The 57,671-nt window shown below is 41.0% G+C and carries 52 protein-coding genes, 2 pseudogenes and 1 riboswitch (1 of these 55 running past the window's edge); of the genes and pseudogenes, 40 read left to right on the top strand and 14 right to left on the bottom strand.

Annotation, left to right across the window (positions count from 1 at the left end):
* From BCU94_RS11110 to BCU94_RS10975, 28 genes and pseudogenes are all read left to right on the top strand, one after another.
* Positions 1-329, top strand: partial view of a methyltransferase domain-containing protein gene (locus tag BCU94_RS11110; RefSeq protein ID WP_102476417.1) — the 3' portion only. The gene continues 463 nt to the left of window position 1, outside the view; 329 of the gene's 792 nt are visible here — the last part of the coding sequence; the start codon falls outside the window, past its left edge; its stop codon occupies positions 327-329.
* 45 nt (positions 330-374) lie between these two features.
* Positions 375-1,091: a dethiobiotin synthase gene (gene bioD, locus BCU94_RS11105; protein WP_198590880.1), complete on the top strand. Its 717-nt coding sequence runs from the start codon at positions 375-377 to the stop codon at positions 1,089-1,091.
* A gap of 699 nt (positions 1,092-1,790) precedes the next feature.
* A complete protein-coding gene (locus BCU94_RS11100) occupies positions 1,791-4,034 on the top strand; it encodes a TonB-dependent hemoglobin/transferrin/lactoferrin family receptor (protein ID WP_102476415.1) in 2,244 nt (747 codons plus the stop codon).
* Positions 4,035-4,690: 656 nt separating this feature from the next.
* Positions 4,691-5,554: a protease HtpX gene (gene htpX, locus BCU94_RS11095; RefSeq protein ID WP_102438007.1), complete on the top strand. Its 864-nt coding sequence runs from the start codon at positions 4,691-4,693 to the stop codon at positions 5,552-5,554.
* Positions 5,555-5,840: 286 nt separating this feature from the next.
* On the top strand, positions 5,841-6,176 hold the full coding sequence (locus tag BCU94_RS11090; RefSeq protein ID WP_102438005.1) for a cytochrome c3 family protein: 336 nt from the start codon (positions 5,841-5,843) through the stop codon (positions 6,174-6,176).
* 377 nt (positions 6,177-6,553) lie between these two features.
* Positions 6,554-9,358 (top strand): nitrate reductase, encoded by a 2,805-nt coding sequence (locus BCU94_RS11085; protein ID WP_102476414.1) that lies wholly within the window; start codon positions 6,554-6,556, stop codon positions 9,356-9,358.
* On the top strand, positions 9,358-10,215 hold the full coding sequence (gene cobA / locus BCU94_RS11080; protein WP_102438001.1) for a uroporphyrinogen-III C-methyltransferase: 858 nt from the start codon (positions 9,358-9,360) through the stop codon (positions 10,213-10,215). The genes BCU94_RS11085 and cobA overlap by 1 nt, the downstream gene beginning before the upstream one ends.
* Entirely contained in the window at positions 10,208-11,383 is a 1,176-nt protein-coding gene (locus tag BCU94_RS11075) for a glycosyl transferase (protein ID WP_102476413.1), read from the top strand. Before cobA ends, BCU94_RS11075 begins: the two co-directional genes overlap by 8 nt.
* A gap of 4 nt (positions 11,384-11,387) precedes the next feature.
* Positions 11,388-12,032, top strand: coding sequence for an ANTAR domain-containing protein (locus BCU94_RS11070; RefSeq protein WP_102476412.1), 645 nt, complete (start codon positions 11,388-11,390; stop codon positions 12,030-12,032).
* A 398-nt stretch (positions 12,033-12,430) separates the two neighbouring features.
* Entirely contained in the window at positions 12,431-15,046 is a 2,616-nt protein-coding gene (gene nirB / locus BCU94_RS11065) for a nitrite reductase large subunit NirB (RefSeq protein ID WP_102476411.1), read from the top strand.
* Positions 15,043-15,369, top strand: coding sequence for a nitrite reductase small subunit NirD (gene nirD, locus BCU94_RS11060; protein WP_102476410.1), 327 nt, complete (start codon positions 15,043-15,045; stop codon positions 15,367-15,369). Before nirB ends, nirD begins: the two co-directional genes overlap by 4 nt.
* A 598-nt stretch (positions 15,370-15,967) precedes the next feature.
* Complete coding sequence (locus BCU94_RS11055; RefSeq protein ID WP_102476409.1) at positions 15,968-16,498, top strand: curlin; 531 nt, start codon at positions 15,968-15,970, stop codon at positions 16,496-16,498.
* A gap of 33 nt (positions 16,499-16,531) precedes the next feature.
* Positions 16,532-18,115: a curlin gene (locus BCU94_RS11050; protein WP_102476408.1), complete on the top strand. Its 1,584-nt coding sequence runs from the start codon at positions 16,532-16,534 to the stop codon at positions 18,113-18,115.
* 129 nt (positions 18,116-18,244) lie between these two features.
* The gene (locus tag BCU94_RS11045) at positions 18,245-18,877 is read left to right on the top strand and encodes a LuxR C-terminal-related transcriptional regulator (protein WP_102439587.1); all 633 of its coding nucleotides are present in this window, start codon (positions 18,245-18,247) and stop codon (positions 18,875-18,877) included.
* The gene (locus BCU94_RS11040) at positions 18,874-19,527 is read left to right on the top strand and encodes a curli production assembly/transport protein CsgE (RefSeq protein WP_241901032.1); all 654 of its coding nucleotides are present in this window, start codon (positions 18,874-18,876) and stop codon (positions 19,525-19,527) included. The genes BCU94_RS11045 and BCU94_RS11040 overlap by 4 nt, the downstream gene beginning before the upstream one ends.
* Before the next feature lie 15 nt (positions 19,528-19,542).
* On the top strand, positions 19,543-19,950 hold the full coding sequence (locus BCU94_RS11035) for a curli assembly protein CsgF (RefSeq protein WP_102439588.1): 408 nt from the start codon (positions 19,543-19,545) through the stop codon (positions 19,948-19,950).
* Positions 19,951-19,952: 2 nt separating this feature from the next.
* Entirely contained in the window at positions 19,953-20,804 is an 852-nt protein-coding gene (locus BCU94_RS11030) for a CsgG/HfaB family protein (protein ID WP_102476407.1), read from the top strand.
* A 581-nt stretch (positions 20,805-21,385) separates the two neighbouring features.
* Positions 21,386-21,742 carry a purine nucleoside phosphoramidase gene (gene hinT / locus BCU94_RS11020; RefSeq protein ID WP_102439590.1) on the top strand — a complete coding sequence of 119 codons (357 nt, stop codon included), beginning with the start codon at positions 21,386-21,388 and terminating at the stop codon, positions 21,740-21,742.
* Between the two features lie 10 nt (positions 21,743-21,752).
* Positions 21,753-22,136: pseudogene (locus BCU94_RS19910) on the top strand (PaaI family thioesterase); the annotation flags it as partial.
* A gap of 171 nt (positions 22,137-22,307) precedes the next feature.
* On the top strand, positions 22,308-22,778 hold the full coding sequence (locus BCU94_RS19905) for a PaaI family thioesterase (protein ID WP_347230783.1): 471 nt from the start codon (positions 22,308-22,310) through the stop codon (positions 22,776-22,778).
* Between the two features lie 88 nt (positions 22,779-22,866).
* Complete coding sequence (locus BCU94_RS11010) at positions 22,867-23,256, top strand: YcfL family protein (protein WP_102439592.1); 390 nt, start codon at positions 22,867-22,869, stop codon at positions 23,254-23,256.
* Between the two features lie 158 nt (positions 23,257-23,414).
* Positions 23,415-23,523: riboswitch (TPP riboswitch) on the top strand.
* 148 nt (positions 23,524-23,671) lie between these two features.
* Positions 23,672-25,858: a TonB-dependent receptor gene (locus tag BCU94_RS11005; protein WP_102476405.1), complete on the top strand. Its 2,187-nt coding sequence runs from the start codon at positions 23,672-23,674 to the stop codon at positions 25,856-25,858.
* 170 nt (positions 25,859-26,028) lie between these two features.
* On the top strand, positions 26,029-26,289 hold the full coding sequence (locus BCU94_RS11000) for a hypothetical protein (RefSeq protein ID WP_076536145.1): 261 nt from the start codon (positions 26,029-26,031) through the stop codon (positions 26,287-26,289).
* Positions 26,290-26,329: 40 nt separating this feature from the next.
* The gene (pnuC, locus tag BCU94_RS10995) at positions 26,330-26,980 is read left to right on the top strand and encodes a nicotinamide riboside transporter PnuC (protein ID WP_102439594.1); all 651 of its coding nucleotides are present in this window, start codon (positions 26,330-26,332) and stop codon (positions 26,978-26,980) included.
* A gap of 14 nt (positions 26,981-26,994) precedes the next feature.
* Positions 26,995-28,005 (top strand): phosphotransferase, encoded by a 1,011-nt coding sequence (locus tag BCU94_RS10990; protein ID WP_102476404.1) that lies wholly within the window; start codon positions 26,995-26,997, stop codon positions 28,003-28,005.
* A gap of 44 nt (positions 28,006-28,049) precedes the next feature.
* On the top strand, positions 28,050-28,898 hold the full coding sequence (locus BCU94_RS10985) for a DUF6279 family lipoprotein (protein WP_102476403.1): 849 nt from the start codon (positions 28,050-28,052) through the stop codon (positions 28,896-28,898).
* Between the two features lie 80 nt (positions 28,899-28,978).
* Complete coding sequence (locus BCU94_RS10980; protein WP_102476402.1) at positions 28,979-29,566, top strand: DoxX family protein; 588 nt, start codon at positions 28,979-28,981, stop codon at positions 29,564-29,566.
* A gap of 138 nt (positions 29,567-29,704) precedes the next feature.
* Positions 29,705-30,253 carry an NAD(P)H nitroreductase gene (locus BCU94_RS10975; protein WP_102439615.1) on the top strand — a complete coding sequence of 183 codons (549 nt, stop codon included), beginning with the start codon at positions 29,705-29,707 and terminating at the stop codon, positions 30,251-30,253.
* Positions 30,254-30,440: 187 nt separating this feature from the next.
* Here the strand turns inward: BCU94_RS10975 and BCU94_RS10970 are convergent, their stop codons facing one another.
* Positions 30,441-30,647, bottom strand: coding sequence for a hypothetical protein (locus BCU94_RS10970; protein WP_076536156.1), 207 nt, complete (start codon positions 30,645-30,647; stop codon positions 30,441-30,443).
* A gap of 202 nt (positions 30,648-30,849) precedes the next feature.
* Complete coding sequence (locus tag BCU94_RS10965; protein ID WP_102439598.1) at positions 30,850-31,539, bottom strand: glutathione S-transferase; 690 nt, start codon at positions 31,537-31,539, stop codon at positions 30,850-30,852.
* 290 nt (positions 31,540-31,829) lie between these two features.
* On the opposite strand from BCU94_RS10965, the gene BCU94_RS10960 reads away from it, so the two are divergent.
* From BCU94_RS10960 to BCU94_RS10940, 5 genes are all read left to right on the top strand, one after another.
* Positions 31,830-32,810, top strand: a complete 981-nt coding sequence (locus BCU94_RS10960; protein WP_102439599.1) for a rhodanese-related sulfurtransferase — start codon at positions 31,830-31,832, stop codon at positions 32,808-32,810.
* A gap of 249 nt (positions 32,811-33,059) precedes the next feature.
* Complete coding sequence (gene yegD / locus BCU94_RS10955) at positions 33,060-34,424, top strand: molecular chaperone (RefSeq protein WP_102476401.1); 1,365 nt, start codon at positions 33,060-33,062, stop codon at positions 34,422-34,424.
* 143 nt (positions 34,425-34,567) lie between these two features.
* Positions 34,568-35,023, top strand: a complete 456-nt coding sequence (locus BCU94_RS10950; RefSeq protein WP_102439616.1) for a CreA family protein — start codon at positions 34,568-34,570, stop codon at positions 35,021-35,023.
* Positions 35,024-35,065: 42 nt separating this feature from the next.
* A complete protein-coding gene (locus tag BCU94_RS10945) occupies positions 35,066-35,548 on the top strand; it encodes a zinc ribbon domain-containing protein (protein WP_102476400.1) in 483 nt (160 codons plus the stop codon).
* 9 nt (positions 35,549-35,557) lie between these two features.
* Entirely contained in the window at positions 35,558-35,989 is a 432-nt protein-coding gene (locus BCU94_RS10940) for a bifunctional diaminohydroxyphosphoribosylaminopyrimidine deaminase/5-amino-6-(5-phosphoribosylamino)uracil reductase RibD (RefSeq protein ID WP_102476399.1), read from the top strand.
* Positions 35,990-36,122: 133 nt separating this feature from the next.
* Here BCU94_RS10940 and BCU94_RS10935 read toward each other — a convergent pair whose 3' ends face one another.
* The gene (locus BCU94_RS10935) at positions 36,123-37,604 is read right to left on the bottom strand and encodes an MFS transporter (protein WP_102476398.1); all 1,482 of its coding nucleotides are present in this window, start codon (positions 37,602-37,604) and stop codon (positions 36,123-36,125) included.
* A 398-nt stretch (positions 37,605-38,002) separates the two neighbouring features.
* Positions 38,003-38,719, bottom strand: coding sequence for a YrhK family protein (locus BCU94_RS10930; RefSeq protein ID WP_102439603.1), 717 nt, complete (start codon positions 38,717-38,719; stop codon positions 38,003-38,005).
* A 328-nt stretch (positions 38,720-39,047) separates the two neighbouring features.
* Between BCU94_RS10930 and BCU94_RS10925 the strand changes: the two genes are divergently transcribed.
* Positions 39,048-39,392: a hypothetical protein gene (locus BCU94_RS10925; RefSeq protein WP_198589306.1), complete on the top strand. Its 345-nt coding sequence runs from the start codon at positions 39,048-39,050 to the stop codon at positions 39,390-39,392.
* A 128-nt stretch (positions 39,393-39,520) separates the two neighbouring features.
* Here the strand turns inward: BCU94_RS10925 and BCU94_RS10920 are convergent, their stop codons facing one another.
* From BCU94_RS10920 to pdsR, 3 genes are all read right to left on the bottom strand, one after another.
* Positions 39,521-40,717, bottom strand: coding sequence for a cystathionine beta-lyase (locus BCU94_RS10920; protein WP_102439604.1), 1,197 nt, complete (start codon positions 40,715-40,717; stop codon positions 39,521-39,523).
* Positions 40,718-40,797: 80 nt separating this feature from the next.
* The gene (pdsS, locus tag BCU94_RS10915; protein ID WP_102439605.1) at positions 40,798-42,963 is read right to left on the bottom strand and encodes a proteobacterial dedicated sortase system histidine kinase; all 2,166 of its coding nucleotides are present in this window, start codon (positions 42,961-42,963) and stop codon (positions 40,798-40,800) included.
* Positions 42,963-43,655 carry a proteobacterial dedicated sortase system response regulator gene (gene pdsR, locus BCU94_RS10910; protein WP_102439606.1) on the bottom strand — a complete coding sequence of 231 codons (693 nt, stop codon included), beginning with the start codon at positions 43,653-43,655 and terminating at the stop codon, positions 42,963-42,965. Before pdsR ends, pdsS begins: the two co-directional genes overlap by 1 nt.
* A gap of 218 nt (positions 43,656-43,873) precedes the next feature.
* On the opposite strand from pdsR, the gene pdsO reads away from it, so the two are divergent.
* The 3 genes from pdsO (at position 43,874) to BCU94_RS10895 (ending at position 47,688) form a co-directional block, all read left to right on the top strand.
* Positions 43,874-44,683: a sortase-associated OmpA-like protein PdsO gene (pdsO, locus tag BCU94_RS10905; RefSeq protein ID WP_102476397.1), complete on the top strand. Its 810-nt coding sequence runs from the start codon at positions 43,874-43,876 to the stop codon at positions 44,681-44,683.
* 81 nt (positions 44,684-44,764) lie between these two features.
* Positions 44,765-47,077: a marine proteobacterial sortase target protein gene (locus BCU94_RS10900; RefSeq protein WP_102476396.1), complete on the top strand. Its 2,313-nt coding sequence runs from the start codon at positions 44,765-44,767 to the stop codon at positions 47,075-47,077.
* Between the two features lie 26 nt (positions 47,078-47,103).
* Positions 47,104-47,688 carry a class GN sortase gene (locus BCU94_RS10895; protein ID WP_102476395.1) on the top strand — a complete coding sequence of 195 codons (585 nt, stop codon included), beginning with the start codon at positions 47,104-47,106 and terminating at the stop codon, positions 47,686-47,688.
* Between the two features lie 48 nt (positions 47,689-47,736).
* Here BCU94_RS10895 and BCU94_RS10890 read toward each other — a convergent pair whose 3' ends face one another.
* From BCU94_RS10890 to BCU94_RS10880, 3 genes are all read right to left on the bottom strand, one after another.
* Positions 47,737-48,756 carry a GGDEF domain-containing protein gene (locus BCU94_RS10890; RefSeq protein WP_102476394.1) on the bottom strand — a complete coding sequence of 340 codons (1,020 nt, stop codon included), beginning with the start codon at positions 48,754-48,756 and terminating at the stop codon, positions 47,737-47,739.
* A 188-nt stretch (positions 48,757-48,944) separates the two neighbouring features.
* On the bottom strand, positions 48,945-49,832 hold the full coding sequence (locus tag BCU94_RS10885; protein WP_241901034.1) for a hypothetical protein: 888 nt from the start codon (positions 49,830-49,832) through the stop codon (positions 48,945-48,947).
* 317 nt (positions 49,833-50,149) lie between these two features.
* Complete coding sequence (locus BCU94_RS10880) at positions 50,150-50,527, bottom strand: diacylglycerol kinase (protein ID WP_102439618.1); 378 nt, start codon at positions 50,525-50,527, stop codon at positions 50,150-50,152.
* 186 nt (positions 50,528-50,713) lie between these two features.
* On the opposite strand from BCU94_RS10880, the gene BCU94_RS10875 reads away from it, so the two are divergent.
* Both BCU94_RS10875 and BCU94_RS10870 read left to right on the top strand, forming a co-directional pair.
* The gene (locus BCU94_RS10875; protein WP_241904990.1) at positions 50,714-51,628 is read left to right on the top strand and encodes a DNA ligase; all 915 of its coding nucleotides are present in this window, start codon (positions 50,714-50,716) and stop codon (positions 51,626-51,628) included.
* A gap of 43 nt (positions 51,629-51,671) precedes the next feature.
* Positions 51,672-52,199, top strand: coding sequence for a low molecular weight protein-tyrosine-phosphatase (locus BCU94_RS10870; RefSeq protein WP_102476393.1), 528 nt, complete (start codon positions 51,672-51,674; stop codon positions 52,197-52,199).
* A 129-nt stretch (positions 52,200-52,328) separates the two neighbouring features.
* On the opposite strand, the gene ylqF is transcribed toward BCU94_RS10870, so the two are convergent.
* Positions 52,329-53,273 carry a ribosome biogenesis GTPase YlqF gene (ylqF, locus tag BCU94_RS10865; RefSeq protein ID WP_076536189.1) on the bottom strand — a complete coding sequence of 315 codons (945 nt, stop codon included), beginning with the start codon at positions 53,271-53,273 and terminating at the stop codon, positions 52,329-52,331.
* Between the two features lie 130 nt (positions 53,274-53,403).
* On the bottom strand, positions 53,404-54,243 hold the full coding sequence (locus tag BCU94_RS10860; RefSeq protein WP_102439613.1) for a 2OG-Fe(II) oxygenase family protein: 840 nt from the start codon (positions 54,241-54,243) through the stop codon (positions 53,404-53,406).
* 184 nt (positions 54,244-54,427) lie between these two features.
* On the opposite strand from BCU94_RS10860, the gene BCU94_RS10855 reads away from it, so the two are divergent.
* Positions 54,428-55,342 carry a bifunctional methionine sulfoxide reductase B/A protein gene (locus BCU94_RS10855; protein WP_102476392.1) on the top strand — a complete coding sequence of 305 codons (915 nt, stop codon included), beginning with the start codon at positions 54,428-54,430 and terminating at the stop codon, positions 55,340-55,342.
* 78 nt (positions 55,343-55,420) lie between these two features.
* Here the strand turns inward: BCU94_RS10855 and BCU94_RS10850 are convergent, their stop codons facing one another.
* Both BCU94_RS10850 and BCU94_RS19585 read right to left on the bottom strand, forming a co-directional pair.
* Positions 55,421-56,980 (bottom strand): SulP family inorganic anion transporter, encoded by a 1,560-nt coding sequence (locus BCU94_RS10850; protein ID WP_076536194.1) that lies wholly within the window; start codon positions 56,978-56,980, stop codon positions 55,421-55,423.
* 334 nt (positions 56,981-57,314) lie between these two features.
* Positions 57,315-57,671: pseudogene (locus BCU94_RS19585) on the bottom strand (ribonuclease E); the annotation flags it as partial.

Here is a 57,671-nt window from a genome sequence, read left to right as displayed (position 1 = left end):
TTGAAACCCTAGGGCTAGGCCATAATAGTTTTCGTCATTTAGATGACATTATCGCCGCGATAGATACCGAAAAATGGCAAATACTCTCTGCTGAGACCACTACCGAGCAAGTACATTTTGCCGATTTAAAGGCATTACTGTATTCAATTAAAGGGGTCGGGGCGTCAGTGAATGAATACCAAGATAAAAGCTTAACGGATAAAAAAACTAATCGTTTGCGCGGTCGTAAAGATTGGCTCGCGTTAATGGATAAAGCGGAAAGCTTACGTGAAGCAAACGGCTTACCATTGAGCTATAACATCAGCTATTTACAACTTGGTAAGCGTTAAATTTTTAGACAATTGGATATAAACAGTGAAGGGGTTATTTCGATGATTTATTTTGTTACTGGCACTGATACTGACAGCGGAAAAACCCTGATTTCATCGGCGCTACTTAATCTTGCAACAAGAAAAACGGCTCTAGCTAAAATAACTGTCGCTAAAACCACAGAAGCTAAAACCCTCGGCGTCAAACCTATTGCCTCAGGTTGTATTGAAACAGACGCAGGGCTTAGAAATAGCGATGCGCTAAGCCTAATTGAACAATCAACTATCACGCTCGATTACAATCAAATTAACCCTATCGCATTTAAACCCGCCATTGCACCGCATATTGCCGCAAATCAACAAGGGGTGAGTTTAACTGCCAGTGGCGTTGTTGATTTATTGCCACTTGAAGCACTAAACAGTGCCGAGTTTGCATTAATTGAAGGTGCTGGTGGCTGGAGATTACCTTTAAGTAAAGGCCAATATTTATCGCAATCAGTACAGCAGCTGGCTCAGCAAAATGATGTTGGGGTTATTTTAGTGGTGGGCATGAAGCTTGGTTGTCTTAACCATGCATTATTAACCCAAGAGGCCATTGAAGCTGACGGGCTTAATATTGCAGCTTGGGTCGCTAACCAAGTTGACCCTGAAATGAGTGAAATAGAAGAGAACTTATCAAGTTTAAAAGAGTTAATGACAGCGCCATTCTTAGGTTATGTGCCGTACTTAAGTGAGCCAACAGCTATAAATGCCGCTGTGCATATTGATAACTCGACCTTATAGAGACTTAAGTTTTGATTTTTAGCCTTTGTCTTTTTGCTTACAAGTAGTTGTTTTAGCATTTGATATTTTCAAGGAGAGAAATCATCGAATTTGCACCAGAGTTTACCAAGGCAGAAAAAATACGCAGGGTGGTATTGTATGCCTTGCTGGGCCTTTTCATTTATATCACCCATCAAAAGTGGCTATTTCCTTTTATTTCTTGGTATACGACTACCGCTCACTGTCACACGCCTTTTGGTTTTTCTGGCATCAGGTCAACTCATACCCACCAATGTATAGCGTTCAGTTCGCATGGGAGTATTTATATTATACGATTTTAGATTAGTCGTTTTATCAAGGTAAACTTACCCTTTAAACATGTATTTTGGCTTTTACTGTTCACTCCCCCGCATATTTTTAACATCGCTATGATCTTCTCTTTAAAACCTTATGGAAACCCTACGGCATTGGCCAACCGCTTTGGGTGTTGGGATCTTGAGTTGTTAATGATGCTCAACTGTTAATTATTGTTAGCTTTATTTTGCAGCTAATTAAATATCCGTGACCGCTAACAATGTAAAAATAAGAAAACCCTTAAGTTTGAATATCAACAATGAATATTGAGATCATGATCGCTATGTGAAAATTTGTTCATGCTAGAATCCTGCGCCATTAAAGATGAGATTAATTCCTATTAAGGTTTTTTTAAGGATAGTGTTGATGAAGCAACTTTCGATCAAGTTAATTAGTGCCGCGATTGCCGCGGCATTGTCCCCTCAAGTTATTGCGGATACTGGTGAAATTGTATCGCAAGAAGAAATCAAACAATCTATTTCAAATTTTCATGATGTAATTGTGATTTCTGGTTCTCGTATGGAGCAAACACTTGATCAAGTTGCCGGTTCGGTTGTGGTTATTGATGAAGAATCGATAGCGCGTAATATGAGCACCGACTTTGCTTCATTATTTAGAACAGAAGCTGCCGTTGATGTTAAAGGCGGCGCAGGTAAGCCAAGCTCGGTGACCATTCGTGGTATTGGCGGCAACCGCGTGATGATGGTTAAAGATGGCGTTCGGGTTAATAACCAGTATGCATCACCATTAGGCCCAGGCGCTGAAGGCACAGGCCGCGGATTAACTGAAGTTGAAGGCTTAAAGCAAGTTGAAGTGTTAAAAACTGCAGCATCGACTATGTATGGCTCCGATGCGTTAGGTGGCGTGATGGTCATGACCACTAAAGATGCGGATGATTACTTACGTGGCAGTGATTATTATTTCTCTGCAAATGGCGGCTACACAGGTATGAACGATGAGTTCAGCGGTGGCTTTACGAGCGCATTTGCAGCAGGTGATTTTGATAACCTAGTCAGTTATCAACGTCGTAGTGGTGAAGAACAGCAAAACTACTACAACACATTACCAGATAGTGACTTAGTCACTGACAGCTTATTACTAAAAAGTAAGTATCACTTTAATGATGATACTAACCTGCAGTTAACCGTTGATTACATGAATCAACAGCTTGACCGCTGGGAAAAATATGCTGATAAAGGTGACATTGGTGAGTCAATTGATTATGACCGCCAAACTCAAGCGTTAAATACCTCATTACGTTTACGTTCAACTAAAGACCGCATCATTCATGACAATGTTGATTTCGTATTATATTACGGTAAAACCGACCAAAGTGAGAAACGTGACTACTTTAATGGTATCAGTGGTGCAGACCGAGTAATAACGGAGCACCGTGATTACCAATTTGATGAATACCGTTTTGGTTTCGCCAGCACCTTTAGTAAAGCGCTGTCTTTACCAGGCCATGACCACAATATTATTTATGGCGTGGATGTAGAGCAATCTGAAATGAGTCGCCCTCGTGATTACCAAGATATCGATAAAAATGGTAATTCTACGCCATCAGATATCGATACCTTCTCATTTGCTGATACGAAAAGTTTACGTGCCGGACTATTTATACAAGATGACATGACCTTTTTAGACGGCAAACTAAACGGTATTGTGGGGCTGCGTTACGATTACTTCAAAAACACCCCTGATCAACAGCAAGCTGAAGATGCTGGCCGTGATCCTGAAGATTTTGCCGCGATGAGTGATGGCTTTTGGTCGCCTAAACTTGGCCTTGTATATCACATGACTGAAAACGTGAATGTGTATGCGCAATATGCTTACGGTTACAAAATGCCAACCCCAGATCAAAAATGGGGTGAGTTGGAGGTCAAAGATGGCGCGATGCCATTCCCTGTTATCATTGAGGCAAACTACGACTTAGAGTCAGAATCAAGTAACACCATTGAAGTGGGTGTTCGTGGTGATCATGGCGACACTAAATATGAATTTACCACTTTCTATACGAAAGCCGATAACTATATTGATTGGGAGTTCGTAGGTTTCAAGCTGTTCCCTGAAATGTCTTTAAACTATCGTTACATCAACTTCGATGAAGTCACGCTTTATGGTGCAGAAATGTCTATGAGCCATTGGTTCACCGATAAGTTTGAACTGTGGGGTAACATTGCTTACACCCATGGCGAAGATCAAAATGGTGACTACCTTAATACTGTTAGCCCATTAAAAGGTAACTTAGGGGCAAATTATTATACTTACTTTGGCAATACCGAAGCAGACTTTGGTTTAACCATGCGCTTTGCTGATCAAATGGACCGTACTTCTGACTTAAATATTTACCCAGGAATGCCTAGTATGGGCTTCAATGAAGTGTATAACACAGCAGGCTACGCAGTATTTGATTTGACGGCTAACTTCCATGTGAATGATAACTGGACGGTACGTGCTGGCGTGTTTAACCTGTTTGATAAAGAATATATTGAGTATTCTGATGTAGCAGGTCAGTCAAAATATTTAATGGCAAACATGGGCGTGACTGAAGAGACTTATTCTCAACCAGGTCGCTACTTTAACGTTAAACTGAGCTACACTTTTTAATGAATTAGAGTCAGTTTACTGAATGAGTTCACTGGATTGAGTGATAAAGAAAGCGTTAAATCCTTATAGGATTTAACGCTTTTTTATTGGCTGATACTCTTATGTAGACATGAGTGCTCCACTCACTTAAATGGGTATTTATAAGTTGACGGCATGCTGATTAATGTCAATGACCGGGAAGCCCCATTATGAATGAATAGCCATTAGCTAAACTTAACAGTTAACTCACTCGCAGCGTTCAAGGTAAGGTTATGAATAAAAGGGATACTGGGCTGAATGAGGGTTATAAATTGCTAACTAATTAAATTAGTTATTGTTCTGCTCCTTAGTGACGATATTAACAAAGATTAATCGCCATCTATCCGCTAAACACTAGGCTTTCTAGCAAATGCTGGTTAGATTTAAGTTTCGATTAATACAAGCTGCCTAGACTCTGCCCGCTACTAAGTTAAGCATTTAGCTGAGGTTAGGCTTAGTGTGGTATTTTTAACTAATCTGTCATTTTATGTCAGTTTTTTCTATTAGACGCTTGAAATATCTTTTTTAGGACATATTATGTCGTTAAGTGTTTAATAATATTTTTGCGTTCAAGTCAGCTTGAGCATTGAGCTCAGGCGTTGAGTTTATGTCGGCATGAATGCCAGTTAGGAGTTGTAATGTTACGTATCGGTTTACTAATCGCCACCAACTTAGCCATTTTGCTAGTTGCTTCGATTGTGATGTCTCTGCTAGGTGTAAGCACATCAAGCATGAGTGGTTTATTAATTTTTGCTGCTATGTTTGGTTTTGGCGGCGCATTTATCAGTTTAGCTATCTCTAAGTGGATGGCGAAGAAAACCATGGGTTGTGAAGTTATTACAAACCCTCGTGATAATACTGAACGTTGGTTAGTTGACACCGTTGCTCGTCAAGCGCAGCAAGCTGGGATTAAAATGCCAGAAGTGGCAATTTACCAATCTGAAGAGATGAACGCATTTGCAACGGGCCCAAGTAAAGATAACGCGCTAGTTGCTGTGAGTTCAGGCTTACTTTACGGTATGACCCAAGATGAAATCGAAGGCGTACTGGCTCACGAAGTTAGCCACGTGGCTAACGGTGACATGGTCACCTTGACCCTTATTCAAGGTGTCGTGAATACCTTCGTTATTTTTGCCGCTCGTGTTGTTGCAGGTATTGTGAATAACTTCGTTGCGAGTAATGATGAAGAGGGTGAAGGTCTTGGTATGTTTGCATACATGGCTGTGGTTTTCGTACTTGACATGTTATTTGGTATTTTAGCGTCTATGGTTGTGGCTTACTTCTCTCGTATTCGTGAGTTTAAAGCCGATGAAGGTGCGGCCAAGCTTGCTGGCAAAGATAAGATGATTGCGGCATTAGAGCGTTTAAAAACTGGCCCAGAAACGGGTGCAATGCCAGCGCAAATGTCAGCATTAGGTATTAACGGTAAACGTTCAATGACTGACTTTTTAATGAGCCATCCACCACTAGAAAAACGTATTAGCGCCCTTAGAAATAGTTAATAATGTGATCTTGGTTATAAAAGGAGCTTAATAGCTCCTTTTTTATTGCTTCCCTTTTTATTTTAACTCGTTAATATAACCTTCTTTTCAAGGTGATACATTATGTAACGCTTTTTAGGTGTCAGAGATGATGATTGAATTTTGCCGCTGACTATTTAGTGTTGCTAAATTAACCAGTGTTAGCTAAGTTTATAACTGAGCCTAAAAAAGTCGTTCTGAAAATTGATATCGATTAAAGGTCTCTCTATTAGAGCCTTTTTGACTATCGTAACTGGAGGGTATAATAGTGAGCAATAAAATACTTGTAGCAATGTTTGCAGCAGCTTTAGCTGTAGTAACTTTGTCATCAAATGCATTCGCTGCAGATGAAGTTTTAGCTGATTTCCACGCTGAAATGGGTGGCTGTGAAAGTTGTCATGCTGATGGCGAGCCATCTGCTGACGGTGAGCATGAGTTCGCGCAGTGTCAAGACTGTCACGGAACACTTGCGGAAATGGATGAAAACCATGCGCCACATGATGGCATGTTAATGTGTCAAGACTGTCACGCACCACATGACATGAATGTTGGTGAAAAACCGACTTGTGATAGCTGCCATGATGATGGCCGCGTTGCTAAATAACTGATGATTATTTAGCTTTAAGCAAAGTTTAAAAGCGCTGAAATTCAGCGCTTTTTTATTGCCCCAGTTTTGCTGTTTATAAATAACTTTTATATTTCCGCCGACATTAGCTCAAAGAATAATTCCACATGAATATTCAATTCATGGTTTAGCATTTATCACACTACCTATACGGCATACCTCTAAAGTGGTATTAATTTCCTTTTGTTTTCAACGACATGTGCGTTATTGGTGCGGCTTGGTGCACTTTTGTTGAACAAAAGTAGCGATTTTAAATTTGCCTTATTTGTAAACGGTTTGTAAATCATTAAGTTAGCAATTGGCACGAGATTTGCGACGTTATTGTCATTGAATTTGAGTCAGTGAAGGGAAGTTGCATGTCTAATATCCAATCTAGTTGTGCTTATTGCGGCGTCGGCTGCGGAATAAGTGTAACCCCTAGCAGTCTTAACGACATTGGATTTGAGCTTGAAGGTGATCGTACTCACCCAGCCAATAAAGGTCAGTTATGTGCCAAAGGTGAGCGTTTATTAGAAAGCTTAGTCCAGCCAAATAGTTTACGTTATCCCAAATATAAGTCTGGTAAGTCAGTTGCTTGGCCTGAAGCTATCACGACAATTGCTGACACCTTTAAACAAACTATTGCGCAATATGGACCAGACTCAGTTGCATTTTATTTATCAGGGCAACTTTTAACTGAAGATTACTATGTGGCTAATAAATTGGCCAAAGGCTTTATTGGCACGGCGAATGTTGATACCAATTCACGCCTTTGTATGTCTTCTGCTGTAAGTGCGCACATGCGCGCATATGGAGAGGATGTTGTAGCGGGTTGTTATGACGATTTTGAACAGGCACAAGTAATAGTATTAGTGGGTTCAAACGCAGCGTGGACCCATCCGGTTTTATTTCAGCGGATGATTAAAGCCCGCCAGCGTTATGGCACTAAAATTGTCGTAATTGACCCAGCTAAAACTGCTACGGCAAGCCAAGCAGACTTACATCTTCAAATCGCGCCGGGGACAGATACGTTATTATTTAATGGCTTACTGAATTTCATTGCCAAAAATGAAGCGTTAAATCAGCCATATATTGATGCGCACACTGAAAACTTCACTCAAACCTTAGCACACGTTGCCAGTCAAGCCACTGATGTTGAAACACTTGCCCAAGCGTTATTAGTGCCTATTGCTCAGTTGCAGGATTTCTATCAGTTATTTATCTCTCACGCAAAAGTCATGACAGCTAGCTGCCAAGGGGTAAACCAATCTATTGCAGGCACTGACACTAGCAATGCGATAATCAATTGTCACTTAGCTCTTGGTCAGGTTGGTAAGGAAGGTTGTGGTTTCTTTTCACTTACAGGCCAACCGAATGCCATGGGTGGGCGTGAAGTGGGCGGTTTAGCGACACAACTTGCTTGTCATATGGGGTTTTCTGAGCCGGAGCGTCAAGTGTTAGGAGATTTTTGGCAGTCTGAGGTGATCGCGACTGATAAGGGTCTCACAGCCGTTGAATTATTTGATGCTATGGCAGATGGAACAATTAAAGCGGTGTGGATTATGGGCACTAATCCAGTGGTGTCATTGCCTAATACTGCAAAAATAACTGCGGCATTAGAAACCTGTCCTTTTGTGGTGGTGTCTGAGATAACACAAGACTCTGCGACTGCGCAATTAGCCGATGTGTTATTACCTGCACAGGGTTGGTCTGAAAAATGTGGCACTGTCACTAACAGTGAGCGAGTGATTAGCCGCCAACGTGGCTTTATACAAGCTAAAGGCACTGCAAAAGCTGATTGGTGGGCCTTGGCAGAAGTCGCAAAAGCGATGGGTTTTGAACAAAGTTTTAGCTTTAAAAACAGTGCTGCCGTTTTTAAAGAATTTGCCCAGTTATCTAAGCTTGTAAAGCAATCTTTTCCAGGCAAGCAGTTTGATTTAAGCGGTTTGGCTGATTTAACGGATGAGCAATATGATGAGTTACTACCGACGCAGTGGCCTGCTGCTAACCATGGTGCCATAGGGGGCAATAAGAAAAGATTGTTTGCCGATGGCATATTCGCCACCGCATCATCAAAAGCGCAATTTATTGAAACCACTGCAGATTGCCAAATAGCCCCTTTGCCAGCTGGGCAAGTACGCTTAAACAGTGGTCGCAGCCGAGATCAATGGCACACCATGACCCGCACAGGTCATATTGCGGCGCTTAGAGCCAGTATCCCAGAGCCTGTTATTGCTGTTCATCCTTCGACTTTAGCGCAATTAAAATTAATTGAAGACGACTTGGTAACTTTTGCTGCCCCCAATTTATCAATAACCAATTTTGCCGTGGCAAGAGTGGTTGCAGATGACTCCCAAGCGCCAGACTTGGGGTTTATGTCAATGCATTGGTCTGAGCAGTTCTCGTTAGGTAAGGGCGTTAATACCCCACTTGATAGTCAGTTTGACCCTTACTCAAAACAGCCAGCGTTTAAATGCCAACCCGTGTCGTTAACTAAAGTTGCTGTGACATTGCAAGGGATCGTTTTTGGTCTGCATGATCCACACATGCAAGGCCTGAACTGGAATGTTCAGCAAACATTAACCACTGGCAGTTGTTATCACATCGGTTTTGAAAATACAGATGCAGCATTTGCTTACCAGTCAACGGTACACGCTTTAAAATGGACAATTTCCCTTGCTAGTCAGCAAATTATCCATGTGCATTGCAATATCAGTAACGGCTTGTTGGTATCACTGAAACTGTTAAGTCGCACAAAGGTCGCTGTTTCCCTTGAAGCGATGAATTTGCTTATTGGTCAAACAGTAGATGTTGCATTAATGCGTCAATTACATCAGCTGATTAAAGCTGGTAACAGCCCACTAATTTGCGCCTGTACCGGTGTCACACAAGCCAATATTGAATATGCCATGCTGCAAAAACTTGATAATGCAGTATTCAGTAAACGTGCCTTAGCATCTGATTTTACTAGCGCCACAGCGATTAACACTGATATCACACAAGCAGATTTTGATAAGGCGTTAGATGAAACCCAAACAGAGCTAGGCTGCGGCAGACAATGTGGTAGCTGCCACAGTGAAGTGGGTCAATGTGCCAATGATATTTGGCATATTGCTTTAGCTGAGATAACGACTGAGTTGTCAGAGCAAGAACGTAAATCAGCCCAAGAGGAGGTGGCGTAATGAGTCATACATTGAATAAGCTAATTAACTTTAATAGCGCAGCCGCTAATAATGATTTGATTTCGGGTGATGTCGAAATTGTCGGTGCAGGTTGCGGGCAATTAGATTTAATGACCATTAAAGCCGCCAGAATAGTGTCTCAAGCTGAGGCGCTGGTTTATGACAGCTTGGTCAGCAGCGATATTCTTTCATTAGTCTCTGCAGATTGTCAGCGCCACTTTGTGGGTAAACGTTGTGGTCAGCCAAGTTATAAGCAAGATGATATAAACGCTTTACTAGCAAAGCTTGCCACACAAGGACTCAAAGTTGTACGTTTAAAAGGTGGCGATCCGCATATTTTTGGGCGCGGGGCTGAAGAGTCTCTGTATCTTGCTAAATTAGGGATCGCTAGCCGATTTACCCCTGGTATTACAGCAGCTTTAGGCTGCGCCTCAACCACAGGTATTCCGCTAACGTACCGCGGCATGGCTCGTTCAGTCACGTTAGTCACTGGTACCCGCATTACAAATGATGGGCTAGATCAGGCTCCAACTCATTGGAAAGGCTTATTAGAAGCACAATCTACCTTAGTTTTTTACATGGGCAAGGAGCAAGCAGCAGCAATTTCAGCAGGACTTATGTCTGTTAAAGCTGAGGCAAACTTACCCGTGGCACTTGTCACCAATGGCGGCAGACCTAATCAGTTAATCACTTATGCCAATGTTAGCAATATGGCCAAGCAAGCGACATTAATTAAAGACAGTGGCCCAACCTTAATCATCATTGGTGAAGTGGTTGCAGTGGGTCAAGAATTAGCTGGCTTATTGTCTGATATAAAAGCCAAGCCAACAGATTTTGTGGAGGTGGCTTATGGTTGAGCAACAAACGCAAGATATGCTTAATGCCGCTGATTTTGATAGCCGTAAGCTCATCAAAGCAATGGGCAAAGGGGTTAAAGGTAGCCGCAGTTTGAATTTTGCTGAAGCCGCTTACTTGATTAAAGGTTTTGCAAGTGGTGACATTTCTACTGCGCAAATGGCGGCAGCGATGATGCTTATGCGAGTGCGAGGTGAGTCAGTTGAAGAACTTGCTGGTGTAGCGTCTGGGCTAAAGCAGTTGGTTTCTTCTCAGTGGAAAACTATTAAAGCAGATATTGATTGGCCGGTATATGCCGGTAAGCGCGAGCAGTTACCTTGGTTATTATTAGCGGCAAAAATGCTGGCTAAACAAGGTAAAACCATTGTATTACATGGAGATAGTCAATCATTACCTCATCGTCGTCATGTTGAATCATATATTGCGGCTTTAGATATTCCTAAATGTGACAACGCCGAAACCGCCGCAGAAATGTTAGCGAAAACAGGGCTGATTTACCTTAACAGCGCAGATGTTATTCCAGTATTAAATGATTGCCGCGCTTTACATCAAGAGTTGGGTTTACGAAGTTTTATTCAAATGTCTGTTCGCTGCGTTAACCCGTGTAATGCAGCATTTAGCCTACGCAGTTATTTTCATCCTGGATTAGATAAATTGCATCATCAAGTGGCAGCGCTTTTGGCAAAGGATAGCTGCCAAAGAGAAGCGGCAGATATTGCTATTTTTAAAGGCCTGCAGGGGGAGACAGAAATCAACCCTCGTGTCAGTACTCGGGTAGGTTTACTGCGTTTTAATGGCCAACATGAAGCTAACTTTGCAGAGATTAATCTGCCTACCCAACTTGAGGCATTTGTGGGGGCAAAGCTTGGTCAAGCTGATTTGTCTGCTGCTGTACTGGCGCAACTTTGGCGGGCTGAAGACATTGCTGAGGCCGATTTATCAACGGCACAATTACAGCAAGCGATAGCCAGTGTCACCGCCACGATAGCGCTGGTAAATGTGCTATGTAATAAAGGATTAGCTATTAATGATGCCTTAGAACATGCCAAAAAAGTCTGGTTTGAGCGAAATAAATATGTCATTCAAGACTCAAATGTCATGGGGTCGTCCCTTTGGCAACATATTGAAAATAACGTTATTCCGTCAACTCGTCATGCAGTAAGGAGTTAAGCATATGGTTAATTATATCTATTGTGACCCATCATTTAATAACAATGCATTGCTGACAGATTATAAAATCCAACTAAATCAGTTTCAGGCATGTGTAGAAGTAACAAGCCTCAGCCAACTAGAACAAAATGTGCTTAAAGGAAACGGATCATGTTTAGTATTTCTAACCAATGAGTTACAACCCTTGCAGCAAGCATTTATTGAGCGTTTGTTATCGAATACGGCTTTACCCATTATTGTGAATGCTCAGCATTGGGATGAAAATCATCTAGCCAGTTTGTTACTTTGTGGCAGGGTGACTTTCGTACCCGAGCAGCTGTCAGCAAAACGCTTAAGCTCTTTAGTTAACCTAGCAAAAATTCGCTTTGATAATGCTTCAAATATGCTCGAAAAAGTGAAGCAATTAGATGAGAAATGTGTCGCGATGAAGCTGGTGTCAAAAGCCAAGTCGTTACTGCAATTGCAGGGTATTAGCGAAAAAGTAGCGCATGAATTGATCCAAAAACAGGCTATGAGCAAGGGGGTAACCGTAGCTGAAATGGCAAAAAGTATCATTGCAGCGGCAAAACAAATTGAAGCAAATCAAAGAGGGACGAACCGAATGCAACAATTTGGTGCGAGTGCGCCTGTGGTGACCAGTATAGCCTAGTATCTTTTTAGGCTAATACATTATTTTGTATATTTACAATGACTTATGATTTTATGTTTGTTGGCATAGTCAATGCTTAGTATTTGCTAGATCGTGTGAGCAATTAAGTTGTGTGAAGCATTAGCTGGCATTAATAAATCGCTGTGTAAATAAATAACCGTGGAAATAAAGAGTTTAGGTCAAGCGTTATCATCATGACAAACTGTAGCTTGAATCTCTAACTTCTAAATGCAATGGCGCGTGCACGTAATCGTCGTTAATCGAGACGCTATAACAGTGTAGTTTAAACAGTTTATAGTTAAAATTTGAAGGCTTTTGGCAATGGCGCCAGCTCTGTTAACCCAGAGGCTGGCGCTTTTTTGTTTTTAGGGCTTTAACAAAAATTCAAGGAGCCTTCTATGGCAAATGCAAAATCCAAGCTGGTAGTAATAGGTAATGGCATGGTGGGTCATCACTTTATCGAGCAATTATGTAGTCAAGGGTTGCAGCAGCAATTTGATATTGAAGTGTTTGGTGAAGAGCCCCGACCTGCATACGATAGGGTGCAACTGTCAAAATATTTTGAAACCGGTAGTGCCGATGAATTGATGCTAACTAGCGCTGAGGATTATCAAGATTGGGGGGTAAAGTTGCACCTTGATAGCCGAATTACCGTGCTAGATACCGCCAATAAAACCGTGACCACAGAAGCGGGCATAACGACAGCCTATGACAGTTTAGTCCTTGCAACAGGATCTTATCCATTTGTCCCACCTATTGCTGGTAACGATAGAGAAAGCTGTGTGGTGTACCGCACCATAGAAGATTTACAAGACATTGAAGCTGCGGCGAAAAAATCTAAAGTTGGCGTGGTAGTCGGTGGCGGCTTATTAGGCCTTGAAGCGGCAAATGCATTAATGGCCCTTGGCGTAACAACTCATGTTGTTGAATTTGCACCACAGTTAATGCCAGTACAATTAAATGATAAAGCGGGTGACTTACTAAAAAGTAAAATTAATGACTTAGGTGTATCAGTACATACCTCTAAAGCCACCACCGCCATTATCGATGGTGAGAGCGCACAGCACCGCATGACATTCAACGATGATAGTTTTCTTGAAACTGACATGATTGTGTTTTCTGCCGGTATTCGACCTCAAGATGCATTAGCGAGAAGCAGCGGTATGCAAATGGGTGATCGCGGCGGCATTGCAATTGATGATAACTGCTTAACCTCAGCTCCCGATGTTTATGCCATCGGTGAATGTGCATTATGGCAAAACCGCATTTTTGGCCTAGTTGCCCCAGGTTATCAAATGGCGCGAGTCGCTGTGTCGCATTTAGCGGCAGGAGTTGCTAAGGCGCCTGCGCCATCATTGGCATTTACTGGTGCGGATATGAGCACCAAACTCAAGCTATTAGGTGTTGATGTTGCCGCTATTGGTGAAAGCCGCGGTTTCGACAATGCGCAATTTGTGGAGTTATCTGACAATCAATCAGGCATATATAAAAAGCTGTGGTTAGATGAGTCGGGTCAATATCTTAAAGGCGCAGTATTAGTGGGCGATAACAGTGATTATGCCCGTTTACTGGATTTGTATTTATCGCAAGATGCAATTGAAGGCAATGCGGTTGAATTATTAATGACGGGTGATGAAACGGCGCTTGAATTAAAAGACAGCTCAATAGTTTGTTCTTGTCATCAAGTGACTAAGGCTGATATCGCCACTTCAGTGACCAAAGGCAATCATACCATTGCTGAAATCAAGACCTGCACCCGAGCCGCATCTGGCTGTGGTGGTTGCGCGCCATTGGTGAAGAAAATCATGGATGAAGCGCTCGTAGCAGAAGGGGTTGAGTGCAATACTGGCATTTGTGAGCATTTTGAACAGGATAGACAGTCTTTGTATCACTTGTGCCAAGTTGAAAACATTACTGACTTTGAGACGTTAATTACTCGCCATGGTAAACACGCTGGTACCAATGCTGGGTCGACGTTTGGTTGTGACATTTGTAAGCCCGCAGCAGGGTCAATTTTTGCTTCATTGCAGAATAAATATGTTTTAAACCAAGAGAGCAGTCATGTTCAGTTGCAAGATACTAACGATGCCTATCTTGGCAATATACAAAAAGATGGTACTTACTCTGTGGTGCCGCGAATTGCAGGTGGTGAAATTACCCCTGATGGTTTAATTGCCATTGGCGCCGTAGCCAAAGAATATGACTTGTACACCAAAATCACGGGTGGTCAGCGAATCGACTTATTTGGCGCAAAATTATCAGAGTTACCGAGTATTTGGGGCAAATTAATTGCTGCCGGGTTTGAAACCGGTCATGCCTACGGTAAATCGCTGCGTACGGTTAAATCTTGTGTGGGTAGCACTTGGTGTCGTTATGGTGTTCAAGACTCTGTGTCTACAGCCATTGATTTAGAGAACCGCTATAAAGGCTTACGTGCGCCCCATAAAATTAAGTTTGCTGTCTCGGGTTGTACTCGAGAATGCGCAGAAGCCCAAAGCAAAGATATTGGTGTTATCGCAACCGATAAAGGTTGGAACTTATATGTTGCTGGGAATGGCGGTATGCGCCCACGTCATGGTGATTTATTTGCTACCGATTTAGATACCGATACCTTAGTCAAATATATCGACAGAGTTCTGATGTTTTATATTAAAACCGCTGATAAATTACAACGCACTTCAGTGTGGATGGAGTCGCTTGAAGGTGGTTTAGCATATCTACAGTCGGTGGTGATACAAGATAGTTTAGGCCTTGCTGCAGAGCTTGATAGTCAAATGGCCAAAGTGGTCGCGGCTTATCAATGTGAGTGGAAAACCAGTCTTGAAAAACCTGAATATCTTGCCCGTTTTAATGAGTTCGTTAACCCTGATGCTCAGCCTGAAGGTGAAACACACCTGTATCATCGCGCCCGTCAGCAGCGTTTTCCTGCTATGTCGTCTACCGGTGCAGGAAACATTGCGATTAAAGAAATTGAATCAGAATTAGAATCAGAAATTGCGGAGGAGTTGGTATGAGTTGGGTGAATGTATGTAATGAGTCAAGCTTACCTCAAGGCACGGGGATTGCGGCGTGGGTTGCAGGTAAAGCCGTCGCCATTTTTGATTTAGGTAAACACGGTTTGTTTGCCATTGATAATATCGATCCGGCGACAGGGGTAAGTTTGCTTGCTCGCGGCTTGATTTGTGACGTTGAAGGTCAGTTATGTGTGGCTTCTCCATTATATAAGCAACATTACAACTTAGTGACTGGCGTGTGTATTGAAAATGAAGCGATGGTGGCTTCACCCTATGAAATTAAAAAGGAAGCTGGCCAAGTATTAATACTGGCTAAATCATAGGGGCATATTATAAGCGTTTGAAGCATTTAATTACTTTTTATGCAAACACGAGTAACACTCATCAGCGTTAACTCACTTTAGGGTCGGTAGTGCTGTTGAGTTTACGCTATTCATAAATGATAAGACTAATATTTTTAATTATTTCTATGTTTTTCAATCCGCAAAGAAATTATAAATGTCGGGGATTACAAATAATGCTGGTAATTATTAATTAAGCATTTTTACACTGTTCACTAATAACTTTCCTTATTTTACCTCATATTTCTCATTAAATTATTTACCACTTTAAAGTTTTTAATTTTATTTAGATTAAAGTTTAATGCTAAAAGCAGCCCGGTTTAAGATTAATGGTTGCATAATCTTCTGAACTAATCTTATCAGTTTAATGGTCTGTTTTTATTAGTTAAATTTAAGTAAAAGGTTGGTAAGTGGTTTTATTTTTTTATACTAAAGTGGGGGGGGGGAGGATTTTATAGCTATTAGTCTATGAGGTTTTAATACTCGAGGTGGATTTAGAATAGATTTTATTGAGCAATACTTTACCCACTGAAAATGTGAAGGGAATTCTCCTTTCAGTCAGTTGTTAAAGGCAGAAAGCATGGACGTATTAAAAAGTAAGTATTTACATCGCTTAACTAAGATACTAGCAATTTCATTTGCCTTTGTCGTCTGTCTAGCTTCTTTTCCTACTTTCAGTCAGTCTGATTTAAGTGATTTTGATGAACTTGCCAGTGGGGCTAATTTAGCTCGAGTTTCACAAGATGGCAGTGATAGTTCATTAAGCTTATATCAGTCTGGTAGCGCTAATCGTTTTCAATCTCAACAATTCGGTTTTAATAATTCAATAAATGTTAATCAGCAAGGCTCGCATCATATTGCAGGCCTTAGGCAGTCTGGTGCCAATATTGAGGCTGAAATCTTGCAGATGGGTTTTGGAAATGCGGTTGTTTCGTTGCAACGCGGAGAAAATTTATACCTCGATGTGATGCAAACAGGAACTGGGAACCTAGCTTTAATTAAGCAAAGTGGTTACGACAATTCGATAGAGATCCAGCAGCACGGGTCTGGAAACGCAGTGGGTGTGCTTCAATGGGGAAACTCACAAGATGTTGTGATCACCCAAAGATAATTTATCTAACTAAACGTAAAGGGAAAGACAATAATGAAACATTCAAAATTAGCTTTATTAATTTCAGCTGTACTATTTGCTTCAACTAGTGCGCATGCTAGTGATGGTAACATGGCAACTGTGGACCAAGTTGGTAATGATAATTCTGTCATGATTACGCAGCAAGTCAATAGCGAGTCAAATGCAGCAACAGTATCACAATCTGGTGATGAGAATTCTGCAGAAGTGACTCAAGCTGATACTTCAAATACAGCAGCTTTTATTACTCAAGTGGGTAATGGGAATGAAGGGGCAATCTCTCAGCATAATTCAACCGCTACAGCATCAGCGACTATTGATACTGAAGGTAGTTTGAATAAAGCGAATATAGTGCAGAAATATTACAATGCCCAAGCTGCAGAAGCGGCAGTAAATCAAGTGGGTGACAGTAATATTGCAACTATTACGCAAGAAAATGCCGATGGCGCATCATCGACCATCAATCAGTTAGGTGATGGTGATACTGCAGAAATTAACAATTATGTGTCTGACTTTGCCGATGCCACCATTAATCAGTCTGTTGGCACTGGTAATGATGCCTACATTGAGCAGGATAATTCAGATGGTGCAGAAGCGACCATATCGCAGGCTGGAGCTGGCAATACAGGTAGCATATTTCAGCAAACAAATACGCTAACAGATAATGCTTTGGAAGAGACAGTCGCGGTAATTGATCAATCTGGCGATAATAACTGGGCAGATATTGTACAAACAGGCTTGTCGAATGATGCTGCAGTGATGCAAATGGGCAATGGTAACGAGGCATTTGTTACTCAATCTAATTTGAATAATGAGGCTGATGTTAACCAGTCTGGTGATAGCGGTTTGGCTACTGTGATGCAAAGTGGTGTTAATGGTCAAGCTACTGTGGAGCAATCAGACTTTAACCAAACTACAACCGTAACTCAGTCTGGTGACGGTCAAATGGCATTTGTTAATCAAAGTAATGCCAATAATACTGCCACGGTTACCCAAAGCGATATGAGTAACTTAGCGACAGTCAATCAAGCTGGTAGCGGTGATACTGCAACTGTTGTTCAAGCAGGTATTTCAAACGAGGCATTGGTTACTCAATTGCCTGATAGCGTAACAAATACAGTATCTGTTTACCAAACTGGTGATGATAACTATGCTGGTGCAAAAACAGGATATAACGCCAACAACACTATTACTATTACTCAAACCGGTAATAGAAACTCTGTGACTGATAACGACAATGCAACTAATTCTTATGGGACCGGTTTTGGTGCGGGGGCATGGGGAAGCAATAATGTTGTCAATGTGACGCAAACTGGTGATGATAATAGCGCTTATGCCGACGGTGCAAGTACTGGCTCAATGGTTGATATTGTACAGGTAGGCAGCTTGAACGAAGCTATTGGAGAGTCTTGGTTTGGTTCAACTAATGACCTTGATATTAGCCAAACGGGCACAGAGCACTTTGCTGATGTTTATATCATTGGCAGTACAAATGTTGTTGCTGTAACACAAACTGATATGGGCAATACTTCGTCAGTGACCACCTTTGGTGATGGTAACTCTGTGACCATTAATCAAGGCGCAGTGATGATGCCATAGTAGTACAAAAGTATATTTAAAATAATTTAAACACTCTTTTGGCTAATAGTATATGTCAGGTTGGCTTGCTAACCTGACTTTATACAATTTCTACAGGTTTGTTTAAGTAATAACATGGAGTGAAGGGTGATGTTTAAAGTTATCAATTGGATGATCGTTTCTCGTTCGCAATTGCTTGTTGACCTACTTGATTGTCGTTGGCCCCAAGAGTTTTTGGTCAAGCTAGCTAAAGCAACTCCAGCAACTATGAGTACTAAATTAAATTCACATGAAATCTCTTTAGTGGTGTTTGATTTAGCTACCATAGATTTACAACAAGCTTATCAATTACAGCGTTTAATCGAACGCGAACACAGCTCGGTGAAAACGGTATTTATTAATTTCCCCAAACAAGTTGATGCAAAATTTTTGATCCACCCAGCTACAACGTTTGGTGTATTTTACAGTGATGCTGAACTTACCGCTATTAGCAGTGGATTTAACGAAATACTTAAAGGTCGCAGCATTATACCCCATGATTTACATAAATCAGTCACTGGTGATGAAGCTGACGATGATAGTGAGCATTTAACCATACGTGAAAGAGAAGTACTTCAAGCGTTACTGGCTGGCAGTACAAATTTGGATATCGCCAATCAATTGTTTGTCAGCGAGAGTACAATTAAAACTCATTTATATCGCGCTTTCAGAAAAATTGGGGTATCCAGTCGCGGTCAAGCAATAGCTTGGGCACAGACTCACATGCATGAGGTTAGAGTATGAAAAGCATCTTATTGATGTTTTTTCTGTTCATCTTTTCAAGTCATGTCATTGCCGCTGGTAATTCAGTAACAAAACCTTTAGTTACTGAATCAAGGTTATCTACAGAGTCAACACTAGATATTAAATCAACTTTAGTGACTGAACCTTCTTTAAAGCAAATCAGCACTAAAAATAAACCGCCAATAGATCAAAGCCACGCAGAAAAGCTTAAGAATGCCAAAGAGCCAACAACGTCAGCGACAGATAAGAATATTCAAAAAGCTCCCAAAACTAAGCCTATTAATATTAATGATGCCGTCCCTAAGGATGAAGCTGATTTAATTGATGGGTTAATCTTAAACCGTGCGATGACCCGACTCGGCCATCGCTTTTACCGTGAATTTGTCGCGGCATACAGAGATATTGGTGGCGAGTCTAAACATACCGGGCTCACCGTTATTGAACAAGCTACAGCAAGAAGTGGTAGCAAAATATTAATACAACAAAACAGAAAAACCGTTTTTGTGACTTTTGTGTCGCCTATTAGTCGGAATATAGATGACCAAGCCAATTATGCCGCTAAACGCGTTAACTCTGCGGTAGTTAAGCAAAATGAACAAGCCGTTTTAGGAGCGTTGTTTGACCCAGATCTCGCACCTGACGAATTCTAAGCATGGAAAGCCAAAATGAAAAAAATAACATTTACTTCAATATTGCTCATTCTTTCAGTTGATTGCTTTGCCACTCAACTTATTTATCAACCAGTAAACCCAGCCTTTGGTGGCAGCTATTTAAATGGCTCATATCTACTGGCTAATGCAGCTGCGCAAAATGACCATGAAAGTAGTGGTGGCTCAGGTTATGTGGCCCCAACAGCATTAGAACGTCTCTCAAGTTCGTTACAGTCTCGGTTGATGAGCCAACTTTTTAATGATGCCGCCAATGGGGGGGAAGGTTATCTATTAACTGATGATTTTGAAATTAATGTCGTTAATGAAGACGGCTCATTGATTGTTCATATTACCGACGTATTAACCGGTGAAACCACCATTATTGAAGTTGGCGGTATTGTTGATGACAGTGTCGGGGGTTAATAATGAAAAAATTATTTATTAGCTTGTGCCTACTATCTTTAACAGCTTGCTCATCAATTGATGAAGAATTTGAAAATATAGATGCCACTTCAAGTTTAATGCCTAAAGGTGAAACTTATTACGATCTAACCAGTTTACCTTTTCCACAAGGTGCGATGGTTGCTGCAGTATATGATTTTCGCGATCAAACAGGACAATACAAGCCCATTCCATCAAGTAACTTTTCAACGGCAGTGCCACAATCCGGTACGGCATTTTTAGCCCAGTCACTTAATGATTCAGCATGGTTTATACCCGTTGAGCGTGAAGGACTGCAAAACCTATTAACAGAACGTAAAATTTTACGGGCAGGACTTAAAGGTGATGCCAGTAAATTACCGCAACTTAATAGTGCGCAGGTATTAATGGAAGGTGGCATTGTTGCCTATGACACAAATATTAAAACGGGCGGTGCTGGAGCACGGTATTTAGGCATTGGCGCTTCAGGTCAATACCGAGTCGATAGCATTACCGTTAATTTACGCGCTGTGGATATTCGAACTGGCCGATTACTCAGTAGTGTTACCACCACCAAATCGGTGATATCAAAAGAAATTACCGCGGGTGTATTTAAGTTTATTGATGCACAAGATTTGTTAGAGGCTGAAGCGGGTTATACTTCCAATGAGCCTGTGAGTTTATGCGTAGTCGCAGCCATTGAGAGCGCTGTTGTGCATCTTATTGCAGATGGCATTTGGAAAGGGGCTTGGAGGCTAGGGGATGCCACTACAGGTTTGCAAAATACTACCTTGCAAAAGTATTGGTTAGAAGCCCATAAAGAAGCGCAAGTCAGTGCCAGAATTAAGCGTGGCTAATTATCCGTCCTGAATAAATAGCCCCTAATTAACAGTCCCTTATGTTTCAATCACGATAAAGGTGCCAATGGCGCCTTTTATGTTTTCTGGGGGTAAACTTCTAGATACACAGACGCAGCCCTTAAGGCGATAACCACATAAGCAGCTTAGCTTTCATTATGGTTAAGTTAAGCCAAGCTTTCATTATGTGGTGATCAAAAAGATGCCAAAGAAGTCTAATTGCATAAGGTTTAAAGGTAACCACCAAGAAATATAGCGCTTTTTTTAGCGACTTCAATGTTAATTGCTGGGGATACTTCAAATAAATCCCCTTTAGCATTGATAACAATGATGTGATAATGCCTAGATAAATTCTAAGTAAGTGAGCGTTGCTATAGTTAATCGAGCTGTCAAAATTGGCTTGATAGTGCCAACAACATTCAACAGTGATTAATAGCAAAGTGTTAAACTTGCTTGGCTTAAGTGACAAATGCAGCAGTAGCTATTATATAGTTAAGCAAGCGCTTAGTTGGCTGCTTGATTAGCGCATTCAACAATGATTTTCACTACTTCGATTATAATAACCAAAAGGATGATCAATCATGGCTGAAGAAACCATTTTCAGTAAAATTATACGCCGAGAAATTCCTGCCGACATTTTGTTTCAGGATGAGCTCGTCACCGCTTTTCGCGATATAAACCCACAGGCACCAACACATATTCTGATTATTCCAAACCATTTGATCCCCACAGCCAATGATGTAAAAGCATCTGACGAACTGGCATTAGGGCGAATGATGACAGTTGCGGCAAAGCTGGCTGATGAAGCGGGTATTGCACAAGATGGTTACCGCTTAATCATGAACTGTAATAAACACGGTGGCCAAGAGGTTTACCATATCCATATGCATCTACTTGGCGGTAAGTCACTTGGGCCAATGCTAAGTCGGTTGGATTAATACTAATAACATGAAAATAAACAGTGATTTTTTTCCGTTAACCGGCGTAGCAAGCCGATTTGTTAATCAGCTTGCCCATTGCCGTCGATTGAATATTAGTGCGTTAGAAGCCAGTGAACATCACGTATTACTGGAGTTGCCTTATAGCCAAGATATCATTGGTGACCCAGATACTGGGGTGATACACGGCGGTGTGGTGACTACGATCATTGATACCGCATCCGGCACTTCTGTTGTATGCGCTATTTTAGAGAAGTATAAATCCTTAGAAATATCGCCAACCTTAGATTTACGGGTTGACTACATGAAACCGGCTGAGCCAAACAAACCGCTGTATGCATTTGCAGAATGTTATCGTTTGTCGGCCAATGTGGCGTTTACCCGTGCGATTGCTTATCAAGACAGTATTGATGATCCTATTGCGCATGCTGTTGGCTCATTTATGCGTATTAGTCCAGAAATGGTGGGTGAAGAGTTTAGACAAGCTTTGATGGGTTGCGCTGATGAAGCAAGTGCAGTCAATTCAGCTGCTAATAACCAGCCTGATACTCAAAGTGTTGAAGTTATGCAGGCAGGCAATGCCAGTTTAACTGTGGGCGATATTAATGTTCATGATGTGGTTAAGCGGGCCATTGATTTAAATGACTATAGTTATTTATTAGAGAAAGTCCCTTATACCCAATTTATCGGGATGAGTGTTGATCGCTTTGGTGATGAAATGGTATTTAAGCTGCCAACTAAAGATGACAACATTGGTAATCCTATTCTGCCAGCCATACATGGCGGGGTTATTGCTGGCTTTATGGAAATGTCGGCGATTGTGCAGTTAATGGTATTTATGCAAGCTAAGAAAGTGCCAAAAATTATCGATTTTTCAATTGATTATTTACGTGCGGGTTTACATCAAGATACGTTTGCTGAATGTAAAATTACTCGTCAAGGACGCCGAGTTGCTAATGTTAGCATTAATTGCTGGCAGAAAAATCGTAAGCAGCTAATTGCTACTGCGAGAGCGCATTTCTTGCTTGATCAGTAGAAGTAACACACAGTTGATGCATAGATGAGCAAGCTGTTTGACACTGAGCCGACCATTTATTTTTAATACTTAAAAAAAGGAATTAATGATGACATTAAGAGTAATAATGATATCGCTAGCGTTAATGCTATCAGCCTGTGCTAATCATACCGCGGGAGTCATGGTTAGCTCTAATAGCGAAGTGAGAGTTGATAATAACTCTTTTGCGAGTAAAGTCGCTGTTGAGCAAGTCAATGTCAGAACGCAAGCGGATTTATTGCAAGGTTCTGCATTAATCATTAGCAAGGTGTCAACGGATTTAAGGCTGCAATATAAGTTTACTTGGTTTGATGTTGGTGGCTTTACCATTGAAGATGAAGCAAGCAGCTGGAAGTCATTAAAGCTACATGGCAAACAACAAATGCAGGTTAGCGCCGTTGCCCCTAATGCCAATGCAAGCCGTTTTGAAGTATATGTAAGAGAAGCATTCTCTAACTAAGTGTATCTTTTAAAATATAAAACACGCTTAATTGCGTGTTTTTTGTTTTATAGGCTTAGCTAATCATAAAAATATCTATGTGATAATTTTTTGTACTTAAATAGTTAATAAAAAGTGCCTGTTAGTGCTGTTGCACAGATGAAGGATAGTTTATAATCCGCCGCGCCAAGGGGTGTTTATCGTGTTGATAAACTGAGATGTCTAAAGACAAACCCTTAGAACCTGATCCGGCTCATACCGGCGTAGGAATAGGCTGCATGCTTTGCCGTAAATGTTAGTCATTAACTCAGTCATAAACCAAGTCGTAAACGAAAAACGACACCAATTTAATAACTGATAATTGTAATGACAGTCATGGATGCACATAACTAATTCACTATGCTTGCCGGATCTCAAAATTATAATTTGAGGTCCTATGTCTGTAATAAAATCTAAATCGCCATTAGCGATTGCCATTCTTGCCGTTTTATCCACTTCCGTTGTCGCTCAAACAGAAAATGTTGAACGCGTGGCGCCCGCTGCTGAAAAAATGGAAGTCATAGTGGTTAACGCTGACTTTAGTAATATAGCGCTAGAAAAAGTGCCATCCAGTGTTACCGTCATCGATAGCCAACAATTGCAAGATGAGGGCGCTCAACATTTTGAAGATGTATTAAACTCTATTGCTAATTTTAACTGGTCTGGCGGCAGCTCTCGGCCAAAGTATTTCCAAATTCGTGGTGTGGGTGAGCAAGAAGAATATCAAGGCGCGCCAAATTCTTCTGTTGGCTTCATTGTTGATGATATCGATTTATCTGGGATCGGCATGGTGTCGAGCATGTACGATATGCAACAGGTTGAAGTTCTTCGTGGCCCACAAGGTACACAATATGGCGCCAATGCGTTAGCGGGTCTTATATACCTTAAAAGTAACGATCCCACCGATGTGTTTGAACATGGCGCACAAGTCTCTCTTGGTGACGATGACTTACAAACCTTCTCCGGTTTTAGCTCTGGCCCAATAACTGACTCTGGTAAGCTACTTTATCGGGTGTCTTTAGAGCAACATTCGCAAAATGGTTACCGCGACAATACTTATCTAGAACGTGAAGATACCAATGGCCGTGATGAATTCACTGCCCGTGCTAAATTGCGTTGGTATGCTGCAGATGATGTGCAACTGGATTTAACCTTTTTACATGCTAATTTTGATAATGGCTATGATGCTTGGACGTTAGATAATAATGGCTTTGAAACAATTACCGATAAGCCTGGTGTTGATGCGCAAAAGACCACTGGTGCTGGCTTAAAAGCCACATTCAGCAGTTTTGAAAAGTTCGAACTCACCTCGTTAACTTCATTTGCACAAACCGATCATCACCATAATTATGACGGCGATTGGGCCAACCCTGATTACTGGGATTCGAAACAATGCAGCATTTATGATGATGACTGGAACGTGATTGGGACTGAGCCATGTGTTTATGATTACACCTGGGATAAACAGGGTGAGCGTAAAACCGTGTCACAGGAACTTCGTATCAGCTCAAACGAAGCTGGCCGAATTTTTAACGATTCGACTGATTGGTTAATGGGCTTATATGGCATGAACCTTCAAGAGGATAATGACTTATATTCTGAATACAATGGCTGGCCAGATGAAGTGCTGCAATCGGAATATGAAGCGACCAACTATGCTATTTTTGCTCAAACCGATACCCAGTTTAGTAATGGTTATGTATTTTCAGCTGGGGTTCGTTTAGAGCGTCGAGAAAGTGAATATTCAGACAGTAATGGTGATAAATTCTCACCTAGCGAAAACATGTGGGGCGGTCATTTAGCGCTATCTAAAGCCATAAACCAAGACCATAATACCTATCTGCGTATTGCTCGCGGTTACAAAGCGGGTGGCTTTAACATGAGTTTGCCAGCTGAATTAGCCGATAAAAAAGAGTTTGATACTGAAATCTTATATAACTACGAGTTAGGGCTCAAATCTTCGTGGTTACAAGGTCAATTAGACACCAACTTGGCATTCTTCTATATGGATCGACGCGATCAGCAAGTGGCGGCATCACAACAAGACCCTGATGATCAGCAGCGCTTCATTCTATTTACCGAAAATGCAGGTAGTGCTGAAAACTACGGCGCCGAAATCGACTTTACCTACTATGCCACCGATAACATTCAATTCTACGGTAGTGCAGGTTGGTTAGAAGCCACCTATGGTGATTATCAATACAAGGATAAATATGGCAATGTCGTAGATTTAACAGGTCGAGAGCAAGCCCATGCGCCAAAATTTACTTATAGCGCAGGCATGAGCTATGTCAGTGATTCTGGCTGGTTTACCAATTTAAATGCTAGCGGTAAAAGTGATTTTTACTACTCTGATAGTAACGAATCAAAGTCAGACGCTTATACTATTTTCAATGCTCGAGTGGGTTATGAAACACAAATGTGGTCAGCGTATTTATGGGGCCGCAACTTATTTGACGAGCAATATGGCACCAGAGGCTTCTACTTTGGTAATGAACCAGACTTAGATTGGGCCGATAAGCAATATGTACGTTTCGGCGATCCACGTCAGCTAGGTATTACCTTAAACGTCAAGTTTATGTAGCTTGGCTGCAAACTATGTTAATTAAAAGGGGCTGTTAACCTGTTGGGTTACAGTTGATTTATTTAATAATAACAATACTTAACACTAAATTGCCGTCATGTTTTGAAAAGTTTTTTACCTTAAACTTTGATAGACTATGACGGTATTTTTATCACGATTAAGGAATTTCCATGAAATTGACTGCCGAAATCAGCATGTATCCATTTAATGAAAACTATTTAGACCCGATAAAGTGGTTTATTGGCCGAGTAGATAGCTACCCTAATATTGAACGTAAAACCAATGCGATGGCGACTCAGGTGTGCGGTGAATACGCAGATGTGATGGCCATGCTAGCAACCGAAATGGAAGCGGCCCATCAAAAATGGGGCAAAGCAGTATTTGTATGTAAATTTATTGGTGGCGAGCTTGATTTAAGCCACACCGAATAACCTGAAAATTCATCATAGTAATGAAATAGTAGCCAACGTTATGTTATCTGAGATCGTTCAATCAATACAAATTGCCATTACTGAAGTGTCTGTAATGACAGGCTGGGAAGCTGTTGCAGTGATTCTGGCAATTGCGTATTTGATATTAGCCATGAAAACCAATATTTGGTGTTGGGCGGCAGCCTTTGCCAGTACTGCCATATACACAGTGCTGTTTTGGAATGTGTCATTGTTGATGGAATCAGTGCTAAATGTATATTACATGGCGATGGCGATTTATGGCTTTTGGCTGTGGCGCTATGGTGCTGACAGTCGTCATCAAACTGAACTGCCAATTATTAGTTGGTCTCTAAACAAACACTTAGTGATTATTGCCGTTACTAGTGGTGTATCCTTGATTGTGGGCTACTTAATGGCCACAAATACAAGTGCTTCCTTTCCATATCTTGATGCATTAACAACCTGTTTTGCGGTGATGACTACTTATCTAGTGGCGAAAAAGGTAATAGAAAATTGGTATTACTGGATGGTGATTAATTCGCTATCAATTTACTTATACCTTCAAAAAGGTTTAATGCTAACTTCTGGTTTACTTATCCTGTATTTATTTATGGCTGTCAGCGGTTACTTTATGTGGCGTAAAAAAATGCTGCAAAATCATGCACCAGATGATGCAGCCTTAGCAAGCTAATGGCTATTTAGATAATGAGTCACTTTAACCCATGGCAATGGCTACCTGCGGATATTAAACGCCAATTACCGAATATATTAGCCGATAAGATTGAAGCAGATTGTCATGGGGTTAAAGTGTTATCTGATGGATTAAGTAACCAAAACTTCCATATAGCCTTAAGTGATAGCGATTGGGTATTACGGGTTAATCAAGATAATGCCCCGTGGTGTGAACGAGACAACGAAGTGAGCAGTTGGCGCTTGGTTGAAGCCATTAATCGGGCGCCTAAATTAATTTGGCTTAGTGATGATAAACGTTTTTACCTAAGTCAGTTTATACCTGAAAATAATCACTTATGGTCAAATTATGTCGCCGAGTTTAGTTTTTATGATAACAAGCGCCCACAGCAGTCGGTGTTTGCGGCGCTAGACCCTGTTGCTCACCTACTGGGGTTATTAACCCCGCTATCAAAATTACCTTTGCCGACGAAACAAATTACCATGACTCAGCAATGGCAAGTTTATGTAAACTCATTATCTGACTTAGGCAACTCAATTGCTGATGCAAGCGTCGCAAACAAAGGCGATGCTGATGAAACTCAGGCGTTAGTGACATGGCAGCAGCTTTATCGAAAATTAACCAGTAAATATGCCCAAATGGCTATTTGGCTTGAACAACTAGAAACCTGCGTGATTTCGCCGCAGTTCTGTCACCGAGATTTGTCGCCGTATAATTTACTGTTTGATGGTAAACAACTTAAGTGTATTGATTTTGAATATTGCGCTGCCAGTCATCCGCTGTTTGATTTAGTCGCCGTGGTGGTGACGCATCAATTAACTCAAGAGCAAGTAAAACAACTGACGGAAAAATATCTACGACATCAGCTGAATTTGACTCATGATTGTACTGACTACCTCGCTGAAATGGCTCATTGCTTTTGGCTATTTGCCGCAGCTTGGGCTTTAATGATGGCAGCTAACCAGCAATTATCTCCTCAGCAATATTTTAACTTATTCAACAAATACCTATCTTTAGTGCCATAAGGCTATTATTCTTAACTTATGCTGTTTGTAGGGGAGAATGACCGTTGAAAAAGCCATTAATTCCAATATTACTTGTTATCTTTTTAGCAGGATGTTCCACCAAATTTAGTTACTTCTTTCTCGACTGGGCCATTGAGTGGCGCGTTGATGAATATGTAGAATTAGATAAATCTCAACAAGCTCAATTTGATAAGCTGCTAGATAAGTTTTTGCTTTGGCATCAACAGCAAGAATTGGCTCGCTATAGCGAGCAGCTGCAGCAACTTTCCGACAATATTAATAAACACACGCTCACCATTGAAATTTGGGAGCAACAAGTTACTGCAGCTAAAGCCCATTGGTTTCGTGTTTTTGAATTTTTACTACCCGATTTACTACCTATTATTACTAGCTTAAGCGATCAACAAGTTAAATCTATTATTACTCAGCTTAAACTTGATAATGATGAATTAGATGCCAAGTATGCAGGAAAAAACCAACTAGAATTAGTCGCCGATGCCAACAAAAGAACCATCAATCGGGTTGATGATTGGTTAGGAAGCACCACAGCAGAACAAGAAGTGTTAATTAAAGCGTTTAATCAACAGCGTTTAGCAACCCTTGATATGTGGCTAGAGTATCGACTTGAATGGTTACGTCAGTTTGAAACTGCGCTGAGTCAACGAGATGATACAGCCTTACTTGAGCAGAGAATGCGGTTATTAATGACCCAGCCAGATGAATTAAAATCGGCAATCTATCAGCAAAATGCAGATAGAAATACTCGATTATTTGGTCAGTTAATGATTGAAATTAATCACAGTTTATCCAGCAAGCAGCGCCGTCATTTAAACAAAAAAATAGTCACGTTAATTGAGGATTTACAAGATCTGTCTGACGATGTGGAGCGTTAATTTATAGCTGATGTAAATAGATGAAATAAAACTTGTTATTCCAAGGTCTAATGATGTAATTATCGCAGCAAGGTTAAGGAATTATCATGGTGAACCTATATCAGCAATTTTTAAGTTTATTAAGGCACATTGAAGGCATAGCACCACTGGCTTTGCGACTTTATTTAGCCCCAGTATTAATGCAAGCAGGTTATAACAAGTTATCTAATTTTAGTGACACAGCGGCTTGGTTTGGTAATCCTGATTGGGGTTTAGGTATACCTATGCCTGAAGTCATGACCGCATTAGCTGCCGGCACCGAATTATTTGGCGGAGCGCTACTGCTGATAGGCTTAGCTACACGTTTAGTGGCCATCCCTATGATGGTAACCATGTTAGTTGCGGCGTTTGCGGTGCACATTAATAATGGCTGGTTGGCCATTGCTGATGCCAGTTCCTGGCTTGCTAACGATAATGTCACCGCTTCTGCTGAAAAGCTTGCTGCGGCTAAAGCACTTTTACAGCAACATGGTAATTACGAATGGCTCACAAGCTCAGGCAACTTTGTTATTTTAAATAATGGTATTGAGTTTGCCATAACCTATTTCATCATGTTGCTTGCGCTGTTATTTATGGGCGGAGGCCGATATACCAGCGTGGATCACTTTATTGCCAAGCGTGCTAGCTAGCGATTAATAACCTCATCTAACAATTTATCATGACATGTAAAAATCCCACTTTAATGTGGGATTTTTGTTAATATTCTTGAGAGATTAATTATCGGCGTGGACATGTGTCTGCGCAATGAAAAGACAGGGATTTTGCAATTGGACGCTTCAGAATTATTACTTACTCGCCAGTCAACACCTCGTTTAACAACGCCTGCGCCGAATGAACAACAATTGGACTTCATTCTTAATGCTGCTGCCAGAGTGCCAGATCACGGCGCTTTAACCCCTTGGGAATTTATTATCGCCACTGATGCAGGGTTAGAGACCTTAGCAGAGATATTTGTTACGGCGGCTAAGTCTAAAGGGGCCGATGAAACCTTTTTAACCAAAGTGAAAGGGATGCCACACCGAGCGCCAATGGTCATTACTGTCGTCGCCAAAAGTCAGTCACATCCTAAAGTGCCATTATTAGAGCAGCAGTTAGCCGCGGGCTGCGCCACCATGGCAATGCAACAAGCAGCGTTTTCTTTAGGATTGGGCGCAGTTTGGCGTACTGGTGACTTTGCTTTTAACGCGATGGTTAATCAAGGTTTGGGTATTGCCGCTGAAGATCAAATCGTGGGCTTTTTGTATATCGGCACCCCTGCGGTTAAAGCGCCGCTTAAACCGTTAAAACCAGGCCGACAATTCGCTCGATATTTATAACCTGTTTCTATGAAGTGGGCTTATCAACTTAATTGCTGAACTCGAGAACAGTGCTAATTATAAAGGCGATCAAAAGCGTTAATAAAAATATAGTGACTCCAGTTGTGGAATCACTATATTTAATATTTTTAAATAAAAATGTTTGAGTTACCTAGGTCGGTGACTTTGCTCGTTATAATTAAATGTCTTAGTCGCTTGGGTCTAATGCATCTAACGGCAGCAAGTTCTGATATAAGTAATAGCCTAACGGGCCTAAAAATAGGCTTATTGTTCCCCATAGATAACGTTTAACGTTATCTATCTTTGCTGCTGTGTTAATCGCGCGGTAGCAAAACATAATATGCAATACGATTAACAGTGGTATGAGCACAAGCACCAAATCCATTTGTTCCATGTCTACATCCTTGGTCACTGCATGAGAGGCTTACCTAAGCTTAATCCTATTTTGGAGATTAGCTGCTTAATCACTATAAAATCCATCTTATAGTTGACTTAACATAGCGCATTTACAGTACTTTTATCAATCATATATATGAATAACTATACAAAAGATTGATCTGTTGTTGCTAATATAAGCAGTTAGTAATATATCGACGCTATTTGAGGTAATGTTGCTGGGTTAAATCATCTAACCAGAGAGAGTGTTTTTTCATAACCATTTTAAATAAATCACTTTCTAGATGGATTTTGAGCCATTGTTTTACATTTTTATATGGGCTTTGCTGGAACCAGAGCTTATTAACATGTGCAAATTGTCTTACAAACGGAAAAATAGCGTAGTCAGCCATCGAGGGTGAGTCTGACAGCAGTTGTTTATTATCAGACAGCTTTTCTTCTAAAATTTCAATGAATTCACAGGCTTTAATGCGGTAATACTCTTCAGGATACTCAAGGTGTCTATCAGCATACTTGTATTTGTCTAGCCAAGGTTTAAATTGAAAATCATTCAATTCAATCAGATCAATTGCTGCTTTATCGGTTATAGAGCAGACTAAGCTTACATAAGCACTGTTGCATAAATATTCAGTATCAGCACAAGAATAATGACTTAATACATACTTGAAGATATCAATGCTTTCGTCTAATACTTTAGGACGATTAATTTGCGGATCATTCAGTACTAATACTGGTACTGTGCCTTTTGGCGACAGCTTTAGCATTTCTGCAGGTTTATTACGTAACTCAATTTCTCTTAATTCAGGATTTAACGAACTTAAATGCAAGCCTATACGCGCTCTCATCGCATAAGGGCAGCGCCTGAAGGTATAAAGAATAGCGGAAGACATATATAACTAGACCTTGTTATCGTGAAGTAAACAATGAGTGAGCTTATTCTATGTTTTTTATCTGTGGGTGTGTGAACTTTTTGCTTAGGTTGTCGGTTGGTTTTGCGGGTTTGTTGAAACATATGTGTTTACTGACACGAACTGAAGACGCTGCATTACGCCTAGCTATGGTTGTGTGATTAAGTTACAATTTCGCGCCATAATTTGAGGTTGATCACTCTTTTGTGCTTATTTGTCCTTAATCGTTATTAATTGCACTGGAAATTAAGTTCCAGCTAGCGGAGATATTCATGTCACAAGTTGTCGTTTGCGCGTTATATAAGTTTGTTGCTTTACCGCATTTTGAATCAATAAAAGCGCCATTATTAGCCCATATGGAGCAACAAGAAATTAAAGGCACTTTATTACTGGCCAGTGAAGGTATTAACGGCACAGTAGCAGGCTCGCAACAAAGTATTGATAGCCTGTTAGCCTGGTTGGCGTCACAAGATGGCTTAAATGAAATTGTGTATAAATTATCCTTTGACGACAACATGCCATTTTACCGCACCAAAGTGAAACTCAAGAAAGAAATTGTCACTATGGGGGTTGAAGGGATTGATCCAAGGGAAGTGGTAGGGACATACGTTAAACCAAAAGATTGGAACAAACTGATCTCAGATCCTGAGGTGTTATTAGTCGATACCCGTAACGATTATGAAGTACAAATCGGCACCTTCAAAAATGCAGTTAACCCTGTAACTGAAACCTTCAGAGAGTTTCCTCAATACGTCAAAGAAAACCTCGATCCAACTAAGCACAAAAAAGTCGCCATGTTCTGTACCGGTGGCATTCGCTGTGAAAAATCCACCGCTTACCTTAAAGAGCAGGGTTTTGATGAGGTGTATCACCTTGAAGGCGGGATTTTAAAATACCTTGAAGAAGTGAACCAAGAGCAAAGCCTGTGGCAAGGTGAGTGTTTTGTATTTGATAATCGGGTGGCGGTAAATCATGATTTAGATAAAGGTATTTACGATCAATGTAATGCTTGCCGCATGCCAATCACACAAGAAGAAATGCAGACCCCAGCTTTTGTTCAAGGCGTCAGTTGTCCACACTGTATCGATAAAATTTCAGATGAGCAGCGTCAACGTTTTATTGAACGTGAAAGACAGGTTCAACTGGCTAAACAGCGTGGCGAAGCCCATATAGGTAGTGACGTTAAACAAGTTATTCAGCAAAGACGTCAACATAAAGAAAGCGTGAAGCTAGCCCAAAATGAAGCTAAATAATTAGAGTCACTAAAGGTCGATTAAGCCAGTTTGATGAAAGCATCCATTGTCATGTGGGTGCTTTTTTGTATTGATTTTAGCTTTTTGAGGCCGATGTTATTTTTACTGTGCCTAAACAAGTCATTATTATAAATGAAACAGGTTGCTGGATTTAGCAGCGAAAGATTTGTTATTGCTAAAGTGAATAACAAATCTTAATCAGCTTATGTTATTTTTAGCATTGATCTAGAAATATAAAGTTGGAAGTTAATGTTTATTGGTTTTGATTACGGCAGTGCAAACTGCTCAGTGGGTATCGAGCAAGATGGTCAGGTGACACTTATTCCGATTAATGGTGATAGTTGTTTCTTATCTTCAACCTTATATGCCATGGATAGAGAACTTATCGCTGAAGCTGTTTATCACCGCATTGCGGATGAGTTAAAACCACAATATGGCCACTTGCGTTCATCGCAATTAAGCCGCGCCAGACAAGTCCGCCATGAGTTGGATATTTTCCCAGACGAGCAAGTGGTATTTGTTGGTCCAGAAGCAATTGAAGCCTATTTGGAATTACCCGATGAAGGTTTTTACGTCCGGTCACCAAAATCATTTTTAGGCGCTAGTGGTTTAAGGGGCGATCAAGTGGCGTTATTTGAAGATATTGTCACCTTAATGATGCTTGAAGTGATGTCTCGGGCTAAAGCAGTAATTAAAGAGCCGATCACCAAAGCTGTCATTGGCCGACCTGTTAACTTTCAAGGTGTTGGCGGTGAGGAAAGTAATCAGCAAGCACAAGCTATTTTAGAAACAGCGGCTAAAAGAGCAGGCTTTGAACAAGTAAGCTTTTTATTTGAACCTATGGCTGCTGCGATGGATTATGAAGCGTCAATGACGTCCCACAAAACCGTACTAGTGGTTGATGTTGGCGGCGGCACCACCGATTGCTCTATGGTAAAAATGGGCCCAGAGTTACAACATAAAACCGATCGTAGTGATGATGTGCTTGGCCATAGTGGTCAGCGTGTTGGCGGTAACGATCTTGATATTGCCGTTGCCATGAACTGTTTTATGCCGCATTTAGGCCTAGGCTCTACATTAAAAAATAACCTTACAGTACCGCGACAACCATTTTGGAATGGCGTTGCTGTTAATGACATTAGTGCTCAGCGAGAATTTGGCTCTATTGCGACGGCTAAATTAATTGACGAACTCATTAAAGATGCCGAGCAACCAGCGCTTCTTAAACGACTTAAATCATTACGCTTGCATCAAATGAGCTATCAATTCGTTCGTCAAGCAGAGCAGTGCAAAATTGGCCTGTCACAGCAGACAGATTTTGATACAGATTTATCCTTTATTGAAGCGAACTTTGAGATTAATGTCTTACAGGATGCCTTTGAAGCTGCAGTTCAGCAACCTGTTAGCAAATTAATCACTATTATGAAGCAAGCTGTTGAGTCAGCAAGCGCCGAGCCTGATGTGGTTTATGTCACTGGCGGCACCGCAAAAAGTCCGGTGATCCACCAATGTATTTCAAGCCAATTTAGTGAAGCAGAAATTATTGTCGGCGACCATTTTGGCAGTGTAACCAGTGGTTTAGTGCGTTGGGCGGGTAAAGTTTTTCAGCACTAATTTTTTAGCTGTGATTTAACTGTAAGCATTTAAGCATAAGCCAGTTACAACAGGTGTTATTAATCGTGTTGTAGCCAGTAAGGATAAACATCAATATGGTTCGAGCAATGATTCAAAACACGCCGGTAAATAAAATAACTGCAATGGCATTAGTGCTAGGGACTAGCTTATTAACCATGAGTTGCAGTGACGATGTTGGCAAGGTGAGTTTAGGGATGTTTACCACCAAAGACATTAAACTTAATAAGATGGTTGACCCACTAGTACCTGGGGTAACTTGTCATGTTGCCAGTATCGAAGCGGATTTAAGCTTTTCAGATCCATCCGATTCATCTATTTCATGTCGTCAAACCGGTGAAATTACCTCGCAAATGATCGACGCTATTGATAAGTCGGCATCAGGTGAGATTGTATTTAAAAAGTCTAAAAGTATTTTCTTTAAAACCATGAAAATCAGACGTATTTTAGATGCAGAAAATCAAACTCTGATGTATGTGTCTTATTCGACCAAGGAAACATCGGGTAGTTACAAACACAGCTTATCGACGGTGCCATTATGGGGCACTAAAGCTTATCAACAGCCACAAGCGGCGTACTAGTTTTTAAGCTAACTCACACGATTATTAGCATGAGGAGGGTAAATGGATTGTCCTTATTGTAAACAACAGCTTCATGTTGACGCACTAAAGTGTTGCCATTGCTTAGAATATCTATCTGATCATATTTGTCCAGATTGCCACAGTAGCTTGCCTAAAGATGCTCTGGTGTGCCGCCATTGTCATTATCGATTCAGCCAAATTTCAATCAGTGCGACTGAATTAACCATGGCATTTAAAGCCGAATTATTGGCATCGGTTTTATTTCGATTTAGATTGTTACCCCAAGAAATCGAAACTGATGTGGATAAAATTTGCATCAATGCACCGGGGCTATTTCGTTTGTGGAATAACACCGATGAAGTCCCGTGGAATAAAGTTGCCGGATTTAATTATCGCAGCGGCATTATTTGGGATCGCATCGAAATTGAAACCCGCGGTCAAAAGCCCAGTGTCATTTTGGGCTTGTCAAAGCACAATAGTGAGCAGTTACGAAAATTACTGCAATCTATTGTGAATGCTAATTAAATAATCTAGATGGATTACGATAAAAAATTTATGCTTCAAGCATTAAAGCTATCTCAGTCAGCTTTGCCTCAATGCCAGCCCAATCCGCCTGTGGGCTGCGTTCTTGTTCGCGATGAACAAGTTATTTCTCAAGGTTACACCCAAAAGATAGGTGGTAACCATGCTGAAATAGAAGCGCTAAATGCGTGTGTGGGTGATTTGAGCACAGTGACAGCCTACGTAACCCTAGAACCTTGCTCATTTGTTGGTAGAACTCCGGCTTGTGCTTCTGCTTTAGTTAAATCAGGTATAAAAAGAGTAGTCGTCGCATGTTTAGATCCTGACCCAAGGAATAGTGGAAAGGGTATCCAGATGCTGATGAATAAACGAATAGAAGTAGATATTGGTGTCGCTTCTAAAGAAGTAAGTGAGTTTTTAAAACCTTATCTTGGAAGGTCATAATTCATTTATGAGAATCTAATATTTTAGACTTTAGCTATATGTGGTTATGTATATACAGCACACATATGACCCTCATGACAGTCAATGGGTTAGCCATTGACTGTCGCGTTACAAATATAAAAGTCATTGCTCGTTAAACAATAGGCTCAAGCACATTGTTATTTGCTGTATCGTGTTGTTCAGCTTTACGCAGCATTATCGTAATGAGCTTAGAACACACTAAAGCCACTGCGACCATCACTACCGCCATGATAGTTAACATTTGAAAATAGTCACCATACATGTTTTGGGCGATGTCTTGGGTCAAGACTTGTCCTTTTTCAAGGGCAATATGAGTTGATAGCACTGCGCCCACAATCCCACTTAAAGCGATTGCCACTGAAAATAGGCTAACAGAAAAGTTTTCAATATGTGCGGGGGCAACAGACAAAATAAATGCCACTACCATTGAGCCGACAATCACTTCAGCAAGCGCTTGAAAAAAGTGCACTGCAAAAAAGACTTCAGGTCTAATGGTGACATCTGGGCCGATGTTTGAGATGAAATAGGTTAATATCCCAAATGCGATAGCTGTCATCACAAACGCCACCGACACCTTGGTTGCAGTCGACAGGTTAATGCCTTTTTTCTCTAAGGCAGAAAAAGCCATGGCGACCACAGGACCGCCAACCATACACCAGAGTGGGTTCATCGCCATTGCCGCTTCTGGTTGCAGTGGAATAAAGCCAAACAAATTGCCGCTCAGGGTATTAATGGCAACAATGTTCATTGATGTCATCATTTGTCCGTAATACACGAAAAAGCAGGTCGTTAAAAAAGTGGCAATTAAAATGGTGCCCATTCTAAGTTTTTCTGCGTGACCTACCTGAAACATCAAAGCAATGAAGTAACCAATTGCCATTAAGCCAATGGCATAAACGATATTTTGTCCAATTTCCATATTTGAGAACATGAAAAACACTAGGCCAACCATGGCGAAAGAAATAACAGCAAAGCCAAACCAGGCTTTAATTGATAGTGATTTTTGATCGATAGGTTTTCCTAAAGCTGAAAAAGGCTTTTTGAGCACCACAAGAACGAATAGGGCAACAGCTGCCAATATGGCAGAAAGCATGAAACCGCCAGTAAAACCAATATAAAGAATTAACATCGGGAACAAATACTGCCCAGCAAAGGCGCCAATATTATTGACCGAGTAATTGATTGGGAAACCTTGTTCAAACTCTTTTTGAGAGTTAAATGTTCTTCTATAAAGGCTTGGGTAAGATGGCGACATTAACCCGCGGCCATAACTAGCGAGTGCTATACCAGCCATTGCGGTAGGGACATGTAATGAGGATGCGCCCACGACCAGTAGAATATAACCGGTAACAAATGCAGCATAACTAATGGTGAGTGAGCGATAAGCACCGAGTAATTTATCGGCGATAAAACCGCCTGCAATAGCAAATAATGGCCCGATAGCGGCGAATGCGCCGACAACCATCATGGTCTCGGATTCACCGTAATTGAGTTCTTCTAGAAAAAAGCGCGTAAGGCTGACGAGCACGCCATAAAAAGATAAGCCAAAAAGCATTTGGCAGACCATCATCGACTTGTTGAGTTTATTCCACATTTTTTAGGCCTTGATATTTGTATGTCGCTAACGACAATTGCCCACGAGCACTGTGACTCATGAGAGAAAGGTCGTTGTTCACACCTTGATTGCAGCAAGGGAATTGAGGGAAATTAGCAATTGTTTGATGAACTTCTGAATCGCTTATGTAGGACGCGATCCTACAAAAAGGGCTAAGGATTTTGATGCTGACGATCCAAAGTGATTGGCTTAAAATAGCGTATAGGTTGATTAATTCAGCAGTGACGCCATGGGGGCATTATAAAACAGTCACATAAGCTATTTTCATTGAGATATTTACTGACGATAAATCAGCTTGATGCCATAAAGCCGCACAGCACAGAGCACCTAGGGTATTGAAGCAAGCTTAGATATTTGTTTGATTAAATTATTAGGCTTTACACGTCTGGATGATTTTTCAGCGCATTTTGAACCAGTAAGTAGGCGCGCCAGTAATTAAATATGCCGCCTAATAAAAATAGGATACTGCCCAGCATATATTGCCAAGCAAGAAAGTTGAGAATAAGCAGGTGATCATTTGGCGATTCAAAAGCCCACAGATAAGGGATAGAGGCCATACCATAGAGAACTGAGCCGACAATAAAGGTGATTGCTGTTAGGTTCATCAATTGCAGTAATTGCACCGATTCAGCCTTGATAATCAGTAACACATTGGCTGCAGCGCCAAGCACAAACAATGTGCTGCCAATGATAAACAACCAAGTACCGAGGATCAGATCATCAACCGCAGGGAAATAAGATATTCGGCCAAAAACAAAACATAGGGTACCCAGCAGATAACTGATACCTGCAAAATATTCTAATTTTAAATCAATCCCGTGGGATAGCTGGCTTTTCCAATGTCGCCTGATCTCAGCCATATCGTGAACATTAACCGCTAAGTAAATCAGTGAAGCGGCAAGAAAAAACCAACCGCCAATATGGGCATATTCAGCCCGACTTGGGAAAAAAAAGAAACTGCCAATAACAAAAAGAATACCGCCGACTTTATAAGCAATTGCGTTGATGGTTTCCCAGCGAAATTGTGCTCTAAGTTCTTTCTTATTTGCAGTTAAATTAAGAATACGTCGACGATTTGAAAATATATGCGGCATGTAAGTTTTGTCTCGGTTCTGGGGGGAAGAGGTTTCTTAAGTTAGTTTTGCTCATAATCTACAAGTACATCAATAAATGTGTTTTACTGACGTTTGTTTAACCTAGGTGCCTAAGCGTCTAAATTAACGCTTCGATATAAAAATTCTGCTACAACTGCCAAAGGATGATAAACCACAGCTGTGAATAAGTGAAATATTCAACTCCACATCAGCCTAATTATAATCGCTAGTTACATTTATTGTTAAAACGAGTTGTCGCGACAAGAGTTGGCGGTTTGGATACAAGAAACCCTTGATAAATGGATAAAACTGGATTGATGTTCGTATTATGCACAATCAAGGTGTCCTAGCAGAGGATGATTGGCACTTAATCGCTTGGAGTAATGCCTTAACTTATAGTCCAATATTTTCAGAAAATATAGTAGATAAATTTTCGCAAATTAGTAGTGAAACCTTTCTAATCATCGGCACTAGGGATAGAACAGGCCCTGGCCGAGGTTGGTTAAAAAAAGGTGTTAATAGAAAGCTTGGAGATGACCAAAACCTTGGCAAACAAGCTCAGGTAATGATTAAAGGTTCAAGCCTTATTGAGTTGGAAGGTTTAGGTCACATGCCACAATATGAAGATTATGATGCTTTTCATGCGGCATTTACTCAGGTGATTGATGAATAGTTTACTTTGTTAATTAGGGTGACTTATCTATTTTAGCCATTCAAAACATTAAAAAGGCCGAACATATTACACTGTTCGGCCTTTTTATTATCGATTATTTGTGTTGTTGATAAGCTCTAAATCAGGGCTTAGCGCTTAGATTCAACCTCGTTATAACGCTCAAATGCTGCGGTTAAGTCGGCTATAAGATCATCGGGATCTTCAAGGCCAATATGTAGGCGAATAAGCGGCTTGCTGGTGTCCCATGTGGTGGCAGTTCTAATTTTATCAATGCCAAAGACACCGAGAATTAAACTTTCATAACCACCCCAAGAAAAGCCCATTTTGAAGTGACGCATGTTTTCTACAAAAGCGGTCACAGAGGCTAAGTTGCCTTGTTTGAGTACGAATGAGAATAAGCCATTACCGCCACTGAAATCTCGCTGGTAAAACTCATGGCCCGGACAAGTTTCAAACCCAGGGTGGCGCAGGTGGTCTACTTCAGGTCTGGAGGCTAACCAATTAGCGACCTTTAAGGCATTTTTGTCATGTTGGGCCATTCTGACGCCTAAGGTGCGTAAACCTCTTGCGGCAAGATAAACATCATCTGGTGAGGTGGTTTGACCCATGATGTAACTGTTTTCACGCAGTTGTTCCCAGCAGGCTTCATTAGCGGTTGCTGTGCCCATCATCACATCAGAGTGACCAACAATGTATTTAGTGGCAGCTTGAATTGAAATATCAACGCCCATCTCAAATGGACGACAATTGATAGGCGAAGCCCAAGTGTTATCGAGCATGACGACCATATCATGTTCGTGTGCGATACGACTTAAAGTGGGAACATCTTGAATTTCCATGGTGATAGAGCCTGGTGATTCAAGGAATAACACCTTGGTGTTGGGTTTAATCAGCGCTTTAATCCCTTCACCAATTAACGGATCGTAATAGGTGGTTTCAATGCCAAAGCCAGCTAACAGCTTATTACATAAATCGCGGGTGGGTTCGTAAGCATTATCAACCATTAATAAATGGTCACCACTTTTTAAAAATGACAGTAACGCGCTGCTTATTGCTCCCGCACCTGACGGATACAAGGCGGTACCTACGCCACCTTCAAGTTCACTGATGGCTTGCTGAAATGAAAAATGCGTTGGGGTGCCACGGCGACCATAAAACATTTCGCCATTGGTTTTATTTTTAATGGCAAAACGCATGTCATCCATGGTGTCAAACACTACGGTTGAGGCGCGAAACACCGGTGGGTTAATAATCCCTTTGGTGTATTTTTTGTCTCTGCCGACACTGACGATTTGCGTGGCTAATTTGTCTTGCTGATTGCTCATAGATTCATTCCCAACTGGCACAACGGATGTTATGAATTATTGTTTTAGCCATCCTAACATCTATACGGCTAAAATAAAGGTTATTTTGAGTCTGCTAAGGGGAATATCAGCACGAACTTAACCCCACTGCCATCGGCTAGATTCTCAGCCTTAATGCTGCCTTGGTGAAACTCAGTCACTAATCTTGCAATGTACAAACCTAGCCCTAGATGCGGCTTGGCTTGCACGCCTTGTGGACGTATTGACACCATAGATTCAAAGATTTGCGCTGTCATGTCTGCAGGCAATAATGGCCCTTGGTTAGCCAGTTCGATAATCGCAGTTTTAGCGGTGCGTTTAAGTGTCAGCCTAATAGGATCATCAGTACTGAACTCAATGGCGTTATTAATCAGTTTATCCATCAGCTGCGCTATGTATTCAGGTACACCGAACATGATCATTGGGCCATCATCAATGTCTAGGGTAAATTGAGTTTCAGGGTAGGTATATTGATAACCTTGCATGCAGCCGCTAATGACTTCTGTTAAAGAAAACTGGCTTTGCTCTGCATGGGATAAACTGGCTTCTAAGCGGGTTGCTTCACTTAAGTTGTTTAAGATTAAATGCAAACGGCTGACACCTTCTTGAGCGCGAGCGACGTATTTTTCACTGCCAGGCTCAAGTTGTTGCAAGCTTAAATGCTCAAGGGATGAACGCACTACGGCAACTGGGGTACGTAGTTCGTGTGACAGCCTCGATGACATGTTCTCTAAGTAGTGGGTGTATTGACCTAAACGGCCAACAATATTGGCAAAACTGCGAGATAAATCGCCAATTTCATCACGGGTTTTAGAGGGGACAATTTGTTGTCTCACTCGGCCTTGGCTATCGATAGCTTGTTCAGATTGATCTCTGAGTTTGCGAATGCGGCTTGAAATGCTGGATGCAAAGATAAACAGCGCCAAGGTGCCCATACTCATGATGGTTAAAATCACATTAAACAGTTTTTCTAGCGCGCGGTTACGCAGGGTACGAATTCCGTGGGTGGTTTCTTCAGCAATGACGGCGCCCATGACTTTATCATCAATCCAGATAGGACTGGCCGCGGCTAATACCACAGCTTTACTATCAGGGGTTAAGCGCCAGGTTGAGCCTTGTTTTCCATTAAGGGCTTGTTGTATATGACTGCCACTTAACTCGGTTGAGTCTTGCAATGAATCGACAAAATCCTGCGGCGGTTTAGTGAGGATTTTATAATATAGCGGCAATAGGTAATCAGTTTTAAATTGCCCCCAAATGCTAGGCTCACGGGTGTCATCTAAGCTTGATGACCAAAGATTATTGCTGGCGCGAATGTCACCCGATTTAGCTAATACCCGGCCATGATTATCAACCACCCAAATACGCGAGCTGTTATGACTCATACCTTTGATAATATTTTCAATTTCAGGTGATGGCACTAAGACTGTGCCTAAATGCGCCACAGAATCGATAGCTGAGGTACCGATAATAGTATTCACTGTACGGGTTTGGCTGTCATCAACATTGTAAATGGCGAACCCGAGTTTACTGCCTAGCATATTTAGCGGCATTCTAAATTCAATGTTATAACCTCTATCGGTGGCAAGCCATTGTCCTTGAATGCGAATTTCTGGTGTTACGGGCATTGATTGAGTTGGATCTTGTGGCAGCTCAAAGGCACTTAACCAACCGTCTTGAGTGTTGGCGACAATATAACGCTTAAATTGGCCATCAGGTGTTTGAGTGGCAATCACTAAATGATCGTTTTTATCTACCCGTAAGCTATTTTTACTACGATAGACCAGATGCTTATCGGCAACCTCAAAAAATCCATATAAATAGCCGGCGTATTTACCCACCATGTGACTAAAGTGAATATCAACGACTTGGTTTTCATTACGATTAAAAATCACGTGATCAGTGCCATAATTGATCACTCTATGCTGATATTGCTGCCAATCAGTCAGTTTACCATCAAGTTGAATTGGTCCCGAAAGTGGATAGGCGTATAAGTCGCGGCCTTTTTCAACCTGACTTAAAAAACTGGCTTGGTGATTAAACAGTTTCGGGCGTTCATGCAATGCGGTGGCTAAGGCTTGAGTGGTGCCCACCAAGGTTTTTTCTTGGCCGTGGCGCAGGTATTTTTCCATTTCCCACACGTATTCATAGCCAAGCCAAGGTAAGCACAGCAAAAATAGCGATAAGATAACGACTTTAGCGCGCAGCCCTATGGGAATATTAAACATTAACTGACACTGTCCCAGCGGTAACCCATGCCATACACGGTATCGATGCAATTAAAGTCTTTATCTGCGCTTAAAAACTTTTTACGAATACGTTTAACGTGGGAGGTAATGGTACTGTCATCGACAAATATTTTAGCTTCTTGCATTAAGTCTTGGCGACTTCGCACATGACCTGGATGTTTTGCCATCGCGTGCACCATCCAAAACTCTGTCACGGTCAACTCTATAGGTTGCTGCTGCCAGTACACCTGAATACGGTTGCCATCAATGGTGAGCTTGCCGTGTTCAATCAGGTTATCTTCAACGATGGCTGCGCCAATCAGTTCTGAGCGTCTAAATAAAGCGGCAATACGAGCAATTAAGTGCGGAAAGCTGACATCTTTTGATAGGTAATCATCAGCGCCTAATCTAAGGCCGCAAACGGTATCAAAGTCACTGTCTCGGGCGGTTAAAAAGATAATCGGTAAACTGCTAGACATAGATCGCAGCGACTGACATAAGGTAAAGCCGCCATCTATTTCGGTCTCAAGGCCAATATCAATAATGGCTAGGTCAGGTAAACGGGCATTAAAAGCCAACATGGCAGCAGGGCGGTTGGCATAACCCTGCACGCTATAGCCTTGTTGTTGCAGTAACTCTTTATAGTTTTCTCTAATGGCTACTTCATCTTCTACAATCGCAATTCTTTTCATATCACCATCTTTGTTTTGTCTTATATGGCTGACTATACATTATTTTTATGGCCAAAAAAGCGCTCCCTAGCAATTGCCATATTGTTGCCACATTTCATCGCTACATTGCCACTTTTACGCCCCTTAATTGCCATTTCAATGCTGTTTAATAGTTTCATCGAATGAGCAAACGCACTTCATTCAAATTTAATTATTAATCTGAAATAAAGGACAACACCATGAAAAAGCAATTAATCGCCATCGCAATCATCAGCAGTTTATCGATCGCCAACATCACTCACTTACACGCAGAAGAAATGAAACCAGCGATTGATTCAACCATTGATTCAAGTGATGTTTTAGCACAAACACCAGAAAGAGAGCACACAGAAGAGTTAGTCGGCTTGTCATCTGGGGCCATATTAGGCGCTGTGGTAGGCGGACCTGTTGGCGCAATCGTTGGCAGCTTTGTTGGGGTACTTATTGGTAAGACTGTGGGTGATGATTCTGAGATTGAAACTCAAAATGAGTTACTCGCCGAGCAACAACAGGCACTCGAGCTGCAAACTTATGAACTTACGGCGCTACATGAAAAGCAACAATCTTTGGCGGAGGTCAATGATGAATATATACAAGTGCAGACGCAATTAGCCGATTTGCGCCATGCTCAAGAGCAAAAAATGCAAGAGCTGGCCATCGGGCTAAATGTGCAATTCAAAACCGGCTCAGCGACTATCGAGCCTCATTTTGAACAACAACTCGATGATGTTGCTTATGTGATGGCATTATCACCAGATTTGATGTTGGATTTAACCGGTTACGCTGACCGCCGCGGTGACAGTAAATTTAACCAAGCACTATCAGAGCAGCGTTTAATAGCAGTGACCAAGTATTTGGCTAATCAAGGCATAGCTGATGAACGCTTACATGCCAAAGCCTATGGCGCGACAGCGCCTTTACATGAGCAACAAAATTTTGAAAACGACTTTTTTGATCGCCGCGTGACTTTAAAAATTATCCCTGTGGGTGAAGCTTTAGCCGCTAATTAATATGACGAAAATTCAGTGTAAACCTTGGACTGGTGAGAATGCTGGTTTTGAGGTTTACGCTAATTTCATGGAGAGAAAACAATGAATATTAGTGTTAATCGTCATAGGGTGCATTACCTTTGCTCGAGCTTAATTTTACTGGGTTTAGTGATTTTGAATGTGCTATTTCCAGTATATGCAATGCCAACAAGTAAAGCAGATGGGCGCTCTGCTGAGATAACCCTGGGCGTGCTTGAATATATACAAGAGGGTGAAATCCACTATAGCTTGCCTTTATCCACCGATGTGTCAATGAAAGTATCTGGCTGGGTTAATCGCGTTAAGGTTAAGCAAACCTTTACCAATAACACCCAAGGCTTTATAAACGGTAAGTATCATTTTCCGTTATCCCATAATGGAGCAGTGGATCAAATGCGGTTAGTCATTGGCGAGCGTATTATTGAAGGCGAAGTACAACCAAAATTACAAGCCAAAGCCACCTTTGAAAAAGCCAAAGCTGCAGGTAAACGTGCCAGTTTAGTGAGTCAGCAAAGGGTGAATATTTTTACCACAGAAGTGGCGAATTTAGCCCCTAACGAAACTTTAACTGTTGAGATAAGTTATCAAGAAAAACTTAATTATAAAGAGGGTCAGTTTAGTTTACGGTTTCCAATGACCATTACGCCGCGTTATTCGCCAACAGCTTTATCAGAGCAAGTTTTAGTCGGTAATAGTGCTAGCAGTCAGAGTTCTAGTGAAAGTCCTAGTCGGCAACAGCGCCATAACCATTTGGGCATATTTGATTCTATTGCTGAAATGCTACCTGAGATGCTAACCGGCTTTAATTTGAATAACTTTGCAGAAGGGGCTGTAACTGATGATGCCTCTTCGGATTCTGCTGGTAATATCATGGTTAATATTAATGTCGAATTAAATTCAGGTTTTGAACTTGGTGCGGTAACCAGTCCGTATCACAAAATTAAAGCAGCGCCAGTGGTAGGCAAGCAACAATGGATGGTAGAACTTGATCGCGCTGTGGTCGCCAATCAAGATTTTGTATTGAATTGGAAGCCTGTTGATGCAGCTAAATCGCATGCTGCAAATCATGCTGAAGTTGCGTTGCCGCTGCCATCAATGTTCATTCAACAAGGATTAACTCATCAATCAGCTGAACTTAGGTCAGCTAAAAATAGTATCAACAATCAAGATTATTACGGCTTAGTGATGTTAACGCCGCCACAAGTTAAAACGTATAACGGGGTCACTCCTCGGGAGTTAATCTTGGTTATTGATACCTCTGGCTCTATGGAAGGGGACTCTATAGTGCAGGCCAAACAGGCTTTACTGTCTGCGCTTGCAGGTTTAAGAACGAAAGATAAGTTTAATATTATTGGATTTAATCATCAGTTAACAAAACTATCTGCATCATCTTTGAAAGTTAACAGCCGTAATATTGCTAAAGCCAATCAATTTGTCCAAGGATTACAAGCCAATGGCGGCACTGAAATTAGCATGGCGCTTTCTGCCTCTTTGCTAATTCAAGATCAAAGCAATCAAATCGGGAGTGAAAACGCGCTACGTCAGGTGATATTTATTACAGACGGCGCGGTGGCTAACGAGCAAGGTTTATTTAAGCAAATAGAAGCCGACTTAGGTCAAAGTCGATTATTCACTGTCGGGATAGGCTCGGCCCCGAATACGCACTTTATGGAGCGCGCAGCCATGTTTGGCCGTGGCATTTACACCTACATTGGTAAAACGGCTGAGGTAAAACAAAAAATCGAAGGGTTACTGCAAAAGATTGAGCAACCAGTGGCAACAGATGTAAAAGTCACTTATCAAGACGGCACAATTCCTGATCATTGGCCTGCAAGAATCCCTGATTTATATACTGATGAACCAATCTTAGTCAGCTTTAAATCTCCGGCATACAATCAGCAAGATATTGTTATATCAGGCGAGACTCAGGGCGAATATTGGCAACTACAGATACCTAATCCACACCAGACTCGTCATTTAGATAATTCAGACATTGAGGCCCCAGGGTTAGATCTTATCTGGGCTAATGCGCAAATCAATGCCATTGAAGCCACCCAAACTAGGGCGAACAGTGAAAGAATAAAACAGCAAGTTAAAGCATTAGGAATGAAGTATCACCTGGTGACCTCACAAACAAGTCTAGTGGCGGTCGATAAAACCCCAGTTAATTTTACCCCTGAATTTAACGCTGATTATCAAGTAAAGCCACATTTACCTAAAGGATTAAACAAAGCTGGAGTCTTACCACAAACAGCAACATCGAGCCGTTTGAATATACTCATTGGATTAAGCTTTTTATTGATTGCGCTTTTGCATGGACTTTGGCTTAAGCAGTGTCTTCCTGGTCAGCGGTTAACCATACCTAAGCATAAATAAGGAGCGCTGCGTTGATAAGTTTAAAAATGCTCATCCCTGGTTGTTTAGCCGTCTTAGGAGTCAGTTTTTTATCACATGGAGCCTATATGCAAGTTAAAGCGAATTTTGCGCAATATTTAATTGAGCAAGCATGGAATAAAACCTTGCAAGACCAAACACCCCATAAGCCTTGGAGCTGGGCTGATACGCATCCAGTTGGCAAGTTAATGCTTTATGCAGATAAAGAAACAGATGTTTATCCTGTAGGGGATCCTATGTTTGTGCTAGCGGGGGCTTCGGGCCGAAATTTGGCGTTTGGCCCAAGCTTGATGCTTAAAGGTGCAGGGGTTGGAGAGGTTGGTAATACAATCATTGCTGGCCACAGAGACACCCATTTTTCACACTTAAAAAATGTTAAAAAAGGCGACATCGTAGAATTAGAAACCGCAATTGGGCAAATACAAAGTTACTTAATAACCGGCATCGATATAGTACATGAAACGCAAACAGAGATACTCGATATGACGGCGGATAATCAGCTAACATTGATAACCTGTTACCCGTTTGAAGACTTGTCTGCAAGCAGTGATTACCGTTACGTGGTAACGGCAAAACAAGTAAATCACAGTTAGTTGTTTTAATTGGACGGTTTAATTTAACTCGCTACTTAATCGCTTTAACTATATAGGCATGACTCTATTACGCCCTAATCTTTTTGCTTGATATAACAACTGGTCAGCAGCCTCAATTAGCTGACTAGTTGTTTGATTTTCTTGCCACTGCACCACACCAAATGACGCATTGATATTATCAATTCGAGTGTCACTGCGCCTGTCTTTGACCCTGAGTTTTTCAATGGAGCGTCTCATGGCTTCGGCTAATTGTCTGGCGATCCTTAATTGGCTATTTGGGACGATAATGGCAAACTCTTCACCGCCAAAACGGTATAACTTTACCCCTTCTCGACAAGATTCCTGTAGCCGTTTGGCTACCACTCTAAGTACTAAGTCCCCAAGCTGGTGGCCATAAGTATCATTAAATAGTTTAAAGTTATCAATGTCAGCCATAATCAAGCAGCAGCCTTGGGGCGATTGTGCAATAACCGCATTAATATCGTCATTAAAGGCGCGACGATTTAACGTTTCGGTGAGTGCATCATACAAAACATCTTTTTCTGTTTTAGCCAGCTTTTGTTTTAAAATATTAATCTCGGACTGCGCTTTATTGAGTTGTTCAGTAAAACTCTTGCTACTTGATTGAATACGCGAAGATTCTTTAACCATACTGCGCACCACAGTGACCAATTGTTCCAGTGAAAAATCTTGGTTTTCAAACTCAGTTAATTTACGGACATTTTTTTGTATTTGAGATTGAAAAGTACGGGTGTCATGATGGGTATCTTTGATTGATTGAGATAACTCGCACACCATAGCATCAAGATTTTGACGCATAGTTCTGACATCTAACTCAACAGGATCGGCGATATGTTCTCGATACAGTAACTCACTTGAAACGGGTGAATATTGTTGATTTAGCTTAATATTTTCATCAAGTGCCAGATTTAGCTTAGGATTGGTTTCGCTAACATAGGCATACCAAAGTGCATAATTGGTTGGTGTTGTTGGAATGCTGTGTTTTAGCATTAAAGGTACGGCTTTTTTTAGATGAAGCGCGGCCGTTTTCAATAAATCGTTAGACATTCAATCCCTCAACAAAATAGGTAATAAAGCGAATGAACCAATTAGGTTTATCAATGAAATATAACAATTAATTAATGTGATAGATATTTTGTTAGTAAGTTTTTTGATAAACAGGCAAACCTTAAATAAAGTTTGCCCGTTTATTGATTGAAGATAAGATATTTTGCCGTGATTAAAAATGTAGTTGTTTAAAAGCGGTAGGACACTGCAAACATAGGGCCGGTGAAACCATAGTTTATGTTGTAATCTAGGGTACGATATTCTTCATCTAAAATACTTCTAGATTGTTCAATATCAACATCGACATCATAATAGTTATACGCCAGTGCTAATTGCCAGTTATCGCTAATTTTCGCCTGCACGCCAGCCCTGATGTCGACTAACGAACCTTTAAAATTATCATATTTGATCGCAAAATATTGAACATGGGCGCCAAATGTCCAACCAGGATAAAATTCATAGTTACCATATAAGCCGATATTAGGCAGAGGCGCAGTGATTGCGTTATCAACAACTTTTGGAGTAAAGGTCGTCGTATCACACAAACTATTGGGGTCACTGTGACCTTCACATAAACTAATATTGCCTTCGAAAATGGTTTCAACAAACATGGTGTGAATACCAATCGATGCGCCGACAAAATATTGTTCACCTTGCCAAATATCATAACCATAACCTAAACGGAGAATATCGATATTTAACGTGGTGGAAATAGTGGCACTACCATCAATAAGGTAATTCTGATCATTATCGCCAAATTCAGGGATTTCAATATCAAACCCCAGTTGTGGGGTTTCAGCATCTCGATGTAGAGATTTCCAATCAAGGTAAATATTATGACGGTCTTTGAAGTGATAGCGGAATTCGAAAAAAGGTAGAAATTGATCTTCTGTTAAAAGTAAGTCGTCTTCAAAATCAAGCAAATAGTAATTACCTGTATCTCTGGCACTTTTAACTAACATGGTGGAATCTGTATTGGCATAAAAAGCCCCGAGAGTAAATTTATACTCGTCAGCAGACACACTGTTAGATATACATAGGGCTGTCAATAGACCGATAGGGACTCGCTTTAACATTATTTCTCCGCACTCTATGGGGCTCATTTGGGGTAATAAATGAGGGTCGTGCATTATTATTTTTTTAGTTTTACTAGGCTAATATCTTAGCGCTGAAATATATTAGCATTATGTAAGCAAATGTGAAGTTTTTGTTGCTAAAGCGGTGGTTTTTTTGATCTAGTACAGGTTAACAAGCGTATTGGGCTAAAAACAAACGAAAGTCGCATTAAACCAGCTTGTTTAATGCGCATTTATAACCATACCTGATAATAACTACATCGTAGAGGGGCGCAGAATTGCTGTGGCTGATTGACAAGATTAAAAAGTAAAAGAGACTAATTCAGCACATAGGCATTAATCAAAATACATGCCCAAGTGATCCCACATAGGGCTAGGCTCATAAATACTGCTGCAGAGGCAGTATCTTTGGCTTGGCCACTTAAGGGATGAATTTCATCACTAATGCGATCCACTACAGCTTCAATTGCAGAGTTAACTAATTCGGTGATCAGAACAATAAATAAAGTCATGATTAACAGCAACTTTTCAATAAGGCTGACATCGACCATAATAGCCACTGGCAGTAAAATCCCCGCTAAAATCAGTTCTTGTCTGAATGCTGCTTCGTTAACCCATGCACTTTTAAGCCCTTTAAATGAAAAACCTGTCGCACGTAAGACACGTTTTAATCCATGATTGTTTTCAGGTTTCATATTGGCTGACTTAGTCCCTAAATGGTTTGGTGGATGATGGTCCAATTGATGACAAAAGTAGCCAAACATTGGCTAACTTATGGCAGTTTATTGATCATGCACTAAAATTGCTAATCAATTTGTTTAATTATTAGTTTACTTTTACGGCAACAGGATGTTGTTCCAAATACCAGCAAGGATGCAGCTATGTCTATTTTTTTATCAAAAACTATTGCTACGCCAGTGTCAGCTCTGTCGTTGATAGTAATTATATTGGCTGATTTTATAAGGCGTAATATATCAATCATCATGACAGTATTGAGTCTCTTTGCGCCCCCCATATTGTTTGCTGCAGATAAGCCAGCAATCCAACTTGCTACCAAAATCACTGAAGGAATTGATATTAATCAATATTATGTCAGTGAAAAGTTAGATGGTGTACGTGGTTATTGGACTGGGGACAAAATGCTTTCACGTTCAGGTCGAGAGTTCATTTTACCGCAATGGTTCGTGGCAGATTTTCCCAAGCAGGTTTTAGAAGGGGAGTTATGGCTAGGAAGAGCAAGCTTTGAAGCCATGTCAGGGCTTGCACGAAAAAATATCCCAGACAGTGAAATGTGGCGGCAAGTGAAGTTTATGCTGTTTGACTTACCTGAACATGGGGGCATGTTTCGTGACAGATACATAGCACTGCAACAGCTGGCCAAGCAGTCTAAATATCTGCAAGTCATACCCCAAGAAACGATAACCTCTGACACCATGCTGTATAAAAAACTGGATTTAGTCGTGAGTGCCCAAGGTGAAGGGCTAATGCTTCATCGCAAGCAAGCTTTTTATAAAGTAGGTCGCAGCCAAGATATTATGAAATTAAAACCCAAATATGATGCTGAAGCCATTGTTATTAAGCATATTGAAGGCAAGGGGAAATATACCGGTATGCTAGGGGCAATAGTTGTCAGCATGCCCGATGGGCTTGAGTTTAAAATCGGTAGCGGCTTTAGCGATGAACAAAGGCGTAAGCCGCCCCAAATAGGCGCAACGATAACTTATCAGTACTTAGGTCTAACCAAAAATGGTGTGCCACGATTCGCTCATTTTTTAAGAGAAAGACCTAAAATGTGATAGACATAAAAACAATTTTTAATACGCTGAAAAAGGAACTTATGTGAATACAATTAACTCGGTACTATTCGTATGCCTAGGTAACATCTGCCGCTCACCTAGCGCTGAAGCTGTGTTTCGTAGTAAAGCGGCTGAATATGGCTTAGTCATCGAGATTGCCTCTGCTGGCACCTTAGCTTACCACCAAGGTAATGCGCCCGATCCGCGCGCGATTAAAGCGGGCAATGCCAGAGGCTTAGACTTTTCAGGCATGTATGCAAGGCAAATCGCTCAGGCTGATTTTGAAAAATTTGATTTAATACTGGCTGCAGATATTTTTAACTTAAAGGACTTGCAGGCAATATGCCCGCAAGAACATCAACATAAGCTTAAATTAATGCTTAGTTATATGAGTGACGATGTAGCTGATTTTGATGAACTGAGTATGGATAAGTTTTCCCTTGAGCAAGTGAATCATGCCAAGGAAGTTCCTGACCCTTACTATGGCGGCGCTAATGGTTTTGAAACGGTTTTGGACTTACTGGAGTCTAGCCTTGATAATTTAGCAAAGCAGATAGCGAAAAACCGTTAATATTATCTATACATATTCGCTCTTTAACGGGTAAAAACAATAAAGGCTTAGCATTGCTGCTAAGCCTTTATTTTAAATATGTCGTTTATCAAACACATTGCAGATAAGCTGGATGTTTTTGTTAAAGCCTTATTCGCCTTGGTGACGTTTACCTGATCGTTTCAGATTTTCTTGCTCTAATTTCTGCTGCTTAATAGCTTCTTTTTCAGCCAACACTCTAGCGACTTCTTCTTTCTCGATTTCGGCCATTTCAGGGGTTTCAAGGGTAAGTAGCCCTGTTTTGCCAGAGCGGAATTCATGTAACAGTAATTCTGATGCTTTATGTAAATCGATACGGCCACCAGGTCTTAGTGCTCCGCGCTTACGGCCAATTTCTTCAAGTAATTCAATGTCGGTTTCTGGCAATGATTTAAGCTTATAACGCTCACAAATTTCTTGTGGGTAAGCTTTTAAGAAATATTCAGCAGCAAACATGGCAACGTCTTCATATTCCATTGCGGTGTCTTTAATTGCACCAGTAACAGCAAGGCGGTAGCTACTGGCTTCGTTATCTACTTTAGGCCATAAAATACCCGGCGTATCTGATAGTACGATGCCATTTCGTAAATTAATTCGTTGTTGACGTTTAGTTACAGCTGGCTCATTACCGGTTTTAGCAATGGTTCTACCTGCAAGTGTATTAATGATGGTAGATTTACCAACGTTAGGGATCCCCATGATCATGGTACGAATATCTTTTTCGATTTTGTCTCTGGCAGGTACCAGTTTGCGGCAGATATCAGGAATGTTTTTGACCTGACCAGGTTGTAGTGTGGTGATAGCAGTGGCTTTTACGCCTTGTTCCTGCTCAAGGTACTCAATCCAACGCGCCGTGACTTTTGGATCTGCTAAGTCAGACTTGTTCAGTAGTTTGATACATGGCTTATCGCCCCTTAGCTTAGAAACCATTGGGTTTTCACTACTGTAAGGAATACGGGCATCAAGCACCTCAATAACAAGATCGACTTGAGGCATTGCCTCTTCAATCTCTTTACGAGCTTTATGCATGTGACCTGGATACCATTGAATTGCCATGATTTTGCCTTTTATAAATCTACTACTAACAAAGGGGGCATATTCTACCTTGTTATGAGTAAAAATGATAAAAAAAAGCGCCTATTGGCGCTTTAATATTATTAACGATGTCACTAAATAAGCAGTAGGGTTAAATAACCCCAAGCTCACGCAGTCTTTCCATTAAGTAGCTGTCAGCGGTGTGACGCTCTGACAATACTACTTCTGGATTTGGGTGTAAGAATAGTGGTAATGAAATTCTTGATTTAGTTTTATCACTGCCTTGAGGGTTAATCACCCGATGTGACGTTGAAGGGTAGTAACCTGCTGATGCCTCTTGTAGCATATCACCGATATTGATAATGATATTACCAAAGTCACTGGGTACATCAACCCAGTTACCTTCTTTGGTTTTAACTTGTAGTCCTGGCTCATTGGCAGCAGGTAGTACAGTAATAAGGTTTATGTCCTCATGTGCAGCAGCTCTGATAGCGCCTAACTCTTCATCGCCAAGCATTGGCGGGTAGTGCAGTACTCTTAATAATGTCTTCTGACTATTTTCAATCATTTGTGGTAATGGCATTGAGAATTTGTCAGCAATATCCTTAGGTGCGTACTCTTCAATCCAGCCGAGTAACTCTGCTGCTAGCGCGTTGGCATGTGCATAATAGGCTAAGATATTTTGTTTTAACGATTCAGGAATACGGCCCCAAGGATAAACGTGAAAATATTCTTTGATATCTTTTACGCTATGGCCTTTAGCGGTTTCTGAAATTGAAGCAGGGAAAAATCCATCTTGGGTTTCTGGTTTAAATAGATAATCATTTTTTTGTTCAGATTGAAAAAAGGCATACCACTCTTGATAAATTTTTTCGACCAATTCTTGACTGACTGGGTGGTTAGAAAGAACGCCAAACCCGGTTTCTCTTAATGAAGCGACAAACTGTTGTGGACAATCTTTTGCGCGGTAATCAATTGTTTCTAGTTTCATATTTTTCTTCTATTGTTTTTATTTGACCCAGCGCGATTCTAACCTTGGTCACACTTTGTCGCAATTTTTTGATGCGAAATATGTCTTGGCCAGTCGAAATAGTGATCTTTATTGTGCATACTGCCATAGTTGTAATACTTGCAGTACAGTAAACCTAATCAAAACAGAAGTAGAGATGGAACTCATGAAGCAGTTAACGGAATTCGAAAAGTATGTGATTGAACAAAAAGGAACTGAGCAACCTTTTAGTGGCGAATACCTCAAACATGATGCCCCAGGGGTGTATTTATGCAAAAAGTGCTTAGCGCCTCTGTATAAAAGTGAGCATAAATTTAATGCTCATTGTGGTTGGCCTGCTTTTGATGATGAAATACCGGGAGCAATTGACCGAACTCCCGATGAAGATGGCCATCGAATCGAAATCACCTGCCGAAAATGTGACGGCCACCTAGGGCATATATTTGAAGGCGAAATGTTAACCGCTAAAAATATCCGTCACTGTGTCAATTCTGTTTCGATGATATTTCAAACGGCAGATGAATTACAAAAAGTAAATAGTAATCAGTTTGCTACTTTTGGCGCGGGCTGTTTTTGGTGCATTGAAGCGGTATTTAATGAGTTAAAGGGAGTGATTGAGGTAACGCCAGGCTACAGTGGCGGTAGTGGTAGCGATGCAAATTATATGGCGGTATGTTCTGGTGATACTGGACATGCTGAAGTTATATTGGTGGAATTTGATCCTAGTATCATTAGTTACCAAAGCTTACTGGCGGTTTTCTTTGCCATTCACAATCCCACCACCTTAAATCAGCAGGGTAATGATAAAGGTCCGCAATACCGTTCAGTTATTTTTACTCATTCAACAGAGCAGGTTGATCAAGCGACCATCGCTATTAGTAAACTAATTCAGCAAGCCATTTGGCCTAAACCTATAGTGACCGAAGTTGCCATGTTCGAAGCTTTTTATCCTGCAGAAAGTGTTCACGAAAATTATTATGCTAATAATGCTGAGCAGCCATATTGTGAGTTAATTATTAAACCAAAATTTGAAATGGCGATGAAACGATTTGAGCAGTTGTTAAAGGACACTGATAAATAATGACTAGCTAAGGTTAGTTTACATCGGCAACAAAAAAGGCGAACTGAGTTCGCCTTTTTTAATGTGTAAACCTAACGATTAAGAGTCTAATGCGTCGTCAGCCACTTTGTAATGGGGATCTTCAATCACATTGACCTCGACTAACGCTCTAGCTTTATGGAGTAAATCTTTACAATCACCGCTCAAATGGCGCAAGTGTAACTTCTTACCGGCAGCAAGATAACGCTCTGCTAAGGTGTCAATTGCATCGAGGGCAGAATGATCTGCAACCCGTGAGTTTTGGAAGTCTACGATAATGTCTTCAGGATCATTCTCTGCGTCAAACAGCTCTAAGAAATTAGATACCGAACCAAAAAATAACGGTCCATTTAATTTGTAAACTTTCCAACCGTTGGCATCAATATTGGTTTCAACATTAATATGTTTGGCATGCTCCCAAGCAAAGACTAATGCAGACACAATAACGCCGACAAATACTGCGAAGGCTAAATCTGTGAACACGGTTACCGTTGTTACTAACACAATGACAAACGCATCATGCTTAGGCACTTTGCCCATGACTTTGAAACTGGCCCATTCAAAGGTACCTAAAACGACAATGAACATAACCCCAACTAATGCAGCTAACGGAATTATTTCAATAAAGGCTGCACCAAATAAGATAAATGCCAATAAAGCGAGTGCTGCAGTGATCCCTGATAATCGTCCACGACCGCCAGAGTTGATGTTAATCATCGATTGTCCAATCATCGCACAGCCACCCATAGCGCCGAAAAAGCCACTGGTAATATTACCAACACCTTGACCAACACATTCTTTGTTACCTTTACCACGGCTGTTAGTCATTTCATCAATAACGGTTAGCGTCAGCAATGATTCAATCAAGCCTACAGCAGCAAGAATACAGGCATAAGGCAGAATGATATAAAGCGTTTCTAGCGTGAATGGGACACTTGGGATAGCAAAGCTTGGCAGGCTACCTGCAATTGTTGCTTGTTCATCGCCGCTCATGGTTTTTAAGAAATCGAGTACATTGCGAGTATCTAAATCTAAGCCTACAACCAATGCCGTTACCGTTAAAATAGCCACCAATGAAGAAGGGATAGCAGTGGTTATTTTGGGTAAGAAGTGAATGATCGCCATAGTTAGTGCCACTAAAGCTAACATAATCATTAGGGGCTCTTGTGCAAGCCATACCATGTTGCCAGCAGCATCTTTTACTTTAAATTGGCCTAATTGTGCAAGGAAAATCACAATGGCTAAGCCATTCACAAAACCTATCATCACAGGATAAGGAACAATACGGATAAATTTACCCAGTTTAAAAATACCGGCAGAAATTTGTATTATCCCTGCCAGTACTACTGCGGCAAATAGGTATTGAACACCATGTTCAACCACCAGTGATACCATAACAACAGCCATCGCGCCGGTAGCGCCAGAAATCATCCCAGGACGGCCACCAATAACAGCAGTAATTAGCCCCATGATGAAGGCTGCGTAAAGTCCTACCATAGGCTCAACTTGTGCGACAAAAGCAAAAGCAACGGCTTCAGGAATAAGCGCGAGTGCAACGGTTAAACCAGATAATATATCTGCTTTGCCGCTACTGGTTTTATGACGTAGTAGATCGAACATTTAACCTCTGAAATCTATTGATGTGTTTGATAATAAAAGTGTGAGCATGTTAACAAAAATGACAAACCTTCTAAACCTGAAATTAAACTTAATTTGTGCTAATTCGTATCGTTAGGGTTTTAGAGAGAATTTTTAAGAGGATAAGCTAAGCTTGATATTTTCGTTAGTAACAGAAAAACTAGATCACAGCTGAGGTTTTATAATCAGGATTAATATCAAGGCTTGATAAGGGCTGGTAGTTTGAACAGTCTCTAAGTTTTTAGTAAAAGTTAAGCATAAAAAAACCACGCTAAGAAGCGTGGTTTTTATTACCATCAAAGGTGAATGCTAACAGTTATGCTTTAGACATATCTGCTGAAGCACTATTGGCCACTTTTGACTTAACGCTATTGGCTTCAGTTTGCGAAGCTTGATACTCGCGGCCTTTTGGCACAGCTTGCTGAGTACGAACCTCTGTTACTGGCTTAGTCGTATCTGACATGACCATAGAGCCGAAGCGGCTAGCGACTGGTGCTTTTTTAACAGCTGGTTCAGCTTTAACTTCGGTTGGTGCGACAGTTGTTGGTGCGACTGCGGCTTTACGTTGTATTGCAACAGGCTTAGTCATAGGTGCAGATGCAACCGTTTTAACTTCAACTTTAGCTGTTTCAGGTTTAACTTCAACCGCTGGCGTTTCAGTTTTCACTTCAAC

Origin of the sequence: Shewanella sp. 10N.286.52.C2 (assembly GCF_002874545.1) — a bacterium.
In the GTDB taxonomy this organism is placed as follows: Bacteria; Pseudomonadota; Gammaproteobacteria; order Enterobacterales; family Shewanellaceae; genus Shewanella.
Note: the sequence above shows the minus strand (reverse complement) of the source record. Positions and strands in the feature narration are given on the sequence as shown.

Bases quoted from the DNA above. Each gene is read 5' to 3' on its own strand.
- BCU94_RS10895 (WP_102476395.1), top strand. From the start codon at position 47,104: ATGCTCATCCCTGGTTGTTTAGCCGTCTTAGGAGTCAGTTTTTTATCA.
- BCU94_RS10950 (WP_102439616.1), top strand. From the start codon at position 34,568: ATGGCATTAGTGCTAGGGACTAGCTTATTAACCATGAGTTGCAGTGAC.
- BCU94_RS11035 (WP_102439588.1), top strand. From the start codon at position 19,543: ATGAAAAAAATAACATTTACTTCAATATTGCTCATTCTTTCAGTTGAT.
- BCU94_RS10880 (WP_102439618.1), bottom strand. From the start codon at position 50,527: ATGAAACCTGAAAACAATCATGGATTAAAACGTGTCTTACGTGCGACA.
- BCU94_RS11075 (WP_102476413.1), top strand. From the start codon at position 10,208: ATGGTTGAGCAACAAACGCAAGATATGCTTAATGCCGCTGATTTTGAT.
- BCU94_RS11055 (WP_102476409.1), top strand. From the start codon at position 15,968: ATGGACGTATTAAAAAGTAAGTATTTACATCGCTTAACTAAGATACTA.
- ylqF (WP_076536189.1), bottom strand. From the start codon at position 53,273: ATGGCAATTCAATGGTATCCAGGTCACATGCATAAAGCTCGTAAAGAG.
- hinT (WP_102439590.1), top strand. From the start codon at position 21,386: ATGGCTGAAGAAACCATTTTCAGTAAAATTATACGCCGAGAAATTCCT.
- BCU94_RS10900 (WP_102476396.1), top strand. From the start codon at position 44,765: ATGAATATTAGTGTTAATCGTCATAGGGTGCATTACCTTTGCTCGAGC.
- BCU94_RS10940 (WP_102476399.1), top strand. From the start codon at position 35,558: ATGGATTACGATAAAAAATTTATGCTTCAAGCATTAAAGCTATCTCAG.
- BCU94_RS19905 (WP_347230783.1), top strand. From the start codon at position 22,308: ATGCAGGCAGGCAATGCCAGTTTAACTGTGGGCGATATTAATGTTCAT.
- BCU94_RS11000 (WP_076536145.1), top strand. From the start codon at position 26,029: ATGAAATTGACTGCCGAAATCAGCATGTATCCATTTAATGAAAACTAT.
- BCU94_RS11040 (WP_241901032.1), top strand. From the start codon at position 18,874: ATGAAAAGCATCTTATTGATGTTTTTTCTGTTCATCTTTTCAAGTCAT.
- pdsR (WP_102439606.1), bottom strand. From the start codon at position 43,655: ATGAAAAGAATTGCGATTGTAGAAGATGAAGTAGCCATTAGAGAAAAC.
- BCU94_RS11030 (WP_102476407.1), top strand. From the start codon at position 19,953: ATGAAAAAATTATTTATTAGCTTGTGCCTACTATCTTTAACAGCTTGC.
- BCU94_RS10960 (WP_102439599.1), top strand. From the start codon at position 31,830: ATGTCACAAGTTGTCGTTTGCGCGTTATATAAGTTTGTTGCTTTACCG.
- cobA (WP_102438001.1), top strand. From the start codon at position 9,358: ATGAGTCATACATTGAATAAGCTAATTAACTTTAATAGCGCAGCCGCT.
- pdsO (WP_102476397.1), top strand. From the start codon at position 43,874: ATGAAAAAGCAATTAATCGCCATCGCAATCATCAGCAGTTTATCGATC.
- BCU94_RS10970 (WP_076536156.1), bottom strand. From the start codon at position 30,647: ATGGAACAAATGGATTTGGTGCTTGTGCTCATACCACTGTTAATCGTA.
- BCU94_RS10890 (WP_102476394.1), bottom strand. From the start codon at position 48,756: ATGTCTAACGATTTATTGAAAACGGCCGCGCTTCATCTAAAAAAAGCC.
- BCU94_RS11085 (WP_102476414.1), top strand. From the start codon at position 6,554: ATGTCTAATATCCAATCTAGTTGTGCTTATTGCGGCGTCGGCTGCGGA.
- BCU94_RS10885 (WP_241901034.1), bottom strand. From the start codon at position 49,832: ATGTTAAAGCGAGTCCCTATCGGTCTATTGACAGCCCTATGTATATCT.
- pnuC (WP_102439594.1), top strand. From the start codon at position 26,330: ATGTTATCTGAGATCGTTCAATCAATACAAATTGCCATTACTGAAGTG.
- BCU94_RS10860 (WP_102439613.1), bottom strand. From the start codon at position 54,243: ATGAAACTAGAAACAATTGATTACCGCGCAAAAGATTGTCCACAACAG.
- BCU94_RS10920 (WP_102439604.1), bottom strand. From the start codon at position 40,717: ATGAGCAATCAGCAAGACAAATTAGCCACGCAAATCGTCAGTGTCGGC.
- BCU94_RS10875 (WP_241904990.1), top strand. From the start codon at position 50,714: ATGTCTATTTTTTTATCAAAAACTATTGCTACGCCAGTGTCAGCTCTG.
- BCU94_RS11050 (WP_102476408.1), top strand. From the start codon at position 16,532: ATGAAACATTCAAAATTAGCTTTATTAATTTCAGCTGTACTATTTGCT.
- BCU94_RS10925 (WP_198589306.1), top strand. From the start codon at position 39,048: ATGCACAATCAAGGTGTCCTAGCAGAGGATGATTGGCACTTAATCGCT.
- htpX (WP_102438007.1), top strand. From the start codon at position 4,691: ATGTTACGTATCGGTTTACTAATCGCCACCAACTTAGCCATTTTGCTA.
- BCU94_RS10850 (WP_076536194.1), bottom strand. From the start codon at position 56,980: ATGTTCGATCTACTACGTCATAAAACCAGTAGCGGCAAAGCAGATATA.
- nirB (WP_102476411.1), top strand. From the start codon at position 12,431: ATGGCAAATGCAAAATCCAAGCTGGTAGTAATAGGTAATGGCATGGTG.
- BCU94_RS10930 (WP_102439603.1), bottom strand. From the start codon at position 38,719: ATGCCGCATATATTTTCAAATCGTCGACGTATTCTTAATTTAACTGCA.
- BCU94_RS10935 (WP_102476398.1), bottom strand. From the start codon at position 37,604: ATGTGGAATAAACTCAACAAGTCGATGATGGTCTGCCAAATGCTTTTT.
- BCU94_RS11070 (WP_102476412.1), top strand. From the start codon at position 11,388: ATGGTTAATTATATCTATTGTGACCCATCATTTAATAACAATGCATTG.
- yegD (WP_102476401.1), top strand. From the start codon at position 33,060: ATGTTTATTGGTTTTGATTACGGCAGTGCAAACTGCTCAGTGGGTATC.
- BCU94_RS10990 (WP_102476404.1), top strand. From the start codon at position 26,995: ATGAGTCACTTTAACCCATGGCAATGGCTACCTGCGGATATTAAACGC.
- BCU94_RS10965 (WP_102439598.1), bottom strand. From the start codon at position 31,539: ATGTCTTCCGCTATTCTTTATACCTTCAGGCGCTGCCCTTATGCGATG.
- BCU94_RS10945 (WP_102476400.1), top strand. From the start codon at position 35,066: ATGGATTGTCCTTATTGTAAACAACAGCTTCATGTTGACGCACTAAAG.
- BCU94_RS11005 (WP_102476405.1), top strand. From the start codon at position 23,672: ATGTCTGTAATAAAATCTAAATCGCCATTAGCGATTGCCATTCTTGCC.
- pdsS (WP_102439605.1), bottom strand. From the start codon at position 42,963: ATGTTTAATATTCCCATAGGGCTGCGCGCTAAAGTCGTTATCTTATCG.
- BCU94_RS10855 (WP_102476392.1), top strand. From the start codon at position 54,428: ATGAAGCAGTTAACGGAATTCGAAAAGTATGTGATTGAACAAAAAGGA.
- BCU94_RS11045 (WP_102439587.1), top strand. From the start codon at position 18,245: ATGTTTAAAGTTATCAATTGGATGATCGTTTCTCGTTCGCAATTGCTT.
- BCU94_RS11010 (WP_102439592.1), top strand. From the start codon at position 22,867: ATGACATTAAGAGTAATAATGATATCGCTAGCGTTAATGCTATCAGCC.
- BCU94_RS11100 (WP_102476415.1), top strand. From the start codon at position 1,791: ATGAAGCAACTTTCGATCAAGTTAATTAGTGCCGCGATTGCCGCGGCA.
- nirD (WP_102476410.1), top strand. From the start codon at position 15,043: ATGAGTTGGGTGAATGTATGTAATGAGTCAAGCTTACCTCAAGGCACG.